The organism is Bartonella sp. HY406 (assembly GCF_025449315.1).
GTDB lineage: Bacteria > Pseudomonadota > Alphaproteobacteria > Rhizobiales > Rhizobiaceae > HY038.
The window spans coordinates 115,343-173,013 of the sequence record NZ_CP104894.1; the positions used below are offsets into that span (position 1 = coordinate 115,343).

The window sequence follows — 57,671 nt, forward strand, 5'->3', positions numbered from 1 at the left end:
AGCCGATACCATTTTACCGCTTCTTCCTTATTTTCTTCAACACCTTGACCATTATCATAAGCAATACCTAAATTATATTGGGCTGCGGCATCACCTTGATCGGCAGCAAGCCGAAACCATTTTACTGCCTCGACCTTGTCTTCTGTCACGCCATCGCCATCATATAAAGCATTGCCTAGATCAAATTGCGCTTTAACATCGCCTTGCTCAGCTTTTTGACGAAGATCAGTAATTGAGTCACCGCTATAGCCAAAATTAACAAGAAAAATACTTGTCATTGCAATTAAAATAAATCGAATAATCGTCATTTTCAAATGATAGCTCCCGCTTTAGTGTTTAAGAGATAGGAATGTCTTATTTATATGTGATGTTTCTCACTATCGTAATAGTTTAACTAATCGCTAAACTATTACCTTAAAAAATATACATATGGCAAGTTGATAAATTGATATGAAGTTGTGGTAAATCTATGAATAAAGCAAATATATATCGCTTTTTTGCTATATTATAATCATAAGGAGGTAATTGACTATTGCAGCTTTTGGGTGGGGGCTATTGCTGCTTGTAAATATAGCACGTGACCCTAGATGCTGTTTTATTTATACTTGGCAATAAATTGAAAAAACCAATAATGTCCCTCATCCAACATATTTTTATAGGCGCATGGTTTGAATTAAACATTGTCTATATAATGATTTAATATTTTGTTATTTAGAATGGTAAGAAAAAATAAACAAGATTGATTGGGAGGCATTTTGATCTTTAGAATTTTAGCACTTTTATTTGTAACTAGTTTTGTTCATTTGGCGACGATTTCCTTTGCACCTGCAAATCAACAAGACGAGATTGAACAAATGGATAATGTTGAAGAGCCAGATGCTGCGGTTATGCAAAAACTTGCCGAGTTGGAGGAAGAAGCCAAGAAAGGCGATGTTGTGGCACAATTTGCCCTTGCCGATTTTTATGCAGATGGCATGGTCATTAAGCAAGATTTTGTAAAAGCTTTTTTTTGGTTTCAAAAGGCTGCCGAGCAAGGCGATGCTTATGCACAAAACCGTTTGGCGCTATTATATGTTACAGGGCAAGGTACTAACCAAGACGATCAAATGGCTTTGCATTGGTTTTTAAAGTCGGCCAATAATGGTTTTCCCGCGAGTAAAAATAATCTTGGTCGCATGTATGAAGAAGGAATTGGTGTTGCACAAAATTTTAACCGCGCAGCAAAATGGTATGAAGAAGCCGCCAAAGCGGGTTCGCCGCTCGGACAAGCTAATCTTGCTTATATGTATCAACAAGGTTATGGCGTAGAAAAAAATTTACAATTGGCCTATATGTGGGCACATATTGCTGGCCAAAATGACCAAAATTTTGTTGGGCGCGCGCAGGAAATAGAAAATTCTTTAAACGACTTGCAAAAGCAACAAGTTGAAAAGGCGATACAGCGTTGTTTACAATCCAATTATAAAAGTTGTGACCTTTAATCATTATTTTAAAAGACAATGTTTTTGGTGTTAAATTAGCCGTAATTCTATTCAATAAGCAAAAATCATCTAGCCTAATAAAATATTGGAAAATCCATGAAAACAATCCATGAAATGGGAAAATATCAACAAAAGCGCCGCTATGTTATTGGCATTATCATTGTGCTTTTAATCTTTGCCTTATTATTTATACGCTCTTCATGGTACGGCCATATGCATGAATATATTGAAGCTTTTGGTCTTAGCTTCATTGTTTTTGCAATTATTGGTCGTTTGTGGTGCACACTTTATATTGGAGGTCGCAAAAGTGCTGAAATTGTTGCCATTGGCCCTTACTCAATGAGCCGCAATCCGCTTTATGTCTTTAGTACTATTGGTGCTATCGGCATTGGTGCGCAAACCGGTAGCTTAATATTAGCTTTGGTCATGGGGCTATTATGTTATTTGGCTTTTTTACGGGTTATTCTAGTAGAAGAAAAATTTTTACGAGGTAATTTTGGTGCACTTTATCAACAATATTGCCAAAAAGTACCGCGTTTTTTTCCTAAGTTTTCGCTTTTTCAAGATGCAATAGAATTAACCGTCAAACCAGACCGGCTTTATCGAACTTTTGGTGATGGTCTCGTTTTCTTCATTGCTTATCCTGTGTTTGAATTTATTGAATATTTGCAAGACAGCCAAATTTTACCAGTATTATTCTATATGTACTAAACACATAATTCTTATTTGCAAAATTTGGTATAAAGTTGCCTAACATGGCACTTAAGTAAAATAAGTAAAAATGTAGGGACTACGGTCCCTACTTATGCCTTTTGTTGATCTTACTTAACCTCTTTGTCATAACAATAATGGATGCTTAGCATGAATTTCTTGGGTTTAATCCCTTTCCATCGCTTTACGAATTAATACTTTTTCTTGAAAATCAAGCCAATATGCTTTGTCATAATTATCAAGCAGGTTATAAAGTGCCATGCTACCTTTTTAAAAACCACAATGGTTTCTAAATCTTCAAAAATGTCGTCCTGTTGCACAGTTTTATTTTGCATAATACCCCGCAATTTGAACGGTGTTTGGCTAACTATTTTCCGTATTATCAGATAATAGAAAAAATTAAGAGCACGTTTGCAAGTTCGATGCAACGTGCTCTATTTTTATACAAGGCTAGACAGTTTATAACCGACCATAGTCAAATTTGTTATTCAGCCGGCCATTTACGTTCGCCTTTAATGACCTCAGCACTCATTTCTAATGATGTTTTGCCTTCAAAATTAGGATAGTGCTTTTCCATAGCAGCAATAAGCTCCTTGCTATCTTTGGCTTTTGCCGCCTCCTCCTCAAACGCTTTCAAATAATCACGGGTAAATTGTACAGATGCAATGGTAAATGGCTTGCTACCATCCTTATTGTCAACAAAATGCCCCGGAACGACCATTTGTGGTTTTAATGTTTCAATCTCATCAAGAATTTTAATCCAATTAGCTCTTGCTTCTTGGCTTTGAGTATCTGCCATCCAAACATGCTCATTTGCCATAACAATGACACCGCCAACAACCGCCTTATTATCGGCAATCCACAATGCTGTACGCTCTGGTGCTGGACCATCAAGTCCAATTACTTTAATCTCATGACCATCCAAGTTAAGTGTGTCGCCGTTCAAAGCTTCTGGCACTATAGTCGTTTTAGGTGCGTTTTGCGCTAAAATATCTTTCCAAAAAGCCAATTTTCCATCTTTACTAGCTTCAATCAATGCAACGGTTTGCGGTGTTGCAAGGATTTTTACATCAGGAAAAGCCGCTTTGATAGTTTCTAAACCAAAATAGTAATCTGGATCGCTATGGCTAATGAACACCGTTTTTAATGGCTTGCCGGTTGCTTTGATCTGCTCAACCAGATTTGCTGCATCAGCGGTTGAAAACTGGGCATCAATCAGCATAACTTCGCTTGGTCCAGTAAGTATTTCTGACGATACAGCAAAAACACCCTTATCGCCAGGATTATAAACGGAAATATCAAGTTTGCCCTTATCACTAGCATTTGCGGTAAAAACGCTAAAAATGGTAAAAAACATGGCAATTAAGCCACAAAAAATTCGGGTGATCATGCTCATGCAGTTTTCCTTTAAAAAAATAACTATCAGTTTAAAGGATTTTTAAAAAGCTGTGAAGCTATTACCGTTTTTAAAAGCCATAAAACAAAGATTTGCACATTTCAAAGCTTATGATCAATTGAAAGTTCGCAAGTAAATTAAGTTCTCTATTTATAATTAAGGGTAAAATCAGTCATTTAAATGTGAATAGAAAGCAAAAAAATAACAGCTTATTATCTTTCAAAATACATTTATAATGATAGAGTATTTTCATTGTTAATTTTATTAACTTTCAATCAGCGTTTTTTTATGACGCATTATTGACTTAAGCTTTGATGAAAAGGCAAATAAAATGGATAGAGCTCAGGTTTTTGCATATGTGCAAAAAAAATATCAAACGATTGAGGAATATCCCTGGCAAAAATACCCAGAATATGCGGTTTTACGGCATAAGGATAACAGCAAATGGTATGGCATTATATTGAATGTACCGCGCGAAAAAATCGGTCTTGAAGGCGCAGGAGATATAGATGTTCTCGATGTCAAATGTGATCCTGCATTGATAGAGCACTTAAGCCATGCGCCAGGCTTTATCCCAGCTTATCATATGAATAAAGATCATTGGATTGGCATTTTACTTGATGGTACTTTGTCGGCTGAAGATGTAAGCAATCATATTGATAAAAGCTTTGAGCTTACGCAATAGTTAGATCACTATATAATAAATTTTGTTAGATCATCGGGCATTGTTCCTCCTAGTTCGGTTTGCTTCCATGTTTGTGCATAGTGCTTAAAAAAGCGAAGATTGACTAAGTTATTGTCTTGTATGAATTGAAGGCGTTGTTTTGCTTCAATTATATTTTGGGCAGCGGCTTTTTCATAATATTCGATCGCTTTTTTCATGTTAAGCGTAAAGAATGGACCATTTTCATGAAGTGGTCCTAATTGATACAACGCCTTAGCATGACCTTTTGCCACCGCTTTGCGATAAAGTTCTGCCCTTCAATTAAAGGTAAATCACCTGCTGATACCCGATGAAAGCGAGAAATAGATGCGTCTAACTGGACCAAACCATATTGAATGACCAAGCCAAAATTAAATTCTACCAATGTCGATTGTTGGTTTAACGCCCTTCGATAATAACGGGCAGCAAGTACGGCGTTTGCTTCCATCCCTTGGCCTGTTTGATAAAGTCAACCAAGAACCGCCTCCCCCATTGGATCACCTTGTTTTGCAGTTTTTGAACCATTTTGCAGCAATTTTTTCATTTCGCTGAAAACTGCCAAAGCCATGAAGATAATACAACCAATAATATTTTGATGATGAATATGGCCTTGATTGGCTAATTTTAAAAACCACGCAAAAGCTAGGTTCTTATCTTCCTTTACACCAATCCCATCGATATATGCACGGCTAAGCCAATTATAGGCTTTTAAATTTTGGTGGTTGGCGCCCCGTTGAAAAAGGTTCAGCGCCTTTTTAAGATCTTGTTTAACCACGATATCTTGATAATAAAACCCACCAAGTTCAACCTCCGCAGCAATATTATCGACAGCATCCCCCAATTTTGCTTTTTAAAAATGATAACAAGGCGATTTTCCAACATATTTAATGATATGAATGAAAAAAAAAGCAATATAAATACTATAATTGAATATTTTAAAGCAGGTATATAATAAAATGTCATTTTAAACTCTTAAATACTGCCTTTACTATTCTATGATTTATCGTTCCTCACAACTGGATTGCCGAGCTATTTTATCCAATTATGTAAAACATATTCATCTTTTTGGCTTCCCACACGCTTAACATTCTAATCTTTACAAATTAATTGTTTTACGGCAAATTTGATTACTATATTTTTTTATTACTATATTTAAAGTACGTGAGAAAAATATGAAATATTTTGCACGACCTATGGTTAAAAATAGCGCATATATTTCTAATCGACGTGATATGTTTTGAGGGGTTTTATGAAAAAAATTTGTATTACTATCGGACTTTTTTGGCTTGCATGCCTTTATTTGTCCACTGCTTTTGCGCAAGATAGTATATTGATCTTTGAGGATGATATAGTCAAATGGCAAGCACAGGATGGAGCAAAAATTTATCGCTTTAATGATATCACAATTAAAGTTACCCCCTCATCAAGTGATGATGATTTTAAAGTGCGTTTTGATATTAGTAAGCCCAATGCAAAAGCCCTTACCTTTGAGGATTATGGCCGCATCGGCAATATTAGTTTAGCGCGCTTTAGCGAAGGTGCTGATTATAATATTGTTCTATCAATCTTTAGTGGTGGCGCCCATTGTTGCAGTGAAGTTTATGTCGTAGATTATAGTAATGGTGCAAAGCTAATTAATGTTGGTTCGTTTGATGGGGACATTATGCTGCCAAAAGATATTGATGGTGATGGTTTAATGGAATTTATCACCTATGACAGCAGATTTTTTATGTTTTCAGCCTATGCAGGGGCTATGCCACCAATGCAAATATTAACCATTGATAATGGTGCTGTACGCAATGTTACCAAAGATGAGCGTTTTATTCCTGCCCATGAAAATTATTTCAAAATCCAATCTATTGCTTGCAACGGCATGGTAAAGGAAAATACCGGTGCATGCGCCGGCTTGCTTGGAACGGCGGCCTTGCTTGGTGTTTTTGATTCAACTCTGCAAATGTTAGACTTTGATAGCCCGGGGCAAGAACCTGCAAATTCGATGGCGCCCTATTCTGTTTGCAATGATGCGCAATGCAAGCAACCAAAGACATTTAATGATGAAAAATCAGCTTTTATTCATGCTATGAGTGTTTGGGGCTATCAACCTAGCCAATATAGCGAAAATAAGGATTTGACAGCCTTTGTCACGCGCTTAAAGGATAAACAATTTGGCGAGAATAGTGACGCCTGCATGGACGGCCCAGCATCACTTAAAACAATTACCACCAATAACCGCCATATTGTTTATGAGCTTTCGCGTTATGAAGCTGGTTGTGCCTTTGAAAATGGTGCTATTATTGGCAATAGTCTTATGGCAAAGGCTGTTTGTATGGGAGAAGGGGAACCTGCTTGGCTTGAAAACCATATTTATAATTATGATGGTAATATTTTGGCACTTTCGTCTTTCACCTCGACCCGATTTGAAGATATTTATGTGCAAAATATGAAGCCGTGCGGCAATTAAGCCGGTGAAAGAAAAATTGGGTTTTAACCCTAGATCGAACAGTCTTGCTGGCTTGTAAATCAAAGCAAGCATATTTTCAATATTTACAAAAATAAAAATGGTAAGATCAAAGTTGATGGCAAACTATTGGTTTTACCGTTTAGGATTAAAAGAAGTAGGTAAAGTTTAGAAAATTTAAATTATTACATAACCACCAGAGGTTTTGGGAGGACCATATGGAAACAGATAAGCGGAACCGCAAAAATTTAATGCTGCTCACCATAGCGCAAGCTCTTGGTGCATCAAGTCCGCCAATTATCATTTCCCTTGGTGGTTTGGTGGGGCGCAATTTAAGCGAAAATCCTGCTATCGCCACCCTACCCGTTTCCATCTATCAAGCCGGCGTGGCTTTAAGTGTTGTACCGGCAGCACTGCTTATGCGGCAATTTGGCCGGCGCCATGCCTATTTTTTAGGGGCTGTATTTGGTGTTTTATCAGGTGTTGTTGCTGCTTTTGGTATTATTCATGGTTCGTTTTTTACATTTTGCATAGGCACTTTATTGGCCGGCGTTTATGGCGCCCATGTGCAAAGCTATCGATTTGCAGCAACTGATGATGTAGCGATTAATATGCGTAACCGCGCCATTTCATGGATTATGGTTGGCGGCCTTATTGCCGCAATTATTGGCCCGCAATTAGTCATTTGGACAAGAAATAGTTATGAAGGCATTGAGTTTGCAGGTTCATTCTTTAGTCAAACCTTTCTGGCCTTGCTTGCCTTGCCCGTTTTATTCTTTTACCGCCCAAAAACTAAACGCGAAAGCACCACTCGCAGCGACGAGGTTACCTCATCTAAAACTGCGCCTAAAATTATTGAAATCTTGCGCATTCGAGGCTTTTTATTGGCTGTCATAGCAGGTGCCATTTCTTATGCCTTGATGAGCTTTTTAATGACGGCTACCCCCATGGCCATGCATGACCATAACCATTCAATTAACCATGCCGCTCTTGGTATTCAATGGCATATTTTAGCCATGTTTCTTCCAAGTTTTATAACTGGCCGTTTGATTAATAAATTTGGCGCGGAGCGTATTTCTGCCATTGGTCTTAGCCTTATCATGCTATCAGCTTTGGCGGCGTTAACTGGCTATAGCTTACTAAATTTTTTCAGTGCTTTGATTTTACTTGGCCTTGGCTGGAACTTTGGCTTTATTGGCGCAACATCAATGATAGCAGCTCTATCAACGCCGGAAAACAAGACAAAAATGCAAGGCATAAACGATTTTATTGTTTTTGGCAGCGTTGCACTATCATCGTTTTTATCTGGTACATTATTGCAAAGCGCCGGCTGGGTTTTCATCAATTTGATGGTTTTTCCCATTGTACTTGCTATTCTTATACCGCTTCTTTGGCGGCAAAAAACGATAAAAAAACACGATGGAAAATAATAAAATTGGGTGTAAATAGTCAAGCTATAAAAAGCAAAAACACTAACCTAGAGCGCATTTCGATCTGATTGAATCAGATCAGCGCTCTAATCCGTTGTTTACAACGCATTTTTTGTCCGAAAACCGCATCACACTTTTCAAAAAACGCTCTAATAGGCTGCATGTCCTTCGCCATAAAAATCAATATAAAGCCATTTAAAAATCGCTCCAAATAATAAACCTAGCATAATCGACGAAGTAATAAATGAAAAACCTAATAGTCCAGCCTCGCTATCATGCAAGTAATCACCCCATATAAAAGTTAACAGAAACGATAGTGCAGTTATAACTTGCGTATAAATAAAAATAACCAATGTTTGTTGGTATTTTACTTTTTTAAAAAATTTATAAAGTGGCAAAGCAACGCAAATTAATAGTATTAAATTTATAATTGGCAAGTAAACATCAACTATTAAAAAAAGCGGATAAACCGCCTCTATAAATAGGTTTTTTGAATAATAATCATTTATGTCAATCAAATATATTAAGCTAGCAATCGGCAAAACCATGATGCTAATAAAAAAGCTTAAACAATAGATTTTTATAAAAGTTATCATAAGCCACCCACATAATGTCACAAGAATAATGTGGTATAGTATTTGATAAGATTTAAAAATGTAAAGACCTTTTATTATATTCTATCTTAAAAAATGTGAATGGAAATTTAATAACCGATCTTCCGATAAAGCAAAAATCCTTCGATAATATTTAAGGTTACCCTCCCTTAACTAAGCAAGACCCAAATTAAAAATATCGATTAATCTCTTTTAATAATGCAAGTTACTTACAAGAATTACTTATCATTCCTTAGAATAGCGAATTATTTATGCAAAGCCCCTTAATCGAGCTAGATGAGTTTGACCGTAAAATATTGGATATTTTGCAAGCCAATAATAAAATGCCACAACGGGAAATTGCTAAGGCGGTGCATTTATCTGCACCAGCCATACAAAGACGTATCAAAAAAATGGAGGATTTTGGCATTATCCAATGCAATATTGCTCTATTGGACCCAACAAAATTTGATCAACGCATAACAATCATTACGCAAGTATCTATGGAAAGCGAAAGGCTTGACCTTTATGAAAGTGCAAAAACTTTGTTTCATGCCGCACCCGAAGTGCAACAATGCTATTATGTGACAGGGGATGCTGATTTTATCTTAATTATTACGGTTAAAACCATGCGCGATTATGAGCGATTAACCCGCGAATTATTTTTTGAAAATAATAATGTTAAAAGCTTTCGGACTTTTGTAGCTATGGAGCGGATTAAAACCGGACTTGCAATACCTACCAGTTAAGAGCAATATCCACAAACTAGCATAAAATAATAAAAGCGCATTGATGTTAAAACCAACGCGCTGTTATTATCTTTATTTAACCATTTAATGGAGCGAAACCATATGCTATTCTCCGCGGCGCTCCCGGCCAATGGCATCAGCTGCACGAAGCGCATTAAATACCATTTGTGCGGTAATTGTGCCTAGCTCATTATGGATGGTTTCACCGGCCACCGTTGCAGCTTCGGCTGCTTTCATCAAATCGGCGTCGCTAACATCACCAAGACCAATATCGCCAAGGGTGGTTGGCAAATTGACCAATTCGCAGAAATCAAAAATATGATCAATCAGTTCTGCGTCCTTATCGGTTAGGATAAGGGATGCTAACACACCAATCGTTACTTTTTCACCATGCCAATAATGATGGGTTTCTGGCAATACCGTCAAGCCATTATGGATCGCATGGCAGGCAGCCAAACCGCCGCTTTCAAAACCAAGACCGGAAAGCAAAGTATTGGCTTCAATGATTTTTTCAAGGGCGGGAGTTGGTACACCAGCTTCGCATGACTGGTAGGCAAGTGGGCCATATTCAAGCAAAGTATCAAAGCAAAGCCTTGCTAAACCATAGGCAGTGGTTGAGCCGGGGCGGCCAGTCATATTATTGGCTTTTGACAAGCGGCAAGATTCAGCTTCAAACCAAGTGGCAAGCGCGTCACCAATGCCGGCAGCCAAAAAGCGTACTGGTGCTTTTGCAATAATGGCACTATCTACCAAAACAAGATCAGGATTTTTTGGCAAAAACAAATAACGAGCAAACTCGCCTTTTGGGGTGTAAATAACCGATAAGGCACTGCAAGGCGCATCGGTTGAAGCCAAGGTTGGCACAATAACGACAGGCACTTTTAACGCATGAGCAACTGCTTTTGCGGTGTCTAGGGTTTTGCCGCCGCCAATACCTGCAACCACATCAATTCCTGCAGTCTTTGCCAAACGGTCAATTTCTTCATCACAACATTCACCCGTAAAGACTTCAATCACCGATTGAACCTTATCGCCTAGTCCTTGATTAATTACATTATTATAGTCTTTAGCAACAAAAGGGTCTTCAAGCAGAAGAACTTTTTTTCCCAAACGCGCCAATTCTTCACCAAGCAGCGATAAAGCGTTAGGGCCTTGAATATAGCGTGATGGGAAAATTGTGGTGGTGATCATTTTATGTCCTTTCATTTTGACTATAAAATTTATCGACTAAAACTGGTCGACAATACAAAAGGCTTGCTTTTATGAAATGGGGCAAAAGCACCCTCAATCACATATTGGCAGAGCAATATTGCACCACTATGATGAACATCGTTTTACAATTGTCATCTTGATGTGTAACTTGTAGCTTAACTCTACGCCTAATTTAAAAAATTCATAGCTTTAAATTGGGTTATAGGAAATAAATTATGGGGAAAATGCGCTAATATTTAATCAAGTCACAACAAGCTGATTTTTGGAGGGAAATATGTCAAGAACCTTAGCATTCATATGTAAAAATTCTCGTGAGGAATTGATAAAAAAGGTTACACCTATCGCTTATAAATATAGTCTTTTGACGGATAGCGACGAGGACTATTTCGACTTTTTAGATGAACAAAATGAGTTAAGGCCAATTACTATTAGCGAAGAAAAATTTCCCAACCTTGATGATGGGCAATTGGATATAACCCTTCATGGTGAATTTTATTTTGCCGAACAAGTTTATAAGAAAAAAATATTAAAAGATAACATAAAAAATTACTTTGGTTATTTTATGTATATTCATAGTGATTTAAGCAATGTTGATAAAATTTTATGTCAGCTTGATGATGTCTATACAATGGATAATCAACCGCGCATTATTGTATATGATGATATTAAGCAACAGGTTATTGACAGTAATTATCAATTAGAGTGGTTTTGGAATGATGACAAATTTTGCGTAAAATTACCTGACGATTGGGAAGAATATTACGATGATGTTTATGATGCCTATGATATTAGCGGATTTTTTAAGGGATGAAATTAATAGCATGATTTTTATTTATTTAAAAAAATAAGAGCGTTTTTTTAGCAAATCGCTCTTATTAATGCAATCACTTCATATTTACGCAATTGCACGGCATTGTAAGATTAATAAATAAAATGCCTTAACTATCCATGCCAGTTCCGCCACTTGCACCAAATACTTGTCCGGAGCAATAACTTGCTTCAGCACTTGCTAATAATACATAAAGTGGCGCTATTTCAGCTGGTTGGCCAGCTCTTCCAAGCGGAGTTTGACCGCCAAATTGCGGGATCGAATCCATAGGTGTGCCGCCAGAAGGCTGTAACGGTGTCCAGAAAGGACCCGGTGCCACAGCATTGACGCGAATACCTTTGGGGCCAAGCTGTTTGGCCAATGATTTGGCAAAAGCAACATTAGCAGCTTTAGTTTGTGCATAATCAAACAAGCTCCCAGATGGATCAAAAGCTTGTACAGATGCAGTGATAATAATAGAACCACCTGCTGGAATATATTTTAATGCCGCTTTTGTAACACGATAGGGAGCATAGATATTTGTTTTCATCGTTGCATCAAATGCTTCATCGGTTAAATCAGCAAGAGAGGCAGTGGCTTGTTGGCGACCTGCATTGTTAACAAGAATATCTAAACCACCGAGTTCTTTGGCAGCGTGTTCAACTAACTCGTTACAAAAAGCAAGATCAGTTAAATCGCCTGGAATGGCAACGGCCTTACGTCCAGCTTTTTGAATTAATGCAACAACTTCTTTAGCGTCGCTTTCTTCTGCAGGAAGGTAATTAATTGCAACATCTGCACCCTCGCGTGCAAATGCTATTGCGACAGCACGACCAATTCCACTATCACCACCGGTAATTAAAGCTTTGCGGCCTAATAAACGTTCAGAACCTTTATAAGATTTTTCACCGTGGTCAGGTAACGGGTTCATTTTAGAAGCTAATCCCGGCGGATCCTGTTTTTCGGTAGGATAGCTTGGTTGCGGATAGGCATCTACTGGATTTTTTGGCATTGTCTGTTCAGTTAGGCTATTTCCACCATTAGCCTTTTTTTCGCTAGATGGTGTCTTGGTAATTTCCTCAGTCATAACAATTCCTTTTAAAAGCATTTTTGCTGTCTTAGCTTAAAATTTCAATTTTTGATCAAACCTTATTCGGTCGATCCTTTATAAAAAATTTTACCTAAGTTAATCCAACCCGTGAAACGCTTAAAAGTTCCTTTTAATTTTCAAAAACTTATCTTACTATGTCAAAAAAGTTCGAAATCGTTGTTTTGTTCAACTGTCATAAAAATGGAAAACCCAAATGTTAACCGGCAATCTATTTATTATAAATGTTAAAAATCATACGGAGACATTGGCTATATTGGAACTTTTGACCAAGAAACTCAATATCGCTAATATTGATGAGCATGATAGCAGTTATTATCTAAACGACACTTATTGGAACTTGGATCAAGGTTTTTGGTCGGTCAAATTATTTTATACTGGCTGCTTTGATTGTGAAAACCCAGAAATTAATGGTAAAATCCATTTAGCTGTGGTGGTGAGAAGTCATATATTAACCGATGCCGAATTATCGGCCATTAGCGGTTATCTGATTAAAATACTTGAAACAAAGCATAAAGTTATAATTGAAAGTGAAATATTTCCAGGTCTTTGTGACGAAGAACACGCCTTACTTGCAAAATTTTACATGCAATAATATTAGCATTAGCCACTGCTTTTAAAAGCTAAGTAAAAACACAATGAATATAACGAGGCATGACAGCTAGCAAGACCGCATTATTAGCCCAATAGGAGGTAAAATGGAATTAGACACTTATTTAGAAAAAATAAATTATGGCTATGATGGCATCATTAGGGATATTATTTTTTGCGATAAGTTAGAAAATGTTAAAATTATCGCAACGGTGCGGAACGAAAAAAATGACTGGATTATATTAGAAATTTTCATCAAAAAAATACAAGAGGGAAGATTTAATATATTTAAAAATAGATGTTATAATGTCATATATGATGGTATAAAATATTATAAAATGAGCGGGCTACATTATATCAATTTGGACAGTCCCAACACAATTGAAGAGCTTAAAAATATAGAAACATTTAAAGAAAGTGATTTGTATTTTATAAGTACCAATATAGATTTTTCTATTCAGCCATATGATCAAAATGTAAAAACGGCAGATACAAGCAATTAAATTATGACTGACAAGCAGAACAGCCAAGCTTTGAATGAATTTTTGCAACTTATTGATAATATCTATAAGCGCCCCGGTATGTATTTACCCACCTACCCCACTTTAGATCATCTTTGTTGCTTTATTACAGGATATAACATTGGTAAGGATTTGTCGTTTTTTGATAATTATGATTTTATCACATGGCTTGCAACCAAGCATGGCCTATCCAATAGCCACCATTGGGTAGGGCTTATGAATTATATTTATTTCACCCAAGAAGAAGCTTTCTTACAATTTCCCAAAGTTCTTAAAGAATATTTGTACGAAAAAGGCTTGATTGATGAAACTGTAATTGTTTGATTGGTAATATTTTACTTAATATTTGCTAAAATACAACAAAAAAAGACCAAGGTGAAACTTGGCCTTTAAATGTATCAATGGGTTCAAACTTGCTTACATAGTTATAGATAAGAAAAGACCGGCAATGGTTGCACTCATCAAATTGGAGAGAGTTGCGGCAAAAAGTGCTCTTAAACCTAACTGTGCAATGAGCGAGATACGCTCTGGTGCAACGGCAGAAAATGCACCAATAATAACACCAATTGAACCAAAATTAGCAAAGCCGCATAGGGCAAAAGATACAATGGCAATAGAACGTGGATCGGTCAAAACCGCTGTAGCCTGCATGGTTTGCAATTCCGTATAGGCGACAAATTCATTAATAACCAATTTTTGGCCAATTAAGCTGCCAACACTACTAGCATCTGGCCAGCTAACACCCATAATATATGCAAGCGGTGAAAAAATATAGCCGAGCAGGCCTTGAATGGTGATATCTGCATAACCAACTAGGTTTGCAAGGCCGCCAACAATGCCATTTAATAAAGCAATCATCGCAACAAAAGTCATCACAACCGTTGCAACGCCTGCTGCAATTTTTAAACCAGTTAATGCACCATTTGCCAAAGCTTCAATAATGGTTTTGGCAGGCGTTTCAGAAAATTGAAGATTATCAAATGTGACAACAGATTCTTCTGTTGCAGGGCTTAAAAGTCGTGCAAATAAAATACCGCCGGGGATTGCCATTAAGGATGCTGCTAGCAAATAGTGAATTGGAACGCCAACACCTGCATAAGCAATGAGCATAGCACCAGCAATAGACGCCATACCGCTTACCATAGCGGTAAATAATTCATTGCGATTTAACTGTTTAACAAAAGGCTTAACTGCGGCTGGAATTTCGTTTTGACCTAAAAAAATGGTGGTCACCGCAATAAAAGATTCAATCTTTGAAATTTGAAGCGCTTTTTGGAATAATCCACCCAAAATTTTGATAAGCAATCCCATAATCCGCAGATAATAAAGAATCGAAATCAAGGATGTAACAAAAATAACCGCTGGTAAAACACGAAATGCAAAAATATAACCATAATTACCAAAAGCTGCTGTCATTGGCGCATCTTGAACAAGCCCACCAAACATGAAAACAGCACCAACATCGCTATAATCCATGACCGCTTTTACACCGCGTGATGCAAATTCAAGTATTCTTTGGCCGGCCGGTACATAAAGCATGATGCCACCAAGTATCACTTGCAGAAGAAATGCAGCAATAACCGTTCGGTAGCTAAGTTTTGCTTTATTATTACAAAATAAAAAGCCGATAAACAGCAAGAAAAACATACCGATAAGACTGCGGATAATGTCCATATTATTTCCCTCTTCTCTTTAGCACGGGTGCACCACCATGCTCAAAGCCTGTTTTGCTCCCCCCTTTGAAAACCTTGTCATCAAAGGGGGAATAAAACCCAAAATGAATGACTAAGCGCTGATTATTTGGTATTCTTTAGCAATATTAGAAGCTAAAATTGCATTATTAAAAACCAGTTCAATATTGGATTTTAGGCTATCACCGCCAGTTAGTTCATTAACGCGGGCAAGCAAGAATGGCGTGCTATCTTTTCCAATCACGCCTTGTTCATCAGCTTCTTTTACAGCTTGGTCAATAGCCGCAGCAATGCGTTCTTCTGGCATTGCAAATTGCTGCGGAATTGGATTGGCAATCACCGCGCCGCCTTCAAGACCAATTTGCCATTTGACAAAAAGTGCCTTAGCAATGTCTTTTGCGCTGTCTAACTGAACACTGGTTTCAAAGGGGCTCGTACGGGTGAAAAATGCAGGCAAGGATTTGGTTTTATAACCAATTAGCGGCACGCCGAAGGTTTCAAGATATTCAGTGGTTAATCCTAAATCAAGAATGGATTTTGCACCGGCACAGATAACCGCAACATTGGTTTTAGCTAGCTCTTGCAAATCGGCTGAAATATCAAAGCTTAGGCCTGCACCGCGATGAACACCGCCAATGCCGCCGGTTGCAAAAACTTTAATGCCTGCCATAGCCGCAATAATCATGGTCGAAGCAACGGTTGTTGCACCATTTAGACCACCGGCAACGATAAAAGGCAAATCGCGACGGCTGACTTTAGCAACCTTATGGCCTTCACGACCTAAGAGCTCAATTTCTTCGCGCGACAGACCAACTTTCATTTTGCCGGCAATAATTGCAATGGTCGCAGGTACTGCGCCATTGGCACGCACGGTTTCCTCCACCTTTAATGCCGTTTGCGCATTTTGCGGAAAAGGCATACCGTGAGAAATGATCGTTGATTCTAAAGCAACAATCGGCGCATTGGCGGCGAGCGCTGCCTTTACTTCGTCTGAGATGACAAGAAATTCGTCTGAAATAGCAGCCTTAGGCATCATAGACATGGGATAACTCCAAGAGGTTTAAAACATTTTTGAATGAGAGATCTGGATTATTGGTAAATGGGCTCATCAATGCCATAGACGCGCAGCCTTGAGCAAAATGAACGGCTTTTTGCAAAGGCATGTTTTGCAATTTACAAGCAACAAGCCCCGCCATCATTGCGTCGCCTGCGCCAGTAACATTGACAATATCCGTTTTAATAATTGGCAACCAGCCATTAGCACCATTTTTTTCGCTGTAAAATACCCCCAATTGGCCTGCACTGAGCACAAGATTTTGTAAACCTTGTTCATGAAACCAATCGGCAATTTTTAATGCGTCATCTGGTTGATGAAACACAATATTGCTCAATGTTTGTGCTTCTAATAAATTGGGTTTTAGCGTGTTAATATTGGCTAAAAGAGTTTGAATTTTAGTGCATTTATGCGCTGAGACCGTATCAACAAAAATAGTTGGCAAATCTTTCTGGTTTAACAGCCAATCAAGGCTTGTTTGTTCCAAATTGCAATCAACCACCACGATATTGGCAGCCTTTATTGCATCCATATGGCTTGCAAGCATGGTTTCATCAATGCGGCGAACAATATCCATATCATTAATGGCAATCACCATTTCGCCATGCTCATCAAGCACCGAGAGATAGGTTGAGGTGTTTTCATCATCAAGACGCATGACGCGCGCCATATCAACGCCAATTTGTGCTGTGGTTTTTAAGATATTGTCACCATAAACATCATTGCCAACCGCAGAAATAAGAGAAATATCAACCCCTAAAAGCGCTAAATTATGGGCAATATTGCGGCCAACACCGCCCGAGCTATAGCTAATTTTACCCGGATTTGAATCACTTTTCTTTGGCGGCTGATGAGAGCGACCAGCAATATCTATATTTACCGAACCAATAACAATCACATGGTTTTCTTTTTGCAAGGCTAAATGGTTATTACCATCATCCATAATTAACAACCAAATCTAAATTGTTTCATTTTTATCTAATCTTTATAGCAAAACCTACTATATTTATTATTTGTCAAAATGCAATTAATCACAAACCCTATCATTTTACGGTGGTCTCAAAGCTTTGGTTCAAGCTATTTTAAGTTACACTTTTTTCAAGCGCAAATATTTCTGTTAGGGCAATAAATAATTAGCACGAAGTCAAATTAAGTCACTTCTAAAATAAAGATCAACCATTTGGCAAATTAAATGGTAGATTATTAAGAGATATCCACCTTTTATTAGAAATATGACGAAGAAAATTAGGTTTAACTCTACCAAATATATAAAATTTATTTATGCTCGCCCTGACTAACTGTAGGTGTCATTTGGTTAGCTTTCAATGAAGGATTGAAAAATGGTAAAAGATACACGGCAAAAACTACCTGAAGATTTTCAAAACCTTATAGAAGCTAAAAATTGGCCCGCTATAAAAAACCTTTTTGAAAATACTGATATCAATGCCCGTGACAATACTTATCAGGAAACAGCTCTGTTTTTTGATGGTTTAAGTGACGAAATAACCCTTTGGCTGATTGAACAGGGTATCGATATTAATGCTCGTGACCGTTATGGGCGGACGGTTTTACATCACCGCTCACAAAGATGGCACGAAAACCTTGTTATTTTGCTGGAAAATAACGCCGATGTAAACGCCCTAACCAATGATGGCAATACGCCGCTGCATGAAGCAGTAGCTTTGGGCAATTTAGAAGCGGCGAAAATCTTGGTGGAATTTGGTGCAGATATAAATCTGCGTAATAGCAAAAATTATACGGCGCTAGAATATGGCTTGCAACAATGTAGCAATATTAAAATTGCTGATATGGCTGAACTGGCGGAATTTTTGCTAAAGCTACAAAATATCAATAAAACAAAGAAAAGCTTGAGCGACAAATTAAAAGGGTGGCTTTCTGGCAATAGCATTCATAGCGATGGGCAGCAAATAACAACGCAAACACAGGATTTTGTAAAAACAATTGGCCAAAACTTTGAATTTCACCGCGAAAATTTTAATAAAACTTTGCTTGAAGAAGCAAGCTTTGGTTTAGAAAAGCTCTATCAATTGTTTAATGTCGAACCTATTGGTGTGCGTTTAAAATATGATGGTCATTCACCCATCATTGCTAAAGGTGAAAATTGGCAGCAATGTCATGAATATTTATGGCAATTATTAGTACCATCTAGCGGACCATGCACCACCATGCAAGGCGAAGTTATTCGCATAGCTGGACGCTTGAGCCATGAAATTGAAGGTAATGGCGGAGGCAATTACGACCAAGACTATCAAAAAATGGCGGATGCTTTTTTAAATTATTTAAAAGAAGGGAAAGCCCTATCAAAAGCCCAACTTGATGAAGTCGCCGAGATTATTAACACTATCAAGGATAGTTATACCCCAACAGATCGTTTGACGGAACTCGCGGTGGAATGGGTTGGTTTAAACTCAAACCCTATTCAATTGCCAAAGGTAAATTATAAACGATAATTTAATCAACAATCTGACATTGCAATAAAAGGTGAAGCCAAGAATTGCTAGAAACGAGCCGCAGATCAAGGCAGTCATTTTGCACAAAAGGCAATGAATGGATTGAACGAATAAAAAGCGGTAAAGGTGCATGCCTTTACCGCTTATTCATCTTAATTGCTTGAAAAAGATTCGAGCAATTCTAGATAGGTTTCTTTGGTAAGCTGTGGTTTAAAATCAGATTTTACTTTTTGTGCGCCTTCGCCATCACCATAAAGCAAGTCAATCACCGTCATCGCCATAGCTTGTGCACAGCGAATATAAGCGGTGTCTTCATCAAAGATTTTATAATCCTTGCCATGCAAAGTGCCTTCAATGCCGCCGGCATGGGGGTGGGCAAGTGGTATAATTTGCGATAAATCACCCGTATCGGTACTGCCTGCCATGTGCTTACCTTGGCGAACACGGTCTTTACCTACCAATTCTTCGGCATTTTTTTCAAAAAACGCATTAATATTGCCATCATTATTAAGCGGCAAATAACCTGGAAGATCTTCAATTTCTACTTCCGCACCAATTGCCATTGCACCAGCTTTTAACGCACGATCAATTTTTTTATTGGCATCGATCATTGCGTCAATATTGGCAGCACGCACATAGCTTTCCATGCGCACATCACTTGGCACAACATTAACCAAATCTCCGCCCTTAGTGATAATTGGGTGAAAGCGCACATTGTCTTGATCTTTAAATGTATCACGAATAGCATTAACCCCCATAATGCCCATCATAGCGGCATTAAGAGCATTAACACCTTCATAAGGCGCGGCGGCAGCATGGGCAGGTTGGCCTTTATAGGTGATTAATTTACCGATAAAGCCATTGCTAGTGGTCGATAATTGTAAATAACGCTCATGTTTATTATCGGGCACGACATGCATTTGAATGGCCATATCAACATCATCAAAAGCACCAAGACGGATAAGTTCAGCCTTGCCGCCCAGATATTTAATCTTGCCTTGTTGGCGAAGTTTATTGCGATAGGCAATTTCAACATATTCTTCGGCCGGAACAGCAAATAAAACCACATCGCCGCTTAAATGTTCCATGGCATCAGCATCTTGCAAACCCATGCCAACCGCAATCATTGTTGCAATTTGTACATTATGCCCACAGCAATGGGCAGCGCCGGTAAGTTCATCTGCATTTGGGTGCTCATGGCAGATAATTGCATCTAATTCGCCAATGACAGCAATACTATGATCAGAATTTTTGCCCTTTAACCGAGCTTTTACACCGGTGAGCGCCAATTCTTTTTCATAAGGCAATTGCATGCGCTTAAAGGTTTCTTCTACTTTGGCAGCAGTTTTAACTTCCTTATAGCCAAGCTCCGGCTCATGATAAATGGCGCGGCCAAGGGCAAGAATATCATCGCGGCGCGCTTCAATTGCTGCGCAAACTTTCTTTTTCAGTTCTTCTTTATTCATTATAACACCTCCAAAAATATCTTCTTGACTTTAAGATTTAAATTGCGCCTTCAAGATGTAATGCCCATTGGGCAAGCAATGTCGCACAAATGAATGTACCTGCAATCACTGCAAGTGCAACTGGAATAATGCGCCATGAAATTTTTTTGAACGCTTCTAAATCCTTACCGATGGAAAGCCCTGCATAAGCAAGCACTGGCGTACAAATCGCCAAGAAAGGAACTTGTTTTACATAGGAAGTGATAATTTCGTGATAAGGGAAAATTGGGCTTGATACGAGGATAGCAAACGCAGAGATCCATAAAATGGACGGCAACATGTTGAACAATGGCAATTTTGCAATGATATAGCCGCAAATGCCAACGCCAATAATAATTCCAACGCCGGTCAATGAAACGACTATATCAACATCGCTATAGCCAATATAATGGCCAATAACGATCAATAGCCCGCATAAAATAGTAAGGCAAATAACTTCAAATGTACTCATTTTACCGCACCTTCATTGTTATTATTGCGACCAAATAGGCGGTTTAAAAGTTGATAGAATTTTACAGCAAGGGGAAGTGAAATAAATAGTGCAAAATAAATGCCTAAAATACCGGTCATCAAATTGGCAGCTCCTGCATAAGCAAGAATTTGCTCTTTCATTTCTGGATAAAACTCAATGATTGAACCTGATGCAGCAGCAAGCATACTACCAGAGCCAACCCCCGCACCCATTGCCAAAGCATAGGGGTGAAAGATATCAAGGCTAGCAATTGCGCTTGCAAAAATGCCAATCCACACAGCGCCAAAAACGGTACCGCAAATATACATTGCCATAACGCCGCGCCCTTCAGGAGAATTAAGGCCATATTTTTCAGCAATAATAGCAATATTGCCCTCGCGATCAAGCGAATAGGTGGCGCCTATGGCTTCACGGCCCATGCCAAGCGCTACCGCAATTGGCATACCGATTATGATGGTACCAAAAAAATGACCAAATTCTTGAATGAGTAAGGCAAATTTTGCATTAGCAAGCTCGGGAAGATTGGGGCCAATACCAAGACCAATAGCGGTAATTAATGGAATAAGTACCACGGTGAGCATTTTGCCCGCATTGTCACCTTCTTTAAAGCTAATAATTTTCCATTTTGGAAAACTAATAAAGCCAGAAATGATCATGGCAAAAAGCATTGGAAAAAGTACAATAGCAAATTTGCCAATGGAAAATTTCATGGTGCCAATGGTTTCACATAGCACAACAACCAACAGCGCTATGATATGAAGTTTGACGTTTTTCAAGACAGCCATAGACTTCCCCTATTTAAAAAGATTCTTAATACATTCTTTTGAATAAGCGCAGACCAATATTCAACACAAAAATGTCATATTTCTTTTTAAAAGGTTAATTTCTACAATCAATGTGGTTTTTTTGCCTCGTCATGCTCTAAAACAGTGGTTATTTTGGTAAGCTAAAGCTAAAATTTAGTTGTTAATGCTAAAAGTTGCGCTAGCACTTAGATTTTCATTACAGATTTTTATGCTCCTGTAACATTGTTCTAAAGTTTAGACTCTAATCAAGATGTGCATCTTTCAATGGCATGCAATTTTTAAGCTCATACGTCTTATTGATATAATTAACCACCAAGTGATTAATGATGGTAAGGTCATTTACCAGTCCTTCGGCACAAGTTCACAATCATCTGGTATGAGTTTTAGCCCAATCAATCATTGAAACGATAACGCCGGGCAATCGGCTTTCGCATAAGAGCGAAAAAGGCTATTATAAAAATAGGAACTCGCAAAGGCACAATGAGGCTAAAATAATATTTAAAAAGCCAATATTATGCAATTAATATTCATAGGTTTTAGAATGAATGATTTAATATTATTAAGTACTTATAAATTACTAAAAGACACATTTGGCGATGAACTACCAGAAAAATATTATGAAGCAGTCATAGTTTTAATGTCTGAGGGGTTATGCCATGAAAATCTTATTAAAGCGGTTGGATCTTTTAAAAATATAGGACAAGATCGGGTGGACTGCGATTATCCTAAATTTTTAGCAAAAGAAAACATGCAAAAAATCCAACAAACCGATGAATATCATGAAGCTTTTACCAAACTTCGGGATAATGGATTTTTTGAATGGCTAGAAGAGCCAGATTAAAATTTTTTGCCGATTGATAATGCGCGTAAACAGAAATTTTGAACGAGATTTCCATGTCAGCGATCAATAACCATGTTTTAATTACAATCAATTTGGGTGCAAATAGACTTATTTACTTCAGCCTCAATTAGCTTTAGTCGTTGTTAAATCCATATTGCACCCGTAAAGCATATATAGCTGATTATGCTATAGAGTTTTTAGCGCCTCTTCAGCATCCTTATAGCCTTGTGCTGCCGATAAGCGATACCATTTTTCGGCTTCCGCCAAATTTTTACCAACAGCTTCACCAATTTGATATAATTCACCTAGATTATATTGCGATGCGGGTTCGCCTTGCTCTGCAGCTAAACGGTACCATTTTTCGGCTTCAATAATGTTTTTAACAATACCATCGCCAACGCCATATAAATAACCTAGATTTGCCTGAGCTCGAACATTGCCTTGCTCCGCAGAAAGGCGGTACCATTTGGCAGCTTCCACTTTATCTTCTGCAACACCTTCGCCATAATCATACATATAAGCAACATTATGTTGGGCTTCTTCATGTCCTTGTTCACCAGCTAATCGAAACCATTTAATCGCTTCCAATTTATCTTCATCAACGCCATTGCCTAAATCATAAAAACAACCAAGACTAAATTGTGCTTCCACATCGCCTTGATCTGCGGCAAGGCGACACCATTTCAGTGCTTCGTGTAAATTATAGTCAACACCAACGCCTGAAACATAAAGTTTAACCAAATAAGACTGGGCAGCAGCTTCCCCTTGTTCAGCGGCACGTAAAAACCAAAATGCTGCTTGCGCACTGTCTTGCTTTAAGCCAATTCCCTCTTCATAAAGGCTACCAAGCACAAATTCTGCCTCGGCAAAGCCCTGCTCTGCAGCAAGGCGCACCAATTTTACCGCCTCTTTTTCATTATAGGCAACACCTTCACCTTTTAAATATAAACGCGCAAGATAGAGCTGTGCATTGGGAAAATTTTTTGCAGCCACCAATTTATAAAGCCTAGCCGCCTCTGCCTTATCCTCATCAACCCCTAAGCCCATTTCATAAAGCAAAGCCAAGTCAAATTGGGCATAGGCATAATCTTGATCGCTAGCAAGCTGATATAAGCGTGCGGCTTCAACATAATTTTGCGGCACAAGATCCCCATATTGGTATAATGAGGCCAAATTATATTGTGCAAGTACGTAGCCATTATCAGCGGCAAGATGCAACCACTTGACTGCCTCTTCAAGATTAACCGCAACACCCTCACCGCTATAGAAAATATAACCAAGCTGATATTGTGCTTCTGCATCGCCCTTTTCCGCTAAGTTGCGTAAAGCAGTTATATTCGCGTCATTAGAAAGCGAACCCATTAAATCATCCCCTGCATTTTTTAACCTTGTACCTTTACATCAGCATCTATTCTGAATCTAATGTTACATATCCTTGTAAATAAGATATCCTTACCCCCGCTCATAGCGTGGTCGTTAAAGCGCTTTTAATGCCTTTTCAGCCTCGCTGTCGCCGTGCTCTGCCGCTAAGCGGTACCAGTGGGCGGCTTTCTCCTTATCTTGCTCTACGCCATCACCATTTTGATATAATTCAGCTAAATTAAATTGCGCGTCACCATCGCCTTGCTCCGCCGCTAAGCTATACCATTTAGCTGCTTGCGCCTTGTCTTGAGGCAAACCTTCGCCCTCACTATACATGTAGCCTAAATTAAATTGCGCGACAGGATGTCCTTGCTGTGCCGCCAATAAATACCATTTAGCCGCTTGCGCCTTGTCTTCTTCAACGCCATCGCCATTATCATAAAGGCATGCAAGAACAAATTGCCCTTCTTCATCGCCTTGCTCTGCGGCAAGACGCGCCCATTTTGCAGCTTCCATCAAATCTTGCTCAACATTTTCGCCTTCAAGATACATTTTAGAAATAGCTAATTGAGCAGCTGAATTTCCGGTCTCTGCTGCCAAACGATACCATTTTTCAGCCTCTTGCATATCCTTGTCAATGCCTAAGCCATGTTCATAAATATAGGCTAAATTATATTGGGCAAATTCATAACCTTGCTCGGCTGCAAGCTGGTATAATCTTAAGGCATCTTGGTTGTCTTTGGTTGCTAACGCTCCACTATGATAAAGCGCTGCCAAATTAAATTGAGCAACAACATCGCCTTGCTCGGCAGCAAGACTATACCATTTTTCAGCTTCATTATTATCTTGGGTGACACCGTCGCCATCGGCATACATCACACCCAAATCGCATTGGGCCTCTGCATAGCCTTGCTCTGCGGCAAGAGTAAGCCATTTTACCGCCTCTTGCTTATCTTGCTCAACCCCTTTACCGGTATCATAAAAACTACCAAGTATAAATTGCGCTTCGGCAAGACCTTGTTCGGCCGCAAGCTGCAACCATTTTACGGATTGCTGCAAATCATAGGCAACGCCTTCGCCTTCAAAATACATTTTGGCAAGGTTTAACTGTGCATTGATCTCGCCTTGAGCTGCGGCAAGTTTAAACCATTTGGCAGCTTCTACCTTATCTTGCGCAACGCCGTGACCTTCGTCATAAATGACCGCCAAATTATTTTGCGCGCTTGCATCGCCATTTTCGGCCTCACTGCGAAGAGCTGCGATATTTGCGTCATTTGAAGCTGAACCCATCAGATAAATCCTTGTATTTTTAAATTGTTTAAATCTCGGCATTTTTAAAACGCAAGCGTTTTGACCATAGAGTAGTTTTGCGACACTGTGAAGCTATACGCACTAAAAATATATATTGAAGATAAACATCAAGGATTGTGACGCATCCGGTGAATTCCATTATGTTTTATTTGCATAAAAATGCGCTTTATTTTTAATATTTTTCACGATTTAAATGCGCAATAAACCCATCTAACTTATTAACCTCTTTTAAAAAATTTAAAGCAAAGTAATTATTTTTATCAGCTGTATCACTTATATTAATAAAACCAAAGCCGACATCGTCATGGGGGTATATAATCAATTCATATTTGGGGAGATAATAAAATAAATGGCCGCGCGCAGCACCCCAACTTATTAAGGACGATGAAATAATTGACAAATCAAAAACATTAAAACTACTTAATTCTTTTGTCATATATTTATTCATATTGATCAAATGTTTACATAATTCTTCTTGTTCTATTTCGCTATATTGATTATTAATTACCTGTATTAAGCTATGAAGCGAAAGATAATCTATATAAAATGGTGTTTCTTTTTTTATGCTCGCACTTGAATAGCTTTTAATAAAGTCAATATCGACAAAGAGCGTACTAATTACATATCCTTGATAAAATGAGGGATAAAAATAATTTAAGAAAAAGTTGATAGCAACATCATCCATTCCGTGCTGATATTTACCAAATTTTTCAAAAAAACCGATAAAGCCTTTTGACTGAGCATATCCTTCAATATCCATATTAAACTTAATTTTTTCAATTAGTTTTTGCATATTTAGGACCTTTTTGTACTTTAATTGTCAAAATTATGATGTGCGCCCAAGCAATGTCAACGGGTTAGAATAGTTTGACGAGGAGCAAGCTACCGAAATATACATAAATTTACATTTTCATTCAGATGAAATCTAATATGCATACCAACAAAAGAGCATCTTCGCCATGAAGCGAAAATGCTCTTTTTTCATTTTTCAATGATCTTATGCAGCGGTTTTAATCGCGATTTTCATCACGCCATCAGCTTGATGCGCAAAAAGCTCATAGGCTTTTTCAATATCATCAAGGCTATAGCTATGGGTTACCAATGGCTTTAGATCAATTTCGCCATTTTCAAGCACGCTCATCAAACGGCGCATCCGTTCCTTGCCGCCGGGGCAAAGACCACTCACAATATCAATATCGCCCAAGCCCGCTCGGTAGCCAGCAAGCGGAATTTTTAAATCATCCGAGTAAACGCCAAGGCTTGATAATTTACCACCAGGGCGCAAAACATTAAGGCAAGATTGAAAGGTTGATTGCAAACCTAAAGCCTCAATCGAAACATCAACACCGCGCCCATCGGTAATGCGCATGATTTCTTCCACCGCATTACAAGCTTTAAAATCCAACACATGGGTTGCGCCTAGTTGTTTGGCCATTGCCATGCGGGTTGGTACTGTATCAACGCCAATAATCGTTGTCGCACCGCAAAGTTTAGCGCCAGCCACAGCACAAAGTCCAATTGGGCCAAGTGCCCAAACCACCACCATATCGCCAATTTTAACGCCGCCGCGCTCTGCCCCAGAAAAGCCGGTTGACATAATATCAGGGCACATCAACACTTGTTCATCGCTTAGCTTGTCGGGAATAGCGCATAAATTAGCGGCTGCATTATTTACCCGCAAAAATTCAGCTTGTGCGCCATCAATCGTGTTGCCAAATTTCCAGCCACCCATTGCTTGAAAGCCATGCTTTGTGCCCGGGCCATCTTGCGAACTACAACCACACATACAGGCATTGGATATGCCACTTGGCGTAATAGCACCTGCAATAACCCGTTGCCCTTCTTTAAAACCTTTGACCTCGCTGCCTAGTTTTTCAATAATGCCAACCGGCTCATGGCCAATGGTTAGGCCTTTAGCAACGGGATATTCTCCTTTAAGAATATGAATATCAGTTCCGCAAATAGTTGTTGTGGTGATGCGAATAAGCGCATCTTGCGGGCCAATATCTGGAATTGGCTTTTCATCAAGAACAATACGGTTCTTTTCAACAAAAATTGCTGCTTTCATTTTAGCCATGTTTATCGCCTCGAAAATTATGCCTTATCGGCCACAACGAATTTTAGGGACTTTTAACCCACCTTAATCATAGCATAATCCCTATTCTTCGATTATGGCCTTGCTTGCGTTTTATTGCCGCAGGGTTGATTTTATGGCAAAATTTTATCCAATTTGCTCCAACGTATAGGGTAAAACATCACGTAAATCATGATTAATGTTTAAGCGATGCTTTAAGGGTGGCACGGCGCGGTTGGCGCATTTTGTACGCGAACAAATGCGGCAAGAAATACCGATAGCTTCATAAGCTGCCCCATTGCCAAGATCCAAGTCATCGCAATAGACAAAGCTTTTAGCATTGGAAATTTCGCAACCAAAAGCCAAGGCATAATGGGGGTGTGTACTGCGATAACCACCATTACCCTTAACCACTTGCACTGCAAGGCAAAGATAGCGCACGCCGTCTGGCGTTTCAGCCAATTGGCGAATAATGCTGCCCGGCGTTTCAAAAGCTTGGTGGGCATTCCATACCGGACAGGCCGAGCCAAAGCGGGCAAATTGCAATTTTGCCGCACTGTGGCGTTTGGTAATATTACCGGCGCGATCAACACGGGCAAAAAAGATTGGTACACCTTTTGAGCCGGGGCGTTGTAAAGTCGATAAGCGGTGACAAACTTGCTCTAATGAAACACCAAAACGCGCGGCCAATAATTCAATATCGTGGCGTAATAATTCAGCCGTGCGCAAAAATGGCATATAAGGCAACACCAAAGCACCTGCAAAATAATTGTGCAGCCCAATGCGGCAAATTTCCTCAGCTTCATGGGATTTAAAATTGGCCTTATTGATAATTTCTTCACAAAGATCATCGGTTTCAAATTGCGCTAATTGTACAGCAAGTTGAAAAATACGGGTTTGCAAAGGTGCATAAGGGTTAAGGGTTAGGGTTTTGCTCATCGCGTCAAAACGCCGCACAGTAGTGTCGTCAAGGCTACCCCAACGAACCAATATTTGATATTTTTCTTCCAAAATGCGGATTAAAGCAGCGTGATTATCATTTTCACCAATGCCGATAGAAGCAGCCAAATGTTCAGCTGCCTTATCAAGGCTATCAATATAATTATCGACAAAATGGAAAAAATCGCGCACTTCTTCATAAGGCGAAACTTCGCTAAGCCCGCTAGTTTGCAAGCGATCATCACTGCTTGCCAATTGTTCTGATGCTAGCCGATAAGCTTGGTGACAAGAAATCAACGCACGGGCAAGACTGGGGGCATTTTGGGCAATAAGCCGCAATTCCTGGAGGCTCGCACGGTTATTTTCAAACAGTGGATCGCTTAATGTGTCACTTAATGCTGAAAGCAAACGGTCATCTTCACCAGAGGAAAGGCTTGCTATATCAATGTGAAATTTTTCAGCTAGCGATAATAATACAGCCGCAGAAACCGGTCTTTGATTATTCTCTATCTGGTTGAGATAAGAGGTTGATATGCCAATACGTTCGGCAAATTGCATCTGGGTGTTTTGATGCTCTTCACGCAATTTGCGCACTTTGCGCCCAATATATAATTTACCAATAGCCATGATTTTCACAATTTTGCAATTTACAATTTGCATTTTTATAACTTATGCATTTGCACACAATCAAGCTTTATTATTTATAAAAATCTGTTACCTTGATTCCTAAGCGAATATGGCTGAAAGTCTGATTGCAAACAAAGTCGTTGTCAGATTTGCCATTTTAAAAGGTTACGTTTGGCCGGGGAGGCACGAGGGTTGGTATGCTTATGGTGAGTTAACAAGTGCTATTGGTTTAGGGAGAAGAGGCCAAATGCGCATTGTTACACGAAGAAGCATCGTCATTAATGATAGGCATACCACCCGTTTTGATTTTAACTTTACACTATAAGCTACTGTATTCATTATTTAATTAAGCTAAATTACTCAATGTAATTTTAGCCATTGCACACTTAATTTTGTTAGTTGGGATATTTAAAGACGTTTAGGCCGAAACCAGAGACAACGTATAAGGCAATCATATTATTTAGCCGACTAATTATTTTTGACGTAAAAATATTAACGGGATTGGAGTTATAATGCGGGCAATCTTGCAACAATTGGAAGAGCGGCGTGAAAATGCGCGCCAAGGCGGCGGAGAGCGGCGCATAAAGTCGCAACATGAAAAGGGTAAATTAACCGCTCGCGAGCGGCTTGACGTTTTGCTTGATACCAATTCCTTTGAAGAATATGACATGTTTGTTAGCCATCGCTGTACGGATTTTGGTATGGAGCAGCAAAAATTTGCAGGTGACGGCGTTGTAACCGGTTGGGGCACCATTAATGGTCGGCAAGTTTATGTTTTTTCGCAAGATTTTACCGTTTTAGGCGGATCACTTTCTGAAACCCATGCACAAAAAATATGCAAAATTATGGATATGGCGGCACGCAATGGTGCGCCTGTCATTGGTCTTAATGATTCAGGCGGGGCGCGCATTCAAGAAGGTGTCGCATCTCTTGCTGGTTATGCAGAAGTATTTCGCCGCAATGTTGAAGCCTCTGGCGTTGTACCGCAAATCTCGGTGATTATGGGGCCATGTGCCGGCGGCGCAGTTTATTCACCGGCAATGACTGATTTCATCTTCATGGTGCGGGACTCGTCCTATATGTTTGTGACCGGCCCTGATGTGGTTAAAACCGTCACCAATGAAATTGTCAGCGCCGAAGAACTAGGCGGTGCCACCACCCATACGCAAAAATCATCGGTTGCCGATGGGGCTTTTGAAAATGATATTGAAGCCCTCGAAAACATCCGCCTGCTTTTTGATTATTTGCCACTAAACAGCCAAGAAAAGCCACCTGTGCGGCCATTTTTTGATGATCCGCAACGCCTTGATATGAAGCTTGATACGCTTATTCCGGATTCTTCGACCAAGCCATATGATATGAAAGAGCTTATCCAAACCATTGCTGATGAGGGTAGTTTTTTTGAAGTGAAAGCATATTTTGCCAAAAACCTTATCACGGGTTTCATTCGCATTGAGGGGCGCAGCATTGGCGTTGTCGCCAATCAACCCTTGGTGCTTGCAGGCTGTCTTGATATTGATACGGCGCGAAAGGGTGCGCGTTTTGTGCGCTTTTGCGATGCTTTTAATATTCCTATTTTAACCCTTGTGGATGTACCGGGCTTTTTGCCAGGAACGGCGCAGGAATATAATGGCGTTATTATTCATGGTGCAAAATTGCTTTTTGCCTATTCGCAAGCAAGTGTGCCCATGGTGACAGTCATCACCCGTAAAGCCTATGGCGGTGCTTATGATGTGATGGCATCCAAACACATTGGCGCCGACGTTAATTATGCATGGCCAACGGCAGAAATTGCAGTGATGGGTGCCAAGGGCGCAACAGAAATTCTTTACCGCTCCGACTTTGGCAATGAGGAAAAAATTGCAGCCCATACCGCAGAATATGAAAGCCGTTTTGCCAACCCCTTTGTAGCGGCGGAACGCGGCTTTATTGATGAAGTGATTATGCCCCACTCAACTCGCAAGCGCGTTGCGCGTGCTTTTGCAGCGCTGCGCAATAAAAAGGTTGAGAGCCGCAAGCGCAAGCATGACACCATTCCGCTTTAGAGAACGTCTCTTCATTATTGAGATAATATCGTGTTTTTATTTTTTACTTTGTCGCATTGTCCGAGGCAAAAATGATACAAAAAATTCTGATCGCCAATCGTGGTGAAATTGCTTGCCGCGTTATTCGCACCGCACGAAAAATGGGTATTGCCACTGTTGCCGTTTATTCTGATGCCGATGCTAACGCCTTACATGTCCGCGAAGCGGATGAAGCTATTCATATTGGCCCCTCCCCGTCAGCGCAATCCTATTTGGTCATCGATAAAATCATTGAAGCCGCAAAAATTAGCGGCGCCGATGCTGTTCACCCCGGCTATGGTTTCTTGTCGGAAAACCCAATTTTTGCCGAGCGTTTACAAGAAAACGGCATTATTTTAATTGGCCCGCCCGCCAATGCCATGCGTGCCATGGGCGACAAAATTACCAGTAAAAAACTTGCAAGTGAGGCTGGTGTTTCCACTGTACCAGGTCACATGGGTTTAATTGAAAACAGTGATGAAGCGGTCAAAATTGCCAGTCAAATTGGCTATCCGGTGATGATTAAAGCGTCAGCTGGTGGCGGCGGCAAAGGCATGCGTATTGCATGGAATGATGAAGAAGCCCGTGAAGGTTTTCAAGCCTCTAAAAACGAAGCAAAAGCATCTTTTGGCGATGACCGCATTTTTATCGAGAAATTTGTCACCGAACCGCGCCATATTGAAATTCAGATTATTGGTGATAAGCATGGCAATATTATTGCCCTTGGTGAGCGTGAATGTTCCATTCAACGGCGCAATCAAAAGGTTATCGAGGAAGCGCCATCTCCGTTTTTAGATAGTGCCACCCGTAAAGCCATGGGCGAAGAAGCCGTAGCACTTGCCCGCGCCGTCGGCTATTATTCAGCCGGTACGGTAGAATTTATTGTTGATGGCAATCGCAATTTTTATTTTCTTGAAATGAATACGCGCTTACAAGTTGAACATCCGGTCACTGAATTTATCACTGGACTTGATCTTGTCGAATTAATGATCAAAATTGCTGATGGTCAATCCTTGCCGCTTACCCAAGACGACGTAAAATTGCATGGTTGGGCTATGGAATGTCGACTATATGCGGAAGACCCATTTCGCAATTTTTTACCCTCAACTGGACGTTTAAGCCGCTACCAATCCCCAACCCATATTGATGGTTTGGATGATATAAAATTGCGTAATGATACCGGCGTATATGAAGGTGGTGAAATATCTATCTATTATGACCCAATGATTTCAAAATTAGTGACATGGGGTAAAGATCGACAAAGCGCCATTTTAGCGATGAGTGAAGCGCTTGACCGTTTTGAAGTTGAAGGCATTGGCCATAACATTCCATTTTTGTCAGCCGTTATGGGGCAGCAGCGTTTTCAAGAAGGGCGCTTAACCACCGCCTATATTGCTGAAGAATTTGCTGATGGTTTTCATGGTGTTGCCCCAAATGCTGGGCAGGCACGCGCCCTTGCTGCAATTGCAGGTTTTATCAATCTCATTTTACAAAAACGCGCCGCCATGATTTCAGGAACTTTAGATAATCACCGCCGCATTATTGGCAAGGATTGGGTGGTTACTCTTAATGGTCTTGATGAAAACTCGTTTAACCTCAAAATAACAGAAGACGATAAAACCATATTGATGCACTTTGACGATGGTGAAACCATGAGCGTTGAAAGTGACTGGCAACCGGGCATGAGCCTTGGTATTTTCAACCTTGATGGGCTAATCCTCGCAGTTAAAACCGAGATTAAAGGCACAGCAATAAGGCTGCGCTATGCCGGTATTGATGTTTTAGCAAGAATACGCGAGCCTCATGTGGCGGCACTTGCCAGCATAATGCCCGTGAAATTAGCCCCTGATACCTCAAAAATGTTGCTTTGCCCCATGCCGGGGGTGATTACCGCAATTTTGGTCAATGAAGGCGATGAGGTTGAAGCAGGCCAGCCACTAGCAATTGTTGAAGCAATGAAAATGGAAAATATGTTGCGGGCAGAAAAGAAAAGCCAAGTTACAAAAATTGCCGCCAATATTGGCCAAAGCCTAGCCGTTGATCAAATTATTATGGAGTTTAATTAAATGCCCCATAAGCCCAATAACCTAAAGATCGATGAATGGATAAAACTTGCCGAAAAAGAAATTAAAGGCTCGCCGGACCAACTTATCTGGCACACAGCAGAAGGCATTGACATTAAGCCAGTTTATACCGCTGATGATATTGCTGATATTGCCGAATTGGATAGTTTGCCGGGGCTTGATCCGTTTTTGCGCGGCCCAAGGGCAACCATGTATACGGGGCGACCATGGACTATTCGCCAATATGCAGGGTTTTCGACCGCCGAGGAATCCAATGCTTTTTATAAAAAAGCATTAAATGCAGGGCAAAAAGGCCTGTCTGTTGCCTTTGATCTTGCAACCCATCGCGGTTATGACTCTGACCATCCACGCGTCGTCGGCGATGTTGGCAAGGCAGGTGTTGCCATTGATAGTGTTGAGGATATGAAAATCCTGTTTGATGGTATACCGCTTCATGAAATGTCGGTATCTATGACCATGAATGGCGCGGTAATCCCTATTTTGGCAAGTTTTATTGTGGCAGGTGAAGAACAAGGCGTACCAAGATCGCAGCTTTCTGGCACTATTCAAAATGACATTTTAAAAGAATTCATGGTACGCAATACCTATATTTACCCCCCCGAAGCCTCGATGCGGATTATTGCCGATATTATTGAATATACCGCACAGGAAATGCCAAAATTCAATTCCATTTCAATTTCTGGCTATCACATGCAAGAAGCTGGTGCCACTTTGGTGCAAGAACTAGCCTTCACCTTGGCAGATGGCCGCGAATATGTACGCGCTGCCCTTGCCAAAGGGCTTGATATTGACCAATTTGCAGGGCGACTATCGTTTTTCTTTGCCATTGGCATGAATTTCTTTATGGAAGCGGCAAAATTGCGGGCAGCAAGGCTTTTATGGTCGCGAATTATGCATGAATTTGCGCCTAAAAAACCATCATCTTTAATGCTGCGCACTCATTGTCAAACCTCTGGCGTGTCGCTGCAAGAACAAGACCCTTATAATAATATTGTGCGTACCGCTTATGAGGCATTAGCGGCAGTGCTTGGTGGCACGCAATCCTTGCATACGAATTCTTTTGATGAGGCAATTGCGCTGCCAACCGAGTTTTCCGCCCGTATTGCCCGTAACACGCAGCTTATTTTAAACCATGAAACCGGTGTCACCAAAGTGGTTGATCCTTTGGCTGGCTCTTATTACGTTGAAAGCCTTACCCATGAATTAGCGCAAAAAGCATGGGCATTGATAGAAGAAGTAGAAGCGCTTGGCGGCATGACCAAGGCGGTAAAAGACGGATTACCCAAACGCTTGATTGAGGAAGCGGCAACTGCGCGGCAAGCAGCGGTTGATAAGGGGGATGAGGTGATTGTTGGCGTTAATAAATATCGCCTTGAAAATGAAGACACGCTCGACATTTTGGAAATTGACAATAGCAAAGTGCGCTTATCACAAATTGCCCGCCTTACCAAAATGCGCGAAAGCCGCGACCCTGCCAAAGTTACAAAAACCCTGAGTGACTTGGAAAATATTGCCAAAAGCGGCAAAGGCAATTTATTGGCAGCAGCGGTTGAAGCGGCGCGGGCGCGGGCAAGTGTAGGCGAAATATCCGATGCCATGCGCAAAGTATTTGGCGATCATGTTGCAACGCCAAAAGTTGTGAAAAATATTTATGGTAAAGCCTATAAAAATGAGCCAGAATATCAGCATTTACAAAGGCGCATGGGCGAAATAGCCAGCAAAATTGGCCAAAAACCACGTATTATGGTGGCAAAGCTTGGCCAAGACGGCCATGATCGCGGTGCAAAAATCATTGCCTCCGCCTTTGGTGACATTGGTTTTGAAGTTATTGCTGGCCCACTTTTCCAAACACCGGATGAAGCCGCCGATATGGCAATTGCCAAAAAAGTGCAGCTTATTGGCGTGTCCTCCCTTGCTGCCGGTCATAAAACCTTGTTGCCGCAACTGGTAGAAGAACTCAAAAAACGCGGCAATAGTGATATTATTGTGGTGTGCGGCGGTGTCGTACCGCGCCAAGATTATGAATTTTTACAAGCCCATGGCGTTGCCGCAGTGTTTGGCCCGGGCACCAATGTAGTAGAGGCAGCGGCAAAAATTCTTGATCTTTTAGAAGGTAAATTGCGTAATGATTAGAATGAGAAAACGCAATTTGCCACAAAGCATAAGGGGAGTTTAGTATGAGCCAATTTGGTCGCCTTAATCATGTGGCAATTGCCGTTCCAAACCTCGAACAAGCGGCAAAACACTATCAAATGCTTAGCGCAGAAGTATCAGCTATTGAAGATTTGCCAGAGCATGGCGTTAGCGTTGTTTTCATCACTTTTGAAAATAGCAAAATAGAGCTATTATATCCGCTTGGAGAACATTCACCCATTGCGGGTTTTTTAGCCAAAAATCCCAATGGCGGCGTGCATCATATTTGTTTTGAAGTTGATGATATAGTGGCAATGCGCGATAAGTTAAGGGCAAATAATTTTCGTATTTTGGGCGATGGAACACCAAAAATTGGCGCTCACGGTAAGCCGGTGCTTTTTATCCACCCCAAGGATTTTGACGGTACATTAATTGAAATTGAACAAGCTTAGCGAGTGATTGGTGCGCGCTTCATTGCTTATAAGACTGCTCTATTTTTGATTTTCGCGCCGTCCCAAAATAAAAAATTGCTTAAAAATGTGGCTTTATTGATCAGATTATAAAACTATTAGCTATAAAGCCTTAGATCACCTTATTTTCCATTGTTGGGTAGTGTAATGCTGTTTTGATAAGCGGCACTTTACATCAGTCAATCTCAATTGATGAGTTATCATCCCAAAACACTAGCATGTAACCCAAAATAGGCCTAATTTCGCCTTAATGATAAGGCCATATTTTTAAAAATTTTCAATTGAATAAAAAGCAATCTGACGTGGCATTTGCTGTTATTTAATTTCGCACTTCTAACCCCCATGATCGAAATAAATTGCGCGATTTTTCATATTCTTCATAAGGAAAGTTTTTAATTAAAAGATAATTCTCTTTACCATCTTTAAGTTTGAGCATTAGAGCGCCGCCAACATAGGCAATACATTCAAAATTATAAAAATCGGAGGTTCCTTTTATTATTCCCCATTGAAACTGGATAAATCCTTTAGGGTTATCAATGCCTTCCGCATTTTCTGCCTCTAGCTGATTTATGAATGATATACTACCATATTGTTTTATTGGCTCAACAATATAGGAAGGTATAAAGATTATATTATCGCTATACTGCACTTCAACAAAATCTATAATAAACATTTTAGTTCCTCACTTATGCCTTTTAAGCGTGGGGGCATCTGAAACGAAAAAATTACATGCTGTAGTTGAACCTAATTCACCTTAAATACAGCTTTTAATCACCTGTTGGAAGTTTTGGCCATAGACCTTAAATAAATAAAGAAGGTTAACGCAATCACATAAGCATATTTATAGCCCATGATACAAATAAAAGAAACTTATGTTTATAATGATCAAATGGTCCATATGGTGCGTTTAAAAGTGCGAAAAATGTTACACATATAAAGAAGTGTATAGCGACAATCGTAATAATTCCGTTGATTTGAGTAATATTTTCATAACAAAAGAAATGAAAATATAAATACGTCAGCCAATAGCTAACGCCCAGATAGTTAAGCCTCAACTTTTTTGCCTATTGGCATTGTTGCGTTTTTCAGCCAAAATCATTCGCTAAGATTGTTTTATAAATTGAATTATAAAAGAGCGTGCCACATGCAAAAATTGGACAAATCTGTTACTTTGGATCAAACTGAGATTTATGCCCTGATTATGTTAATTAGGCACGTAAAATTTTTGGATAAATCTGATGGGTCCATTCCATTTTGTAGTAGTGATATCATCAATAGCATATTGGCAAAATTGCTTGAAAATCATCATGCGTCAGATCAGTTGACGAAAATGTATGAAACCTTAGATGAAGCAATCGAGTTGAATCTCATTAATAAACTTAATGCCTATATCATAGAATTTCCAGAAATTGGTGATAATATCGAAACCGTTTATGAAAAGTTTTTATATCCTTATAAAAACATCAAAAAGATTAAAGAGAAAAATGTAACCTTAATGGATTATGTTTTTTAATATATTTAAGAGATATTAAATACCTACCAGACAATAAGCATATAATTAAATATGGTCGCACTGTATCGCGACGGGCTGACCGTCGGAACTATGCTTTTCTTGGATTTTTTAAAAAAAAAGCTGTCTGATAATGGTGTAACAATTATCCAAAATTATATGATGGGTATGCCAAAATTACTTTAACCATAATCGATTAAATAGTGCTAGATACTGAGCATAAGATTGCTTAAAGAGCATTAGCGGCTATCGGGGTGAATAGCCGCTAAAGGGGAGTTGTCAAAAAAGTTTTATGCTTCAAGCAACTTGGCGAATATTGCGTTCAATCAGTAATTCCTGCACTTCTTGCAAAGTTGATGGGTCTTCAATTGTGCTTGGCACTGTCCATTCTTCGCCATCGGCAATTTTGCGCATCATGCCACGCAAAATTTTACCCGACCGGGTTTTGGGTAATTTATGCACAGTTACCACAAGCTTGAACGCCGCAACAGGGCCAATGATGTCGCGGATACGGTCAACACATTCTTTTTCTATAACATCATTGGCGCGGCTAACATCATGTTTTAGCACAATAAAGCCGCAAGGAACCTGTCCTTTTAACTTGTCGCTAATGCCGATAACTGCACATTCAGCAACATCTTGATGACCTGAAATAGCCTCTTCCATACCGCCGGTGGATAAACGGTGACCTGCAACATTGATAATATCATCGGTGCGGCTCATAACAAAGACATAGCCATCCTTATCAATATAGCCTGCATCTGCCGAGTTATAATAGCCGGGAAAACGCTCAAGATAGCTTTTTTTAAACTGCTCGTCAGCTTGCCAAAGGGTTGGCAAACAGCCAGGAGGCAATGGCAGGCGGAAGGCGAGATTGCCAAAACTATCGGGCGGCAGTTTTTGACCATCATCATCAAGCACATCAATGGCATAACCGGGCATTGGCCGGGTTGGTGAACCAAGTTTAATCGGCATTAATTCAATGCCAATAGGATTTGCAGCAATTGGCCAGCCTGTCTCGGTCTGCCACCAATTATCAATGATGGGAATGTCAAAAAGCTCATGCGCCCAATTTAATGTATCTGGATCGGCGCGCTCACCGGCTAAAAACATCGCTTGCAAATTGGGTAATTGGTAGTTTTTGGTAAAATCGCCATGGGGATCTTCACGCTTAATCGAGCGAAGCGCGGTTGGCGAAGAAAAGAACGAGCGCACATTATATTCAGCGCAAATGCGCCAAAATGAACCGGGGTCTGGTGTACCAACGGGTTTACCTTCATAAAGCACCGTAGTTGCGCCAATTAATAGTGGTGCATAAATAATATAGGAATGGCCAACCACCCAACCAACATCAGACGCGGTAAACATCACCTCTTGCGGTTTAACATTAAAAATTGCCCCCATAGACCAAGCAAGCGCCACGAGATAGCCGCCAACATCGCGCATTACCCCTTTGGGTTTGCCGGTGGTGCCAGATGTGTAAAGAATATAAAGTGGATCAGTCGCATCCACCTCAACACAAGGGACTTTGCGCCCCATATTTTCTTTAAGCACCACGGCAAAATCAAAATCGCGACCTTCTTTTAATTCAAATAAGCCTTCAGGCTTTTCTTGAATGATCGGGCGTTCGTGAACAATACAATGCTCTACCTGATGCTCGGCCATGCTGATTGCTTGATTAACCATGGATTGATAAGGCACAATGCGATTAGGTTCAATCCCACAAGATGCGGCAAGAATAAGTTTTGGCTTGCAATCATCAATACGGATAGCAAGTTCCTTGGCAGCAAAACCACCAAAAACAATTGAATGGATAGCACCAATACGCGTACATGCCATAACGGAGGTAAAAACTTGTGGTATCATCGGCATATAAATCAGAACGCGATCGCCCTTTTTAATGCCAAGATCTTGCATGAAAGCAGCTAATGCCTGCACCTCGTCCAATAATTCGCGATAGGTAATGGCGCGTTTGCCATGGCTCACCGGACTATCATAATAAACAGCGACTTGTTCACCGCGGCCATTTTCAACATGGCGATCAACCGCATTATAGCAAGCATTGGTTTTACCACCCGTAAACCAACGGCCATAAACGCCTTGATCCTTGTCAAAAACTTTGTCAAATGGCCTCGACCAATCAATAAGTTTGGAAACCTCTCCCCAAAATTGTTCAGGCTGTTGCTGCCATTCATTATAAATTTTGTCAAATGCTGACGTCATGGAATCCTCCCAGATTACACTCACTCCAAATAAGAGTGTTGATGAATCTGCAGCACCTGTCAAGCGACATATTGTCCCAGATTAAACGCAATTATGCTAATAAAATCAAATATTACGCAATTAGGATTTGGTGACAAAAAAGGTATTTTTTTTAAATCGTTTTAAATTATTTTGAATTTTAAATGCATAAAGCAACAGCATTTTGGGCTAAAACGATAGTACAATAAATACTTGCCTATCTTCTATCATCACTTTTTATGCTTTAAATCGAATAGACCATCAAAGTTTTGCAATATGTTCGTTTTTTAAATTTAACAAAACGATAAATGACGGACTAAAAACAGCGTTTTTTAATTATCTTCTTCATCATCTTCTAAAAGACCAATAAAAGCAATTGTATCGCGGGCAAATTCAAGCCCTTCGTCGCTATCCTCTGACATCCATGCCAATGGTGTCATGGCGGTTAATCTTGTATCAATAATTTCTTTTGCCCGACGATAATCCTGCGCCCAATCTAATGTTGCTATTTGGCGGTTTACAATCATTTGTCCGCCAAAACGGTTATATAAATCATCAAAGCCTTGATTTAACAATTCTAAATCGCAAAAACTATCCTCAACCTCGTGGTCGGCTAGGCGAAATTGATAATGATAAATCAAGCTATAAACGCCATTGCCAAATCTATCCTTGGTTTTTTCAATTGCTTGTCGGGCAAAATTATCCATGTCACGCATAGAATTGCCATGCCAGCGGGGCAATAATTTAAAAGCATGCAGGCAATAGTTATTAAGATTATCAGGATCCAAGGCAATTAATTTTTTGAATAATTTATTTAATGTCTTAACATCACAAATGCCATCAGAATGATAATTATAATTGGCCAAATTCCAAATTAAACAATCATCTTTGCCTTCAACATCTCGGGTTAGAGCCGTTTCCATCTGAACAATATTGCGGAAATAGCCATCTATCTCTTCTTCGCTTGCTTCATCGGCATAATGATCGCCGCCTTCAGTCCATGCAGCATGATGAAGACAATAAGCATAAAGACCAAAGCCAAAAGCACTTTGCTTTTCTTCAGCCCATTTTCCAATTGCTGCAAGTCCTTGTTGCAACTGCTCAAGCGGATAGCGCCCAAATTCAATACCTAATCTTTGCCAAACCAAACCGCTTTTTAAAACACCGCCTTGTAATAATTGGTCTTTTTTACGTAAAATTGTATAGCCTTGCTCAAAATCATCGAGCCTATTTTCAAAAATACAATCAAACAGCTTTTTTACATCTTGATAATGAGAGCCATATTCATCAGCAAGGCTATGATGCACAGCGAAATTTTTACTATTTAAATAGCGTTGATCAGATCTTTTACAAAATAGATTGTATAGAACCTCCCAAAAGCCTTGTAAAAACCTTTGCAACATCTTATTCCCCACATGTGCTGAATAAACCCAAATATTCAGGCAATATTGCCTATTTTAAAACAAAAACCAATAGGTGCGTTCCGCATTGAACCTACTTCTTCCAATTTATCAAAATAGAGGATTGACTTTGTGAAGCAAAAGGATAAAAATTTGAACAAAGTTCATATTTATTAAGGGGGATTTATGTGGCGTTTTATTTCTGCCTATTGGCTAAGTTACCTTGCAACCAACCTACTGATCATAGCTTTTATAATTAGTATTGCATTCAACCAGAAAATAGAAATTGATCTTAATGATGGCATGACGATGCTAATTATAAAGATAGTTCTTATTTTATTTCTGGCAATATTTATTATTATTATAGGTCTATTTGTCGCAATAAGCATACCACTCTTTTTAATATTACAAAAATACTTTAAATTAAAATTTTTATATATCCTTAGCTGGAGTACAGCAATTGGCTTAGCCAATGCAACCCTCTTATATTTTTACGTGGTAAAGAGTTTTGTGCCATTTTACATCATATCCATTTTTTTTAAGGTGATTAACGCTATAACCGGGCTAATTTTTTGGGCTATTTATAAATGGCTTACCAAACCAAGAATGGATACTGCTATCTTTATTCGATAGAATTTTAAGCTATAGGAAGAAAAATGCGCAATTTTTTAAAAGCCTATTGGCTGGTATTATCATTGCAACGCTGATTATTCTTTGTGCGTTTTTCGGCTGTAGTGCCGGTGGTATTAAAAGTTATTTTGGTTCCTATATAATGGTATTTGGATTTATAATTTTTTTTGAAATATGCCTGCTTGCCATACATGCAGCTATTTTTTGCCTGCTTACATTGCCGCTTTATTGGAATTTCAAACCTCATATTAGCCTTATAGGAGCAATTATTTATAGTATATTTATATGCGAATTGAGCTTTTTGGGTCTTGATATTTTCGTTTTGAAAGATTTAATTTCTTTGTTAGAATTACATTTGATCTTTTGCTTAATGGGGCTAATTACTGGGCTATTTTTCAATTTTTTATATAAATATTTTCAAAAAAGACAAAAGCTCACCCCATAGCCGCATTAATCCTCAACTATAAAAGTTGGTGCATAATATTGAGCAATAGATGGTTCAATATGTTGCCAATTATCTCCATCTAAATCCAAAGCATCGGCAAAAAAAAGGCTAATCGTATATTCCGGCTCATTGGCGTTCAAAGCAATACAAACTCTTAATCTATATAAAACATATAGAACAAGTCTTCCCTCATTATAAAACCGACTTTGCGAATAAGTCCCGATCTTTTTCCAAAGTTCAATCCTTTTTCCTCAAGAAATTTTTCATCACCGACATGGCTACCAAAGTAAAATTCCTTTGAATATTCGACAAAAGGATAAATTCTGGGTTTATTTACTCACTGATCTTTTCTAAATATATTAAAAATACTTTATTTACATCATCATGATCCAAATCGTTATTTTTGTTATAATAATAAAAAACATAATCAGCGGATATTCTTTCTTCAAAATCTTTTTGGGTGAAATGCCGATTAATCATAAAAAACCTTTCACTGCACTCTATATATTCAATCATTATTTTTGTTAATAAGACTATATGTTATATATTATTATCAAGATTTAATATTTATATAAAAAGGACTTAATAATAAAGCGAAAATGGGTATACCACCCACTATTTGCTATTTTTAGACTTTGTGAATATTTTTCCCCTGAAATAGGACAGGCTATATGGAATTTTTGGGTGATATACCTTAACCACCATCCGCTTATATTTGCCTTTAAAAATTTCTGGTGTGGCTATGCCCTTATAAAATATTTTGCGGCAATGAGTGATAATTTCAATCACACATAAGTTTGCAATGGCTGGCTAAGTAATTGCCCACTTCCAATCACTAGAAAGAAGATCTTGTTTAGTTACATGAATTTTTGGATCTTGGTTTTCCTCATAAAAACTACCATTCATAAATTTATCATTTGCAGTAAATACAAAATCGCACTTTAAACATTTAAAATTATCGTCAGCAATAATGTCTTTTAAATTATTTGGATTGACGAAGAAAACATAAAATTCATTATCAAAGAGATAAATTGTTTGACAATGAGGACATTTTACAAAGTAGAAAAACCCACTGGTGATAGGAGCCCCAAATTTTTTTTCCATTTCATTTAAATTATAATTAATTTCATTATCTAACATTTTAAAATCCAAATATTAATCGCCATAGGATATTCGTTTTAAGCCTCCATTCGCCAAGCCTTTATGCTTTTGTAGAGATTGAACGAGATAGCACCATTATCCTAGGCACTTGTGACACTTTGCTTCAACTTATGCCAATATAAGGGTGCATTCTTCGTGCTATCCGTGAAAATACCATTTATATGATATAGACACTCACGATTATTGCCCGCCTGATGATTTTTAGTTTTATATTACTATTTGTCATTAATCGGCCGGGTGATACTGTTAAGCTTCATGAATAAAGCGAAAATTTTTGCACTCCCAATCTTCACCAAAAAATATACTTCGATCATGTTTCACATAATCTGGTAATCATTACCAATAATTTGCGAAGATCGCCAATTTAATATTTTATTTGCTTTGTTGTTACTTTTCATTATCATTCAATCTAGTCGATAGATTGTCAATCCAGTTTCATCAATTACAAGGCGTGAAACGCGAACCTGTTAAAAAATAGTCATTAATCAATGAACCCTATTATAAAGGTTAGTCAAAATGGCAAAGCCCCACTACCCTAACAGCGAAGATATCAAATTGGCTGTCGATCGCCTTTTTGATCAACAGGTAGAATTTCTTAAAAAACTGGTTAAGTTTCCCTCACTAAGAGGACAAGAAGCAGCTATTCAAGATTTTATGGCCGAGGCAATGATTGATCTTGGTCTAAATGTTGATAAATGGTTGATTGATATTGAAGCGATTAAATCCCATCGTGGCTTTTCACCCGTCAGTGTATCTTATGATGATGCATGGTCAGTGGTTGGCCAATATCTGCCCAAGGGCAAAACTCTTGGCCAATCGCTTATTTTAAATGGCCATGTTGATGTGGTACCAACCGGCCCATTGGAAGCTTGGTCATCGCCGCCTTTTGAACCACGCATTGAAAATGGCTGGATGTATGGGCGCGGCGCAGGCGACATGAAGGCAGGCGTATCGGCCAATATTTTTGCATTGAAAGCCTTGCAATCTCTAGGCTTTATGCCAGCTTCACCTTGCTATGTTGAATCAGTCATTGAAGAGGAATGTACGGGTAATGGTGCTTTATCCTGCCTTGTGCGTGGATATAGTGCCGATGCAGCTTTCATTCCTGAGCCGTTAGAACCCAAATTAATGCGGGCGCAAACTGGACCTATCTGGATAGAGGTCGAAGTATCAGGCGCTCCCGGTCACGCATCTGGAGATTTTGGCAAAGGCGCAAGCGCTATCCATATTGCAATGCAATTAATCCAAGCTTTGGACGAGTTAGAAAGCAAATGGAACGCGCAAAAGTCCAACCATCCGCCTTTTGATAAGCATCCCCACCCAATTAATTTTAATATTGGTAAAATAAATGGCGGTGAATGGCCGTCAAGCATGCCGGCCTCTTGCACGTTTGAAGTGCGCATTGCCGTTTATCCTAAACAATCTATAAACGAAATCTGCAAAGAATTTGAAGCCTTTATTATGGATAAAGCAGCTCAAATTAAGGGCTGCCAAAATATGCCGAAAATTCGCTATACGGGCTTTTTAGCAGAAGGCTATGTGCTTGAAAATGCTGAAGCGCAAGAAGCTGCCTTACAACGATCGCATAGGCAAGTATGGAATGAAGAACTTGGCGAGCATGTGTTTGCTGCCACCACGGATGCGCGCTTTACTGGACTTTATGGCGATTGCCCAACTCTCGTTTATGGGCCATATTGTAAAAATCCGCATGGTTTTGATGAATGTGTGGATTTACAATCCTTGCGCAAAGTAACGCAAACCATGGCATTATTTATTGCTGATTGGTGCAAATTAGAAAAAATGATAGATTAAAAAGGTGGGCCCCTATTCCTTAAAAGCGGGGGGAGGAATAGAATAGGAGCCCAAGAACACTTTTTACGATCGAAAAAAGTGCTCTATGCAATATTTTTATTTTTTGGAAAAATACCCAACGGGTCAAGAAATGGAGGGTTCTTATCCGTGAAAGGGGGAGGATGGATAAGAACCCTTGAGCAATTTTTTTGCAAGTGATGATCCATAACTTACAAAAAATGCTCGTCATATTGCAGTTTTTTACATGACGGGAGGAATAGAAAAAACTGCAAATCTAAGTTAAATCTATTTTTCACGACCCAAGCGCACCGCAGTGGTGCCAATGCGTGCATGACGCAAAGTGGGCTGCAACAAATAGCAATTATCATATGGCGTGACAATTTCCTCATCGCCATCATAACCAATGACTGTGCCTTTTTTAGCAATAACTTGCATACCAACATAATCTTCAGCAAAGCGGAAATTGTCAGTTTTAATCGTCACAGCTTCGGTGATATCAATGACTTTTTGTGTAACTGGTGCTTGATTAAGCAAATAATCTGAAACGTCACTTGCATCAGCAACACCAGCAACGATTAAGAAACGCGCAGCAACATCTAGCGCTAGCGGATAGGCTTGCTTTTCAAAATGATGCCCTGATTCATATAAAACCGCTGCCTTATCATTATTTGGATTACCAAACTGACCATAATCACGCAAGCGTTTGCCAGCCTTATGCCCTTGGTCCATAATGATAAATTCTGGCACGCCAATGGCTCGTGCAAGCGCTTCACCTTTTGGTAATACGCCGCCCATCATAATTGGCGGATCAGCTTCATGCATGGAATGAAGATCAAGCAGTAGATCTACATCAGCAAGCACTGGTTCAATTTCACGGGCACGACGAATTTCGATGGTATCACGCGTGCCGTAAAGCGATTCATTATCCCATGCGCGGTTCATATCTTCTTCGATAAACCGTGTTGCATCTGGGTTTTCAGCTGAAAAAGCTTCATAAGCAGCAATATTTGCAAAGCCAAGAGTAAGCTTGCCTTGTTTTGGTTTGAAACCATCACGCAATAGGCGGTCAACAGTCAACGCACCGCTGACTTCATTGCCATGCACCAATGACATAATCATTGCATGTTTACCTGGCTTACCTGAATCAAAATGGTGAATATATTGAACGCCGCAATTGCCTTCTTTCCAAACGGAAATATCTGGAAAAGGCAATTCAATTGGATAATGTTTGAATTTTGAAGTCATAATTTATTTTCTCCCTCCATTTTAGCAAAATAGTAAAACGGACTTTCATCAAAAATGCGTCAAATCAAAAATAAAGAGCAGCTTAGTTTAATTTAGTCAAAGCTGCTCTAGCCTTATATTAGCGGCGTTTTGGTGTGCGTTGATAAAGCGCAGTAATGGCAATTAAGCTTAGCACAACGGTTGCTATAACGTAAAAGCTCGGAGCAAGATTATTGTGTGTCTTATCAATCAACCATGTTGCGATAAGCGGCGCGAAACCACCAAAAATAGTTACAGAAATATTGTAACTAACTGCAAGCCCGGTACTGCGCACATTGGTTGGGAAAATATCAGCAATAAGGGCTGGCATAGCTGCCAAACTTAAAGCAAGAAGGAAACCAACAAAAGCTTGCACAGAGAATAGCGTGGTTGCACTTGGCCATTTGTTCAAAATATAGATCAACGGAAACGAAGTTAAGCCAAGCAATAGCAACGAGAAGCCAACAAGCTTAATGCGGTTAAAGCGATCTGATAATGCACCAACCATGGGCGACACAAACAACAACATCAAACCAGTGATTAATGCACCAATATAAGAAACAGTTGCAGGCAAATGCAATTGCTTGATGGAATAGGTTGGCATATAGATTTTATGAACATAATTATAAGCGGTTGCCGCAGCAACAATGCCAATGCAAAGCAACATGCTATTTAGATTATTGGTCAAAAGTTCCTTAAATGGCTTATGATCAACCTTTTCATGCTTAACTTGTTCAAATTCTTCCGTTTCAGCCACATTGCGGCGAATATACCAACCAACAGGGCCGATAAGCAAACCAAAGGCAAAGGCAATGCGCCATGCACCATTTTCGATTTGGGTTGCATCAAAATACCAAAAAATCAATGCTGCCATACCTGCCGCCATGACCGTTGCTAGGCCTTGGGTTGCCATTTGCCAACTGGCAAAAAAGCCACGGCGTTTGGTTCCTGCATGTTCAACAAGGAAAGCAACAGACGCGCCAAATTCGCCGCCGGTTGAAAAGCCTTGGATCATACGCGCAATGATAATGACCAAAGGAGCAATGAAACCAATCGTCTCATAACTTGGTACAAAGGTAATCATTGCAGTGCCAAGCACCATAAGCCCGATAGACAAGGACATTGAGGCTTTTCGGCCAGCCTTATCAGCATAGCTACCTAAAATGATCGAACCAAGCGGACGGGTAACAAACGAAATACCAAAAGTACCAACCGCAATAAGCAGTGATACTGTTTCGTCAGAATTTGGAAAAAATAGCTTACCAATGGTTATGGAAAAATATCCATAAATCAAAATATCATAAAATTCGAGCGCGTTACCGGCGCTCGCTGCAACAAATTCGCGCCAATTTTTGCGCATAATTTGCCCCACTGTCATTGTGCCCTGTGGATTAGACATATGGCCTCCCTATTTAATTGCAGTTGCATGTGCAGGATGCAAACAAAATCGAGCGAAAGATTTAAACTTGAATGGGGCTTTAAGCCTTAGTCAATAATTTGCCCAACTATCTTTGCAATTCATCCAAGACATCAATCTTTGCGCCTTGAATGACGGACTTACAACGGCATCAAAAAAATCTCCAAATTTTCAAGATGCGTTACATTTTATGATTTTGGTCACAATATTGGCAAATTATTCCACTTAATAGCATAATGGATTGCTATGTCTGGAATCACACAATTGATGACGTTTTTAAAATCGATTTAAAAACTAGCAAATATTATTGGAAAATCTCGTGCTTTTTTGGCACATCTATGTGCAATAACGGCACAAAAGCGAAAAAAAACAGAACTGATATGATCAGTGCTACAATGCATATATCTGCAATATTATAATATAAACAAATACTTATAATAAGCTATATGCATAGAAGAAAATAAATAAAAAACAAAAGATAAACCAACCATATTTTTATAAAAAATATGGAGCTTTCTTTGCAGAATTGTATTTATTTTGTTTATATAACATTTTTTAATCGCGATGTATAATAGTTTTTTATAATAATTAGTTTTTTTAAATCATTAAGAGCGAGCAAAAAACGCTGTTAATTATGCATAATAAGTGATGATTAGAGCCTGCCTCTAACCGATACCTGCAGTTTTAAATATCAATTAATCAATTTTATGAAGAGAATAATTTTCCCAAAGTTGATTGACTATTTTATGAGAAAATAATTTACGCCGATAAAGAGCAATATCCAGTTTTGCCTGCCATGATGGTTGATCAATCAGCATGATGCGCTTTGCATCAAGGCTTGGACGCACCAAACGCAAAGGCAGCCATGCCATGCCTATACCTGCCGCAACAAGTTCCAATACCGATGAATAAGAATCCGTCTCATGCACCATTTTAACATTAGGTTTGTTTTTAAGGCTTGATAAATGGCGGGTAATAATCGGGTGAAGAGCGGTTGTAGTGGTAAAACCAATATAAGGGGTAGAACTTGACTCACTGCCGGTAAAAAGTGGCTTGCCGTTTTCACCAATCGCACTTATTGGCACTAATTCTTCCGTTGCGATAATGATCCAATCATATTGGGCAGGGTTTAATTTCAACCTTGTATGATAGCTTGAATAGGCAATTAAAATATCGGCATCAAGATTTGCCAAAGCGCCAATGGCTTTTTCGTGATTGCCTGCAATGATACGAGTGCTAAAATTGCCAATAATTGCGCTCACTTCTTTTAACCATTGGGGAAAAAAGGTTGATGAAATCGTCACACCTGTAGCAATTTTTAAATCTGGTTCACCGGTCTTATCGCTGCTATCCAAACGCTCGCGCAAAAGCCGCAAGGTTTCAATAATTTCAGTTGCTGTTTCAAGAACAATAATGCCTTCAGCCGTAAAATCAATCGGCACAGTGCGGTGAATAAGCGGCACGCCCGCCCATTCTTCCAATGCTTTTATGCGCCGCCCAAAAGCTGGGTGGGTGACATTTCTATTTTCTGCCGCCCGAGTAAAACTACGGGTGCGCGCAAGTTCTATGAAATCGGCAAGCCAAGTTGCAAGCATTGAAAGGCACTTTATCGACGTTAATATTTAAAATCCTATTCATTATAAATAGGATATTTTCTTAGTAATGACCAGATCTTATCATGATTGACATTTTAAAAGCGCGGTGGATGCCAATTTTTACCTGGAATTGAAGCCAATAATTGTTTGGTATAATCAGATTTTGGATTGCTATAAAGAGTGGCTGTTTCACCTTGTTCGGTAATTTGCCCCTTTTGCATAACAATAACCCGGTCGCATAATTGTGCAGCAACCCGCAAATCATGGGTCACAAACACAATTGATAGCGACAATTCTTGACGCAAATGGATTAACAACTTTAAAACCTGTTCTTGCACCGACACATCAAGGGCGGAAACTGGCTCATCAGCCACAATGATTTTTGGCTTTAATGCTAAAGCGCGCGCAATGCCAATGCGTTGGCGTTGGCCGCCTGAAAATTCGTGCGGAAAACGCTCAAGGCTGCTTTGCGGCAATTCTACCAATTCAACGAGGCGGCATGCTTCCTCATGGGCTTTTTGCTTTGCTACACCATGAATAATTGGCCCTTGGGCAATAAGGTCAATCACCCTTTTGCGCGGATTAAGCGATGCCATTGGGTCTTGAAAGACCATCTGTATATCTTTGCGCAAACGCTGTAATTGGCTGGCACTGGCGGTTAAAATATCTTCACCATCAAAATGCACTTCGCCGCTATCGCTTGCTAATAGCCGCGTTATCAAGCGCGATACGGTGGATTTACCTGAACCACTTTCGCCCACAATGCCGAGGGTTTCACCATGATGCAATTGAAATGATAGATCCTTTACCGCATGGACGGCTTTGCGCCCCTTTGAAAAAAAGCCGGCCTTTGCCTTATAGATTTTATTAAGGCCTATGGCATTTAACAAAACTGGCCTATCCATTGAGTTTTGCCGCTCAACGGGTGGCACAAGCGATGGCACGGCATTGATAAGCTGTTTAACATAAGGGTGCTGCGGGCGGTTTAGCACCTCATCAGCGCTGCCATGCTCGACCAATTCACCCAGTTTTAAAACTGCAACAGTGTCGGCAATTTCCGCGACCACACCAAAATCATGGGTAATGAACAAAATGCCGGTTTTATGCTTGGTTTGCAATTCCTTAATAAGGTGCAAAATTTGCGCTTGTGTCGTGACATCAAGAGCCGTTGTCGGTTCATCGGCAATGATAAATTCTGGCTCTAAAATGAGCGCCATGGCAATCATCACCCTTTGCCTTTGCCCACCTGAAATTTGATGGGGAAAGGCATGGTACACCGATTTTGGATCGGGGATATGCACCTCGGTCAAAATATCTATGACTTTTTGAAGGCGGTCTTTTTTGTTTAATTTTGTGTGTAAACGCAACACTTCATCAATTTGCCAGCCAACGCTTTTTTGCGGATTAAGCGCCGTCATCGGTTCTTGAAAAATCATCGCCATTTTATTACCGCGCAAGGCTTGCAGCGATTTTTCTGGCATTTTCAATAAATCTTCACCGTGATAAAGGATTTCGCCATTACTTACTTTTACCGTGCGTGAAGGTAGCAGCCCCATAATGGCGCTTGCTGTCAAGGATTTGCCTGAGCCGCTTTCACCCACAAGGCACGTGATTTCACCGGCATGAATTTTAAGCGATAAATCCGCCAAAGCAAAAATCCGCTCCTGTCCCTTTGGCAGGGTAATTTGCAAATGTTTAATTTCAATAATCGGTTGCTTGGTCATTTTTTCTGCCTAGGATTTAGAGCGTCATTAAGGCCTTCACCCAAAAGGGAAAATGAAAGAACCGTCATAAAAATTGCAATGCCGGGAATTACCGCGCAATACCATTGGCTTTGCAGCACCGCCCTGCCCTGCCCGATCATATTGCCCCAGCTCGCATAATTTGCGTCACTTAAACCAAGAAAAGCAAGCGCCGCCTCCATCAAAACCGAGCTTGCCATGATAACCGACGCAAAGACAATAACGGGCGGCAAAGCACTTGGCAGGATTTCTTTAAAAATAATGGATAAATTGCTGCAACCAAGATTGCGCGCGGCTTCAACAAATTCGCGCTGCCTTAGCGACATATATTCAGCCCGCACCATACGTGCAGGGGCTGTCCAAGACACAATGCCAATGCAAAAAATAATATTTTCAATTGTCGAGCCAAAAATGGCGACCAAAGCCAACAGCAAAATAAAGCTTGGAATGGTTTGAAAGGCTTCGGTAATGCGCATTAAAACATCATCAATTAGGCCGCCGAAATAGCCAGCAATGGCACCAATAATAACGCCAATAATAATTGAAATTAAAGTGGCAACCACACCAATTAACAGCGATATACGCGCCCCATGAACAATGCCTGCCAAAATATCGCGGCCAAGCTGGTCGGTGCCAAGCGGGTTTGCGCTATTCATAAATGGAAAAACAAGTGCCTCACCAGCACGGCGCAACGGATCACCGGGTGCAATAAAGCCAGCAAATAGCGCCATGCCAACAAGGATTATAAACAAGATTAGCCCAAGCACTGCCGCACGGTTGCGGGCAAAGCGGCGCCAAAAGGCGTTAAGGCGTGATGGTTGTTTGATGTGCGGCAAAACAGTTTCAGCGCTCATGATAGTTCAATCCTTGCGTCAAGGCGGGCATAAATAAGATCGGTTATAAAATTAACAATCACCACCAAAATCGAGCATAGCAATATAATGCCCATCAAAGAATTCATATCGCGTTTGATAACCGATGTATAAGCAAGCTGCCCAAGCCCTGGAATGGAAAACATTTGCTCAATCACCACCGAGCCACCCAAAATAGTGGAAAATTGTAGGCCGAGCAAAGTGATAACCGGTAATAAAGCATTGCGCATAATGTGGTGAAACATTAATCTTGCGCCGCTTGCGCCCTTAGCTTTTGCCGTGCGGATATAATCAAGATCCATAACTTCTAGCATTGAGGTGCGCATTAAGCGCATATAAAAAGCAAGGTAAATTAAGGCAAGCGATGTTGCCGGCAAGATAAGATGAATAGCAATATCAAGCGCATTGCGCCAACCCGTATGAAAAGCAATAATATCCTTATAGCCGCCTGATGGTAGCCAGCCAAGTTTTAACGAAAAGACAATAATCATCAAAATGGCAAGGAAAAAGCTTGGCAATGCGTAAAATACCAATCCAAGCGTTGAGATAACCGTATCAGTTGCCGAGTAAGCTTTACGCGCGGCTAAAGCACCAAGGGCAATGCCAAAAATAAAAGCGGCAAAAAGCGATGATCCCATTAATAATAAGGTCGGCACCAAGCGATCGAGCAATACTTGCAAAACTGGCTGCTCATAAACATAAGACCAACCAAAATCAAATTGCGCCAATTTAACCAAATAAAGCCAAAGCTGCACATAAACGGGCTGATCTAACCCATATTCAATGCGCAAATTTTCAACAAATTTTGGATCTGCACCGCCCATATCGCCGACGAGTGCATCAACTATATCACCGGGGGCAAGATGGATAAGCAGGAAACTACCCACCATGATGAGAAGTATAACGGGAACCGCTTGCACAAGACGGCGCAGCGCAAAGGTTAAAATGGTAGGCATGAAAACACCAAAATATTGTACCTTGAACGAAAAGGCAGGGCAAAAGCCACTGCCTTTATGCTATAATAAAAAGTTACGGATATAAGCGGGGGGGGAAAACTGATCTATTGACCTAACCATAAATCATAATTGCTTGATGAATCCCAACGCGGTGTATTATGGTGGTTTTTCATCACCTTGCTGGTGGTTGCCACAAATGGATGCTCAATCGCGAAAATCACCGGCAAATCTTCCATCTCTAATTTTTGCATCTGATGATAAAGATCAGCACGTTTTTTGGGGTCTATCTCAATTGCCGCTTGTTCAATAAGACTGTCCATTTTTTCCGATTTATAGCCATATTGATTGCTCCAAGGCGTGCCAGCTGGAATACCTGATTGCAGCCAAACAGTGGTGGAAACCGCTGGATCATTGCGGAATAAATGCCAGCCGCTCGCCGTGTCAAAATCATGGTCACGATAAACGCCATTTAAAAAGCCGGGTGCATCATTGGCAACAAGTTCCACCTCAATGCCCACCTCTTTTAACGCTTGTGCATAATATTCTGCCCAAAGCTGTGTATATTCGCCCCAAGGTGCCGGGCGGTGGCGCAATTTAAAGCGAATGCCATTGGCATCGGCTTTGTAGCCAGCCTCGTCAAGCAATTGCTTGGCTTTTTCAACATCATAGGCATAGCTTGGCACATCATCGGTATAATTTGCGCCGCCCGTGCTTGGAATTGGCCCATGCCCGGGCTTACCATAGCCACGCATGATATTTTTAATAGCAAAATCAATATCTAAAGCGTGATAAATTGCTTGGCGCACTTTTAAATTGGCAAGGATAGGATTGCGCAAATTAAACTCAACCGTGGTATGGGCGATGTTATTTTCAAAACCTTTGGGACCAATGTCAAATTTGCCGCTCGCGCCAAGGCGTTCCATATCCGACATAGAAATGCTGTTAAAGCCGCTTTCCATCAACTCACCTGATTGAAGTGCGGCAGCAGCAGCAGCCTTATCGGTGATAAAACGCCAAACCACGCGGTCAAGATAGGGATAATTTTTGCCGCGCCAATAATCATCATTGCGTTCCGCTATAATATATTGACCGCGCTCATATTTAGAAAATTTAAATGGACCGGTACCAATTGGCGCTGCATTATATTTATTTCTTAAAATATCAGTGCCTTCATAAAGATGCTTGGGCACTGGGTGGCCAAGATCCGGCATAGCAGCTACCAATAGCTCAAGCGGCATTGGCTTTGCATAATTAAAAACTGCTTTATGCGGGGTTGGGCAATCAACCGACACCAAATTTTCTTGTAAGGTTGAGGAATAATTGAGCAAAGGCTTCCAAAGATTCATGGCACTATAGGCAACATCATCACAGGTAAAATCAACCCCATCATGCCAGCGAACATTTTCGCGCAAATCAAAGGTAATGGTTTTACCATCTTCTGATGAAGACCATTTGGTGGCTAAAACGGGCACATAACCTTCATAAGAACGATCAATCAATGGTTCCATAATCTTGCCAGAAATCATATAAACACCGGTAGACGCCCGCAAGGCTGGATTTAAAACCCCTTGCTCTTGGTTAAGGTGGAAAATAGCAGTGCCGCCTGTTGTAATAATATTTTCGGGTTTCAAATATTCGGCGGCTGTAGCAAAGCTACCGCTACCCAAGGCCAACACAACACCGAGTCCCACTTTAAATAAATTCATAAAAATTTTCCCGTTTCATGCGACAATTGATATATTGGTTGATATATTGAGTGTCTATTGCAACCAAAAGCAATTGCATCATCTAAATTGGCTATAAAATAGAATTTTTTTCTAAAACTATGAAGCGTTAAAATTTTCAAAAACAGTTAAAAATTAGAAAAATTATGCTAAATTACCCATATTTTTCAGTATAAAATTCTTGCAATTAAGAATGTGATGATAAAGCCAAAGGCATCACAAATTTCGATCAAAAACGCACTCACTTTTAAGCTTAATTATATTGCCACTTTGCTTTTAAACATATTTCAAAAGGTGCCTGCCAGATGTTTTTATCGCCTTCATAAATATTGGTGATTGTTGGATTTGGAGCCATCTTTTTTATATCGTGTAATCTTCCTAAAGCGCCAAATGTTATATTAAAGCCATTTTTTTCAAATATTTCGGGAAAATTAATAAAACTTATAGAATGAACTTTCGTCATTTCCATGCCTTTTTTTAAAACATCAACTTTTATTAAGCTTTCAGATACATTTGGCCGAGTGGATTGTATAAGGAGACCTTTTGGGTCATTGCCATTCATATACCAAATATCAATACCAGAACTATATAAATTTTCCTGCCATTGAATATCTTTATCAATAGCTGTAAAACTTAATCGTATTCCAGGAGGTAATCTTTCTTGCCTCTCATCATCAAAGTCATTTTCAATCAATTTATTGGTATTTTTGTCAACAATAATCGGTGCCGTCAGCGATAATTCGACTTTCATGCCATCAATAAGAACTGAGCTTTGACACAAATCCTCGCTAAGTGCTTCTGCCCCAAAAGACGAGCTTGCAAATGAAATAGCTGCTATGAATAAAATAATCGAAAAAGCTTTGCTGAATTTAACCATTCATTCGCCTCACGAATTGCCGCCTCTTTGCTTATCATTGAGCTAATATTTTATACAATATATATTATAGGAGGCGTGTCCTTTTTAACGTTAAATATTTACGTCTTATCAAGCTGATAATAAAATAAAATATTGCTATGATTATAATGCATAAAAATAGAACAAAATTGCGGCCAGCCACAGAAAAGTTATTTGGTAAAATTAAAAACCTCTTTATAGTGACTTCTTGATTATATTGGGAGGTATTATCATGGCGGAGGCTTTTAATTATATTATTATTGGTGCAGGTACTGCTGGTTGCTTATTGGCCAATCGCTTATCAGAAAATCCAAATAATCGGGTTTTACTGTTGGAAGCAGGCAAGCGCGATAATTATATCTGGATTCATATTCCCGTCGGCTATCTTTATTGCATTAACAATCCGCGCACCGATTGGTGTTTTACAACCGAACCGCAAAAAGGCTTGAATGGCCGCGCCCTTGCCTATCCTCGCGGTAAGGTGCTTGGTGGCTGCTCGTCCATCAATGGTATGATTTATATGCGCGGCCAAGCGCAAGATTATGTTCATTGGCGCCAATTAGGTGGCATTGGTTGGGCGTGGGATGATGTTTTGCCATTTTTTAAAAAATCTGAAGATTATTTTGGCAATAATAGCGAATTTCACGGCAAAGGCGGCGAGTGGCGGGTTGAAGAACAGCGTTTGCATTGGGATATTCTTGATGCGTTTCGTGATGCTGCTCATGCCTATGGTATTCCTATTATCAATGATTTCAACCGTGGAGATAATGAAGGCATTTCTTATTTTAATGTCAACCAAAACCATGGTGTACGGCTTAATACCGCCAAAGCCTTTTTAAAGCCAGCTGCCCATCGCCCTAATTTGGAAGTGCGTACAAAGGCGCAAGTTAAGCGGCTAGAATTTTCAAAAACCAGTGAAGATGCAGGCTTGCGTGCAAGTGGCGTGGTTATTAGCGGTGCGCAAGGTGATGAGACAATTTTTGCAGACCGCGAAATTATTCTTTGTGCGGGTGCCGTTGGGTCGCCGCAAATATTAGAGCTTTCCGGTATTGGTCGCGGTGATGTTTTACAAGCCGCCAATATTGATCTTATCCGCGAGCGCAAAGAGGTTGGCGAAAACTTGCAAGACCATTTACAATTGCGCTGCGCTTTCAAAGTGGAAAATATTGCCACTTTAAATGAAAAAGCCTCAAGCCTTTGGGGTAAGATGATGATAGGCCTTGAATATTTACTTAAACGCTCTGGCCCAATGGCGATGGCTCCAAGCCAGCTTGGTATTTTTACGCGCTCTCATCACAGCTTTACCACGCCCAATTTGCAATATCATGTACAGCCTTTAAGCCTTGGTAAATTTGGTGAGCCAGTGCATAAATTTCCAGCCTTTACCGCAAGTGTTTGTAATTTACGCCCCGATAGCCGTGGCACTATTCATATTAAAAACAATGATTATAAAGAAGCGCCCGCTATTTCGCCTAATTATTTAAGCGCCGCCAGCGATCAAGCGGTTGCGGCCGATTCAATACGTATTACCCGCAAAATTGTCGAACAAGCACCTTTGCAAAAATATAATCCGGTGGAATTTATGCCGGGCGGCAATTTTTTTAGTGAAGATGATTTAATCAAAGCTGCAGGCGACATTGGCACAACAATTTTTCACCCTGTTGGCACGTGCCGCATGGGCAGTGATGAAAACAGCATTGTTGATCCTGAGCTAAGGGTGCGCGGCATACATGGTTTACGCATAGCCGATGCTTCTATCATGCCAAGAATAACCTCAGGCAATACCAATTCACCAACCTTGATGATTGCTGAAAAGGCCGCAGCTTTTATTTTAAAAAATGATTGAACCCATTATATTTAACTAAAAAAGCCTTATCCCCTGCCCTATTATGCGCTCAAAAAATACGCAAAATAAAAATTTAAAGCACGCGAAAAACTAATTTGGCGTGCTTTAAAAAAAGGCTTTAAAAAAGGTTGATCAATTAAGCGGTCAATAATTTATCAATCATGGTGCGAAGGGCGGTTAAATCCTTAGCAAAACCACGAATACCTTCTGACAATTTTTCAGCTGCCATCACATCCTCATTCATCATCCAACGGAAGGTTTTTTCATCCATGTGGATCGGTGCTTCAGCAGTAACTGTTTCAGGTGATAATTGACGTGGCAATGCACCATTGTCATTGGCCAATTCGTCCAAAAGCGCCGGGCTGATGGTTAGGCGGTCACAACCAGCAAGGGCTTCAATTTCGCCGGCATTGCGGAAAGACGCTCCCATAACAATGGTTTTAATGCCATTAGCCTTGTAATAATTGTAAATCGAGCGAACTGATAAAACACCGGGAT

At 39.9% G+C, this 57,671-nt stretch carries 52 protein-coding genes (2 of these 52 running past the window's edge); 20 read left to right on the top strand and 32 right to left on the bottom strand.

Going from position 1 to position 57,671, the window contains the following annotated elements:
- On the bottom strand, nucleotides 1-308 hold the 5' portion of the coding sequence (locus N6B01_RS14290) for a tetratricopeptide repeat protein (RefSeq protein WP_262080716.1). It extends 490 nt beyond the left edge of the window; only the first 308 of its 798 coding nucleotides appear in the window; its start codon is at nucleotides 306-308; its stop codon lies beyond the left edge, outside the window.
- A gap of 447 nt (nucleotides 309-755) precedes the next feature.
- Between N6B01_RS14290 and N6B01_RS14295 the strand changes: the two genes are divergently transcribed.
- Together N6B01_RS14295 and N6B01_RS14300 are read left to right on the top strand one after the other, a co-directional pair.
- Nucleotides 756-1,481: a tetratricopeptide repeat protein gene (locus N6B01_RS14295; RefSeq protein WP_262080717.1), complete on the top strand. Its 726-nt coding sequence runs from the start codon at nucleotides 756-758 to the stop codon at nucleotides 1,479-1,481.
- A 96-nt stretch (nucleotides 1,482-1,577) separates the two neighbouring features.
- Complete coding sequence (locus N6B01_RS14300) at nucleotides 1,578-2,192, top strand: methyltransferase family protein (protein WP_262080718.1); 615 nt, start codon at nucleotides 1,578-1,580, stop codon at nucleotides 2,190-2,192.
- Between the two features lie 484 nt (nucleotides 2,193-2,676).
- Here the strand turns inward: N6B01_RS14300 and N6B01_RS14305 are convergent, their stop codons facing one another.
- Nucleotides 2,677-3,588: an MBL fold metallo-hydrolase gene (locus N6B01_RS14305; protein ID WP_410007271.1), complete on the bottom strand. Its 912-nt coding sequence runs from the start codon at nucleotides 3,586-3,588 to the stop codon at nucleotides 2,677-2,679.
- Between the two features lie 331 nt (nucleotides 3,589-3,919).
- Here N6B01_RS14305 and N6B01_RS14310 point away from each other — a divergent pair, with 331 nt between their 5' ends.
- The gene (locus N6B01_RS14310; protein WP_262080719.1) at nucleotides 3,920-4,273 is read left to right on the top strand and encodes an MmcQ/YjbR family DNA-binding protein; all 354 of its coding nucleotides are present in this window, start codon (nucleotides 3,920-3,922) and stop codon (nucleotides 4,271-4,273) included.
- 8 nt (nucleotides 4,274-4,281) lie between these two features.
- Here N6B01_RS14310 and N6B01_RS14315 read toward each other — a convergent pair whose 3' ends face one another.
- From N6B01_RS14315 to N6B01_RS14325, 3 genes are read right to left on the bottom strand one after another with little or no spacing between them, the layout of a single operon-like run.
- Nucleotides 4,282-4,545 carry an SEL1-like repeat protein gene (locus N6B01_RS14315; RefSeq protein WP_262080720.1) on the bottom strand — a complete coding sequence of 88 codons (264 nt, stop codon included), beginning with the start codon at nucleotides 4,543-4,545 and terminating at the stop codon, nucleotides 4,282-4,284.
- Nucleotides 4,509-4,739 (bottom strand): hypothetical protein, encoded by a 231-nt coding sequence (locus N6B01_RS14320; protein WP_262080721.1) that lies wholly within the window; start codon nucleotides 4,737-4,739, stop codon nucleotides 4,509-4,511. Before N6B01_RS14320 ends, N6B01_RS14315 begins: the two co-directional genes overlap by 37 nt.
- Nucleotides 4,740-4,760: 21 nt before the next feature.
- Complete coding sequence (locus tag N6B01_RS14325; protein ID WP_262080722.1) at nucleotides 4,761-5,132, bottom strand: tetratricopeptide repeat protein; 372 nt, start codon at nucleotides 5,130-5,132, stop codon at nucleotides 4,761-4,763.
- A 408-nt stretch (nucleotides 5,133-5,540) separates the two neighbouring features.
- Between N6B01_RS14325 and N6B01_RS14330 the strand changes: the two genes are divergently transcribed.
- On the top strand, nucleotides 5,541-6,752 hold the full coding sequence (locus tag N6B01_RS14330; protein WP_262080723.1) for a hypothetical protein: 1,212 nt from the start codon (nucleotides 5,541-5,543) through the stop codon (nucleotides 6,750-6,752).
- Between the two features lie 215 nt (nucleotides 6,753-6,967).
- Nucleotides 6,968-8,179: an MFS transporter gene (locus N6B01_RS14335; protein ID WP_262080724.1), complete on the top strand. Its 1,212-nt coding sequence runs from the start codon at nucleotides 6,968-6,970 to the stop codon at nucleotides 8,177-8,179.
- A gap of 149 nt (nucleotides 8,180-8,328) precedes the next feature.
- Here the strand turns inward: N6B01_RS14335 and N6B01_RS14340 are convergent, their stop codons facing one another.
- Complete coding sequence (locus N6B01_RS14340) at nucleotides 8,329-8,775, bottom strand: hypothetical protein (RefSeq protein ID WP_262080726.1); 447 nt, start codon at nucleotides 8,773-8,775, stop codon at nucleotides 8,329-8,331.
- Between the two features lie 269 nt (nucleotides 8,776-9,044).
- Between N6B01_RS14340 and N6B01_RS14345 the strand changes: the two genes are divergently transcribed.
- Nucleotides 9,045-9,521 carry an Lrp/AsnC family transcriptional regulator gene (locus N6B01_RS14345; protein WP_262080727.1) on the top strand — a complete coding sequence of 159 codons (477 nt, stop codon included), beginning with the start codon at nucleotides 9,045-9,047 and terminating at the stop codon, nucleotides 9,519-9,521.
- 105 nt (nucleotides 9,522-9,626) lie between these two features.
- Here N6B01_RS14345 and N6B01_RS14350 read toward each other — a convergent pair whose 3' ends face one another.
- A complete protein-coding gene (locus N6B01_RS14350) occupies nucleotides 9,627-10,712 on the bottom strand; it encodes a glycerol dehydrogenase (protein WP_262080729.1) in 1,086 nt (361 codons plus the stop codon).
- Between the two features lie 295 nt (nucleotides 10,713-11,007).
- Here N6B01_RS14350 and N6B01_RS14355 point away from each other — a divergent pair, with 295 nt between their 5' ends.
- A complete protein-coding gene (locus tag N6B01_RS14355; protein WP_262080731.1) occupies nucleotides 11,008-11,544 on the top strand; it encodes a hypothetical protein in 537 nt (178 codons plus the stop codon).
- A 127-nt stretch (nucleotides 11,545-11,671) separates the two neighbouring features.
- Here the strand turns inward: N6B01_RS14355 and N6B01_RS14360 are convergent, their stop codons facing one another.
- Nucleotides 11,672-12,553 carry an SDR family oxidoreductase gene (locus N6B01_RS14360; protein WP_262080914.1) on the bottom strand — a complete coding sequence of 294 codons (882 nt, stop codon included), beginning with the start codon at nucleotides 12,551-12,553 and terminating at the stop codon, nucleotides 11,672-11,674.
- Nucleotides 12,554-12,845: 292 nt separating this feature from the next.
- Between N6B01_RS14360 and N6B01_RS14365 the strand changes: the two genes are divergently transcribed.
- From N6B01_RS14365 to N6B01_RS14375, 3 genes are all read left to right on the top strand, one after another.
- Nucleotides 12,846-13,244, top strand: coding sequence for a hypothetical protein (locus N6B01_RS14365; protein ID WP_262080732.1), 399 nt, complete (start codon nucleotides 12,846-12,848; stop codon nucleotides 13,242-13,244).
- A 103-nt stretch (nucleotides 13,245-13,347) separates the two neighbouring features.
- Nucleotides 13,348-13,743, top strand: a complete 396-nt coding sequence (locus N6B01_RS14370; RefSeq protein ID WP_262080733.1) for a hypothetical protein — start codon at nucleotides 13,348-13,350, stop codon at nucleotides 13,741-13,743.
- A 3-nt stretch (nucleotides 13,744-13,746) separates the two neighbouring features.
- Entirely contained in the window at nucleotides 13,747-14,085 is a 339-nt protein-coding gene (locus tag N6B01_RS14375) for a hypothetical protein (RefSeq protein ID WP_262080734.1), read from the top strand.
- 93 nt (nucleotides 14,086-14,178) lie between these two features.
- On the opposite strand, the gene N6B01_RS14380 is transcribed toward N6B01_RS14375, so the two are convergent.
- From N6B01_RS14380 to N6B01_RS14390, 3 genes are all read right to left on the bottom strand, one after another.
- Nucleotides 14,179-15,435 carry a NupC/NupG family nucleoside CNT transporter gene (locus N6B01_RS14380; protein ID WP_262080736.1) on the bottom strand — a complete coding sequence of 419 codons (1,257 nt, stop codon included), beginning with the start codon at nucleotides 15,433-15,435 and terminating at the stop codon, nucleotides 14,179-14,181.
- A gap of 111 nt (nucleotides 15,436-15,546) precedes the next feature.
- Nucleotides 15,547-16,485, bottom strand: a complete 939-nt coding sequence (locus N6B01_RS14385) for a pseudouridine-5'-phosphate glycosidase (RefSeq protein ID WP_182419972.1) — start codon at nucleotides 16,483-16,485, stop codon at nucleotides 15,547-15,549.
- Nucleotides 16,478-17,422, bottom strand: coding sequence for a PfkB family carbohydrate kinase (locus tag N6B01_RS14390; protein ID WP_262080916.1), 945 nt, complete (start codon nucleotides 17,420-17,422; stop codon nucleotides 16,478-16,480). Before N6B01_RS14390 ends, N6B01_RS14385 begins: the two co-directional genes overlap by 8 nt.
- Nucleotides 17,423-17,846: 424 nt before the next feature.
- Here N6B01_RS14390 and N6B01_RS14395 point away from each other — a divergent pair, with 424 nt between their 5' ends.
- Nucleotides 17,847-18,977, top strand: coding sequence for an ankyrin repeat domain-containing protein (locus N6B01_RS14395; RefSeq protein ID WP_262080738.1), 1,131 nt, complete (start codon nucleotides 17,847-17,849; stop codon nucleotides 18,975-18,977).
- 152 nt (nucleotides 18,978-19,129) lie between these two features.
- On the opposite strand, the gene N6B01_RS14400 is transcribed toward N6B01_RS14395, so the two are convergent.
- The 3 genes from N6B01_RS14400 to N6B01_RS14410 are packed head-to-tail and all read right to left on the bottom strand — an operon-like array spanning nucleotide 19,130 to nucleotide 21,739.
- On the bottom strand, nucleotides 19,130-20,443 hold the full coding sequence (locus tag N6B01_RS14400) for an amidohydrolase (RefSeq protein WP_262080739.1): 1,314 nt from the start codon (nucleotides 20,441-20,443) through the stop codon (nucleotides 19,130-19,132).
- Between the two features lie 37 nt (nucleotides 20,444-20,480).
- Complete coding sequence (locus N6B01_RS14405; RefSeq protein ID WP_262080741.1) at nucleotides 20,481-20,933, bottom strand: hypothetical protein; 453 nt, start codon at nucleotides 20,931-20,933, stop codon at nucleotides 20,481-20,483.
- The gene (locus tag N6B01_RS14410) at nucleotides 20,930-21,739 is read right to left on the bottom strand and encodes a DUF3100 domain-containing protein (protein WP_182419820.1); all 810 of its coding nucleotides are present in this window, start codon (nucleotides 21,737-21,739) and stop codon (nucleotides 20,930-20,932) included. The genes N6B01_RS14405 and N6B01_RS14410 overlap by 4 nt, the downstream gene beginning before the upstream one ends.
- 562 nt (nucleotides 21,740-22,301) lie before the next feature.
- On the opposite strand from N6B01_RS14410, the gene N6B01_RS14415 reads away from it, so the two are divergent.
- Nucleotides 22,302-22,601 (top strand): hypothetical protein, encoded by a 300-nt coding sequence (locus tag N6B01_RS14415; protein WP_262080744.1) that lies wholly within the window; start codon nucleotides 22,302-22,304, stop codon nucleotides 22,599-22,601.
- Between the two features lie 186 nt (nucleotides 22,602-22,787).
- Here N6B01_RS14415 and N6B01_RS14420 read toward each other — a convergent pair whose 3' ends face one another.
- The 5 genes from N6B01_RS14420 to N6B01_RS14440 all read right to left on the bottom strand — a co-directional run bounded on the left by N6B01_RS14420 (nucleotide 22,788) and on the right by N6B01_RS14440 (nucleotide 28,914).
- Nucleotides 22,788-23,963 (bottom strand): tetratricopeptide repeat protein, encoded by a 1,176-nt coding sequence (locus tag N6B01_RS14420; RefSeq protein ID WP_262080746.1) that lies wholly within the window; start codon nucleotides 23,961-23,963, stop codon nucleotides 22,788-22,790.
- A gap of 114 nt (nucleotides 23,964-24,077) precedes the next feature.
- Complete coding sequence (locus tag N6B01_RS14425; RefSeq protein ID WP_262080748.1) at nucleotides 24,078-25,253, bottom strand: tetratricopeptide repeat protein; 1,176 nt, start codon at nucleotides 25,251-25,253, stop codon at nucleotides 24,078-24,080.
- Nucleotides 25,254-25,446: 193 nt separating this feature from the next.
- The gene (locus N6B01_RS14430; RefSeq protein WP_262080749.1) at nucleotides 25,447-26,067 is read right to left on the bottom strand and encodes a hypothetical protein; all 621 of its coding nucleotides are present in this window, start codon (nucleotides 26,065-26,067) and stop codon (nucleotides 25,447-25,449) included.
- Nucleotides 26,068-26,271: 204 nt separating this feature from the next.
- Nucleotides 26,272-27,351: an NAD(P)-dependent alcohol dehydrogenase gene (locus N6B01_RS14435; protein WP_262080750.1), complete on the bottom strand. Its 1,080-nt coding sequence runs from the start codon at nucleotides 27,349-27,351 to the stop codon at nucleotides 26,272-26,274.
- A 144-nt stretch (nucleotides 27,352-27,495) separates the two neighbouring features.
- Nucleotides 27,496-28,914, bottom strand: coding sequence for a helix-turn-helix domain-containing protein (locus tag N6B01_RS14440; RefSeq protein ID WP_262080751.1), 1,419 nt, complete (start codon nucleotides 28,912-28,914; stop codon nucleotides 27,496-27,498).
- Nucleotides 28,915-29,426: 512 nt separating this feature from the next.
- On the opposite strand from N6B01_RS14440, the gene N6B01_RS14445 reads away from it, so the two are divergent.
- The 4 genes from N6B01_RS14445 (at nucleotide 29,427) to mce (ending at nucleotide 35,646) form a co-directional block, all read left to right on the top strand.
- The gene (locus N6B01_RS14445) at nucleotides 29,427-30,959 is read left to right on the top strand and encodes an acyl-CoA carboxylase subunit beta (RefSeq protein ID WP_262080753.1); all 1,533 of its coding nucleotides are present in this window, start codon (nucleotides 29,427-29,429) and stop codon (nucleotides 30,957-30,959) included.
- Between the two features lie 71 nt (nucleotides 30,960-31,030).
- Nucleotides 31,031-33,043, top strand: a complete 2,013-nt coding sequence (locus N6B01_RS14450; RefSeq protein ID WP_262080754.1) for an acetyl-CoA carboxylase biotin carboxylase subunit — start codon at nucleotides 31,031-31,033, stop codon at nucleotides 33,041-33,043.
- Entirely contained in the window at nucleotides 33,044-35,194 is a 2,151-nt protein-coding gene (gene scpA, locus N6B01_RS14455) for a methylmalonyl-CoA mutase (RefSeq protein WP_262080755.1), read from the top strand.
- Nucleotides 35,195-35,238: 44 nt separating this feature from the next.
- A complete protein-coding gene (gene mce / locus N6B01_RS14460) occupies nucleotides 35,239-35,646 on the top strand; it encodes a methylmalonyl-CoA epimerase (protein ID WP_262080757.1) in 408 nt (135 codons plus the stop codon).
- A gap of 337 nt (nucleotides 35,647-35,983) precedes the next feature.
- On the opposite strand, the gene N6B01_RS14465 is transcribed toward mce, so the two are convergent.
- A complete protein-coding gene (locus N6B01_RS14465) occupies nucleotides 35,984-36,337 on the bottom strand; it encodes a hypothetical protein (RefSeq protein ID WP_182419831.1) in 354 nt (117 codons plus the stop codon).
- 471 nt (nucleotides 36,338-36,808) lie between these two features.
- Between N6B01_RS14465 and N6B01_RS14470 the strand changes: the two genes are divergently transcribed.
- Nucleotides 36,809-37,177 carry a hypothetical protein gene (locus tag N6B01_RS14470; protein WP_262080758.1) on the top strand — a complete coding sequence of 123 codons (369 nt, stop codon included), beginning with the start codon at nucleotides 36,809-36,811 and terminating at the stop codon, nucleotides 37,175-37,177.
- Between the two features lie 294 nt (nucleotides 37,178-37,471).
- On the opposite strand, the gene N6B01_RS14475 is transcribed toward N6B01_RS14470, so the two are convergent.
- Entirely contained in the window at nucleotides 37,472-39,397 is a 1,926-nt protein-coding gene (locus tag N6B01_RS14475; protein WP_262080759.1) for an AMP-binding protein, read from the bottom strand.
- A gap of 350 nt (nucleotides 39,398-39,747) precedes the next feature.
- A complete protein-coding gene (locus N6B01_RS14480; RefSeq protein ID WP_262080760.1) occupies nucleotides 39,748-40,818 on the bottom strand; it encodes a hypothetical protein in 1,071 nt (356 codons plus the stop codon).
- A 183-nt stretch (nucleotides 40,819-41,001) separates the two neighbouring features.
- Between N6B01_RS14480 and N6B01_RS14485 the strand changes: the two genes are divergently transcribed.
- Entirely contained in the window at nucleotides 41,002-41,448 is a 447-nt protein-coding gene (locus N6B01_RS14485) for a hypothetical protein (protein WP_262080761.1), read from the top strand.
- Between the two features lie 1,252 nt (nucleotides 41,449-42,700).
- On the opposite strand, the gene N6B01_RS14490 is transcribed toward N6B01_RS14485, so the two are convergent.
- Complete coding sequence (locus tag N6B01_RS14490) at nucleotides 42,701-43,030, bottom strand: hypothetical protein (RefSeq protein ID WP_262080762.1); 330 nt, start codon at nucleotides 43,028-43,030, stop codon at nucleotides 42,701-42,703.
- A gap of 537 nt (nucleotides 43,031-43,567) precedes the next feature.
- Here N6B01_RS14490 and N6B01_RS14495 point away from each other — a divergent pair.
- Complete coding sequence (locus N6B01_RS14495; RefSeq protein ID WP_262080763.1) at nucleotides 43,568-44,863, top strand: ArgE/DapE family deacylase; 1,296 nt, start codon at nucleotides 43,568-43,570, stop codon at nucleotides 44,861-44,863.
- A 285-nt stretch (nucleotides 44,864-45,148) separates the two neighbouring features.
- On the opposite strand, the gene N6B01_RS14500 is transcribed toward N6B01_RS14495, so the two are convergent.
- The 8 genes from N6B01_RS14500 to N6B01_RS14535 form a co-directional block, all read right to left on the bottom strand.
- Nucleotides 45,149-46,108 (bottom strand): M14 family metallopeptidase, encoded by a 960-nt coding sequence (locus tag N6B01_RS14500; protein ID WP_182419842.1) that lies wholly within the window; start codon nucleotides 46,106-46,108, stop codon nucleotides 45,149-45,151.
- A gap of 118 nt (nucleotides 46,109-46,226) precedes the next feature.
- On the bottom strand, nucleotides 46,227-47,525 hold the full coding sequence (locus tag N6B01_RS14505; protein ID WP_262080764.1) for an MFS transporter: 1,299 nt from the start codon (nucleotides 47,523-47,525) through the stop codon (nucleotides 46,227-46,229).
- A 713-nt stretch (nucleotides 47,526-48,238) separates the two neighbouring features.
- Nucleotides 48,239-49,138 (bottom strand): LysR family transcriptional regulator, encoded by a 900-nt coding sequence (locus tag N6B01_RS14510; RefSeq protein WP_262080765.1) that lies wholly within the window; start codon nucleotides 49,136-49,138, stop codon nucleotides 48,239-48,241.
- A gap of 95 nt (nucleotides 49,139-49,233) precedes the next feature.
- Complete coding sequence (locus tag N6B01_RS14515; protein ID WP_262080766.1) at nucleotides 49,234-50,862, bottom strand: ABC transporter ATP-binding protein; 1,629 nt, start codon at nucleotides 50,860-50,862, stop codon at nucleotides 49,234-49,236.
- Nucleotides 50,859-51,734 carry an ABC transporter permease gene (locus N6B01_RS14520; protein WP_262080767.1) on the bottom strand — a complete coding sequence of 292 codons (876 nt, stop codon included), beginning with the start codon at nucleotides 51,732-51,734 and terminating at the stop codon, nucleotides 50,859-50,861. The genes N6B01_RS14515 and N6B01_RS14520 overlap by 4 nt, the downstream gene beginning before the upstream one ends.
- Nucleotides 51,731-52,708, bottom strand: a complete 978-nt coding sequence (locus N6B01_RS14525; RefSeq protein ID WP_262080768.1) for an ABC transporter permease — start codon at nucleotides 52,706-52,708, stop codon at nucleotides 51,731-51,733. The genes N6B01_RS14520 and N6B01_RS14525 overlap by 4 nt, the downstream gene beginning before the upstream one ends.
- A gap of 104 nt (nucleotides 52,709-52,812) precedes the next feature.
- The gene (locus N6B01_RS14530; protein ID WP_262080769.1) at nucleotides 52,813-54,414 is read right to left on the bottom strand and encodes an ABC transporter substrate-binding protein; all 1,602 of its coding nucleotides are present in this window, start codon (nucleotides 54,412-54,414) and stop codon (nucleotides 52,813-52,815) included.
- Nucleotides 54,415-54,685: 271 nt separating this feature from the next.
- A complete protein-coding gene (locus N6B01_RS14535; protein WP_262080770.1) occupies nucleotides 54,686-55,183 on the bottom strand; it encodes a hypothetical protein in 498 nt (165 codons plus the stop codon).
- 376 nt (nucleotides 55,184-55,559) lie between these two features.
- Here N6B01_RS14535 and N6B01_RS14540 point away from each other — a divergent pair, with 376 nt between their 5' ends.
- Nucleotides 55,560-57,173 carry a GMC family oxidoreductase gene (locus N6B01_RS14540; protein WP_262080771.1) on the top strand — a complete coding sequence of 538 codons (1,614 nt, stop codon included), beginning with the start codon at nucleotides 55,560-55,562 and terminating at the stop codon, nucleotides 57,171-57,173.
- A 136-nt stretch (nucleotides 57,174-57,309) separates the two neighbouring features.
- Here the strand turns inward: N6B01_RS14540 and tal are convergent, their stop codons facing one another.
- On the bottom strand, nucleotides 57,310-57,671 hold the end of the coding sequence (gene tal / locus N6B01_RS14545; protein ID WP_262080772.1) for a transaldolase. 595 nt of this gene lie beyond the right edge of the window; 362 of the gene's 957 nt are visible here — the last part of the coding sequence; its start codon lies beyond the right edge, outside the window; its stop codon occupies nucleotides 57,310-57,312.

Excerpts from the sequence above, each read along its gene's own strand:
- N6B01_RS14300 (WP_262080718.1), top strand. The coding sequence starts at position 1,578 with ATGAAAACAATCCATGAAATGGGAAAATATCAACAAAAGCGCCGCTAT.
- N6B01_RS14305 (WP_410007271.1), bottom strand. The coding sequence starts at position 3,588 with ATGAGCATGATCACCCGAATTTTTTGTGGCTTAATTGCCATGTTTTTT.
- N6B01_RS14310 (WP_262080719.1), top strand. The coding sequence starts at position 3,920 with ATGGATAGAGCTCAGGTTTTTGCATATGTGCAAAAAAAATATCAAACG.
- N6B01_RS14320 (WP_262080721.1), bottom strand. The coding sequence starts at position 4,739 with ATGGAAGCAAACGCCGTACTTGCTGCCCGTTATTATCGAAGGGCGTTA.
- N6B01_RS14330 (WP_262080723.1), top strand. The coding sequence starts at position 5,541 with ATGAAAAAAATTTGTATTACTATCGGACTTTTTTGGCTTGCATGCCTT.
- N6B01_RS14335 (WP_262080724.1), top strand. The coding sequence starts at position 6,968 with ATGGAAACAGATAAGCGGAACCGCAAAAATTTAATGCTGCTCACCATA.
- N6B01_RS14340 (WP_262080726.1), bottom strand. The coding sequence starts at position 8,775 with ATGATAACTTTTATAAAAATCTATTGTTTAAGCTTTTTTATTAGCATC.
- N6B01_RS14345 (WP_262080727.1), top strand. The coding sequence starts at position 9,045 with ATGCAAAGCCCCTTAATCGAGCTAGATGAGTTTGACCGTAAAATATTG.
- N6B01_RS14350 (WP_262080729.1), bottom strand. The coding sequence starts at position 10,712 with ATGATCACCACCACAATTTTCCCATCACGCTATATTCAAGGCCCTAAC.
- N6B01_RS14355 (WP_262080731.1), top strand. The coding sequence starts at position 11,008 with ATGTCAAGAACCTTAGCATTCATATGTAAAAATTCTCGTGAGGAATTG.
- N6B01_RS14360 (WP_262080914.1), bottom strand. The coding sequence starts at position 12,553 with ATGCCAAAAAATCCAGTAGATGCCTATCCGCAACCAAGCTATCCTACC.
- N6B01_RS14365 (WP_262080732.1), top strand. The coding sequence starts at position 12,846 with ATGTTAACCGGCAATCTATTTATTATAAATGTTAAAAATCATACGGAG.
- N6B01_RS14370 (WP_262080733.1), top strand. The coding sequence starts at position 13,348 with ATGGAATTAGACACTTATTTAGAAAAAATAAATTATGGCTATGATGGC.
- N6B01_RS14375 (WP_262080734.1), top strand. The coding sequence starts at position 13,747 with ATGACTGACAAGCAGAACAGCCAAGCTTTGAATGAATTTTTGCAACTT.
- N6B01_RS14380 (WP_262080736.1), bottom strand. The coding sequence starts at position 15,435 with ATGGACATTATCCGCAGTCTTATCGGTATGTTTTTCTTGCTGTTTATC.
- N6B01_RS14385 (WP_182419972.1), bottom strand. The coding sequence starts at position 16,485 with ATGCCTAAGGCTGCTATTTCAGACGAATTTCTTGTCATCTCAGACGAA.
- N6B01_RS14395 (WP_262080738.1), top strand. The coding sequence starts at position 17,847 with ATGGTAAAAGATACACGGCAAAAACTACCTGAAGATTTTCAAAACCTT.
- N6B01_RS14400 (WP_262080739.1), bottom strand. The coding sequence starts at position 20,443 with ATGAATAAAGAAGAACTGAAAAAGAAAGTTTGCGCAGCAATTGAAGCG.
- N6B01_RS14405 (WP_262080741.1), bottom strand. The coding sequence starts at position 20,933 with ATGAGTACATTTGAAGTTATTTGCCTTACTATTTTATGCGGGCTATTG.
- N6B01_RS14410 (WP_182419820.1), bottom strand. The coding sequence starts at position 21,739 with ATGGCTGTCTTGAAAAACGTCAAACTTCATATCATAGCGCTGTTGGTT.
- N6B01_RS14415 (WP_262080744.1), top strand. The coding sequence starts at position 22,302 with ATGAATGATTTAATATTATTAAGTACTTATAAATTACTAAAAGACACA.
- N6B01_RS14420 (WP_262080746.1), bottom strand. The coding sequence starts at position 23,963 with ATGGGTTCGCTTTCTAATGACGCGAATATAACTGCTTTACGCAACTTA.
- N6B01_RS14425 (WP_262080748.1), bottom strand. The coding sequence starts at position 25,253 with ATGGGTTCAGCTTCAAATGACGCAAATATCGCAGCTCTTCGCAGTGAG.
- N6B01_RS14430 (WP_262080749.1), bottom strand. The coding sequence starts at position 26,067 with ATGCAAAAACTAATTGAAAAAATTAAGTTTAATATGGATATTGAAGGA.
- N6B01_RS14435 (WP_262080750.1), bottom strand. The coding sequence starts at position 27,351 with ATGGCTAAAATGAAAGCAGCAATTTTTGTTGAAAAGAACCGTATTGTT.
- N6B01_RS14440 (WP_262080751.1), bottom strand. The coding sequence starts at position 28,914 with ATGGCTATTGGTAAATTATATATTGGGCGCAAAGTGCGCAAATTGCGT.
- N6B01_RS14445 (WP_262080753.1), top strand. The coding sequence starts at position 29,427 with ATGCGGGCAATCTTGCAACAATTGGAAGAGCGGCGTGAAAATGCGCGC.
- N6B01_RS14450 (WP_262080754.1), top strand. The coding sequence starts at position 31,031 with ATGATACAAAAAATTCTGATCGCCAATCGTGGTGAAATTGCTTGCCGC.
- scpA (WP_262080755.1), top strand. The coding sequence starts at position 33,044 with ATGCCCCATAAGCCCAATAACCTAAAGATCGATGAATGGATAAAACTT.
- mce (WP_262080757.1), top strand. The coding sequence starts at position 35,239 with ATGAGCCAATTTGGTCGCCTTAATCATGTGGCAATTGCCGTTCCAAAC.
- N6B01_RS14465 (WP_182419831.1), bottom strand. The coding sequence starts at position 36,337 with ATGTTTATTATAGATTTTGTTGAAGTGCAGTATAGCGATAATATAATC.
- N6B01_RS14470 (WP_262080758.1), top strand. The coding sequence starts at position 36,809 with ATGCAAAAATTGGACAAATCTGTTACTTTGGATCAAACTGAGATTTAT.
- N6B01_RS14475 (WP_262080759.1), bottom strand. The coding sequence starts at position 39,397 with ATGACGTCAGCATTTGACAAAATTTATAATGAATGGCAGCAACAGCCT.
- N6B01_RS14480 (WP_262080760.1), bottom strand. The coding sequence starts at position 40,818 with ATGTTGCAAAGGTTTTTACAAGGCTTTTGGGAGGTTCTATACAATCTA.
- N6B01_RS14485 (WP_262080761.1), top strand. The coding sequence starts at position 41,002 with ATGTGGCGTTTTATTTCTGCCTATTGGCTAAGTTACCTTGCAACCAAC.
- N6B01_RS14490 (WP_262080762.1), bottom strand. The coding sequence starts at position 43,030 with ATGTTAGATAATGAAATTAATTATAATTTAAATGAAATGGAAAAAAAA.
- N6B01_RS14495 (WP_262080763.1), top strand. The coding sequence starts at position 43,568 with ATGGCAAAGCCCCACTACCCTAACAGCGAAGATATCAAATTGGCTGTC.
- N6B01_RS14500 (WP_182419842.1), bottom strand. The coding sequence starts at position 46,108 with ATGACTTCAAAATTCAAACATTATCCAATTGAATTGCCTTTTCCAGAT.
- N6B01_RS14505 (WP_262080764.1), bottom strand. The coding sequence starts at position 47,525 with ATGTCTAATCCACAGGGCACAATGACAGTGGGGCAAATTATGCGCAAA.
- N6B01_RS14510 (WP_262080765.1), bottom strand. The coding sequence starts at position 49,138 with ATGCTTGCAACTTGGCTTGCCGATTTCATAGAACTTGCGCGCACCCGT.
- N6B01_RS14515 (WP_262080766.1), bottom strand. The coding sequence starts at position 50,862 with ATGACCAAGCAACCGATTATTGAAATTAAACATTTGCAAATTACCCTG.
- N6B01_RS14520 (WP_262080767.1), bottom strand. The coding sequence starts at position 51,734 with ATGAGCGCTGAAACTGTTTTGCCGCACATCAAACAACCATCACGCCTT.
- N6B01_RS14525 (WP_262080768.1), bottom strand. The coding sequence starts at position 52,708 with ATGCCTACCATTTTAACCTTTGCGCTGCGCCGTCTTGTGCAAGCGGTT.
- N6B01_RS14530 (WP_262080769.1), bottom strand. The coding sequence starts at position 54,414 with ATGAATTTATTTAAAGTGGGACTCGGTGTTGTGTTGGCCTTGGGTAGC.
- N6B01_RS14535 (WP_262080770.1), bottom strand. The coding sequence starts at position 55,183 with ATGAAAGTCGAATTATCGCTGACGGCACCGATTATTGTTGACAAAAAT.
- N6B01_RS14540 (WP_262080771.1), top strand. The coding sequence starts at position 55,560 with ATGGCGGAGGCTTTTAATTATATTATTATTGGTGCAGGTACTGCTGGT.